Origin of the sequence: Burkholderia sp. WSM2230 (assembly GCF_000472445.1) — a bacterium.
Classification (GTDB): domain Bacteria; phylum Pseudomonadota; class Gammaproteobacteria; order Burkholderiales; family Burkholderiaceae; genus Paraburkholderia.
Map to the genome: position 1 here is coordinate 1,086,886 of NZ_AXAJ01000001.1, position 56,821 is coordinate 1,143,706.

General features: G+C 61.6%; 53 protein-coding genes and 3 pseudogenes (2 of these 56 running past the window's edge). 29 read left to right on the forward strand and 27 right to left on the reverse strand.

The annotated features are described in order from the left end of the window. The 10 genes from A3AC_RS0104945 to A3AC_RS0104990 form a co-directional block, all read left to right on the forward strand. A protein-coding gene (locus tag A3AC_RS0104945; RefSeq protein WP_025597701.1) for a polysaccharide biosynthesis/export family protein crosses the window boundary here: on the forward strand, window positions 1–920 show its 3' portion. 253 nt of this gene lie to the left of the window's left edge; 920 of the gene's 1,173 nt are visible here — the last part of the coding sequence; its start codon lies beyond the left edge, outside the window; its stop codon occupies window positions 918–920. Continuing rightward, window positions 917–1,354: a low molecular weight protein-tyrosine-phosphatase gene (locus A3AC_RS0104950; RefSeq protein WP_025597702.1), complete on the forward strand. Its 438-nt coding sequence runs from the start codon at window positions 917–919 to the stop codon at window positions 1,352–1,354. Before A3AC_RS0104945 ends, A3AC_RS0104950 begins: the two co-directional genes overlap by 4 nt. A 14-nt stretch (window positions 1,355–1,368) precedes the next feature. Continuing rightward, window positions 1,369–3,597, forward strand: coding sequence for a polysaccharide biosynthesis tyrosine autokinase (locus tag A3AC_RS0104955; RefSeq protein WP_025597703.1), 2,229 nt, complete (start codon window positions 1,369–1,371; stop codon window positions 3,595–3,597). 57 nt (window positions 3,598–3,654) lie between these two features. After that, window positions 3,655–4,821, forward strand: a complete 1,167-nt coding sequence (locus A3AC_RS0104960; RefSeq protein WP_232231890.1) for a glycosyltransferase — start codon at window positions 3,655–3,657, stop codon at window positions 4,819–4,821. Continuing rightward, complete coding sequence (locus tag A3AC_RS29025) at window positions 4,808–5,923, forward strand: polysaccharide pyruvyl transferase family protein (protein ID WP_035474576.1); 1,116 nt, start codon at window positions 4,808–4,810, stop codon at window positions 5,921–5,923. Before A3AC_RS0104960 ends, A3AC_RS29025 begins: the two co-directional genes overlap by 14 nt. After that, on the forward strand, window positions 5,862–7,040 hold the full coding sequence (locus tag A3AC_RS0104970; protein ID WP_084515361.1) for a glycosyltransferase: 1,179 nt from the start codon (window positions 5,862–5,864) through the stop codon (window positions 7,038–7,040). The genes A3AC_RS29025 and A3AC_RS0104970 overlap by 62 nt, the downstream gene beginning before the upstream one ends. Then, window positions 7,037–8,290 (forward strand): hypothetical protein, encoded by a 1,254-nt coding sequence (locus A3AC_RS0104975; RefSeq protein WP_025597706.1) that lies wholly within the window; start codon window positions 7,037–7,039, stop codon window positions 8,288–8,290. The genes A3AC_RS0104970 and A3AC_RS0104975 overlap by 4 nt, the downstream gene beginning before the upstream one ends. Before the next feature lie 31 nt (window positions 8,291–8,321). Beyond that, on the forward strand, window positions 8,322–9,674 hold the full coding sequence (locus tag A3AC_RS0104980) for a glycoside hydrolase family 71 protein (RefSeq protein ID WP_025597707.1): 1,353 nt from the start codon (window positions 8,322–8,324) through the stop codon (window positions 9,672–9,674). A gap of 27 nt (window positions 9,675–9,701) precedes the next feature. Then, the gene (locus tag A3AC_RS0104985; protein ID WP_025597708.1) at window positions 9,702–10,019 is read left to right on the forward strand and encodes an H-NS histone family protein; all 318 of its coding nucleotides are present in this window, start codon (window positions 9,702–9,704) and stop codon (window positions 10,017–10,019) included. 509 nt (window positions 10,020–10,528) lie between these two features. After that, the gene (locus A3AC_RS0104990) at window positions 10,529–10,813 is read left to right on the forward strand and encodes a DUF3303 domain-containing protein (protein WP_025597709.1); all 285 of its coding nucleotides are present in this window, start codon (window positions 10,529–10,531) and stop codon (window positions 10,811–10,813) included. 589 nt (window positions 10,814–11,402) lie between these two features. Here A3AC_RS0104990 and A3AC_RS0104995 read toward each other — a convergent pair. Further along, entirely contained in the window at window positions 11,403–12,272 is an 870-nt protein-coding gene (locus tag A3AC_RS0104995; RefSeq protein ID WP_025597710.1) for a helix-turn-helix transcriptional regulator, read from the reverse strand. 92 nt (window positions 12,273–12,364) lie between these two features. Between A3AC_RS0104995 and A3AC_RS0105000 the strand changes: the two genes are divergently transcribed. The 4 genes from A3AC_RS0105000 (at window position 12,365) to A3AC_RS0105025 (ending at window position 16,732) form a co-directional block, all read left to right on the forward strand. Continuing rightward, window positions 12,365–13,243, forward strand: coding sequence for an SDR family oxidoreductase (locus A3AC_RS0105000; protein WP_025597711.1), 879 nt, complete (start codon window positions 12,365–12,367; stop codon window positions 13,241–13,243). Between the two features lie 374 nt (window positions 13,244–13,617). Beyond that, window positions 13,618–14,022 carry a hypothetical protein gene (locus tag A3AC_RS30890; protein ID WP_232231891.1) on the forward strand — a complete coding sequence of 135 codons (405 nt, stop codon included), beginning with the start codon at window positions 13,618–13,620 and terminating at the stop codon, window positions 14,020–14,022. Window positions 14,023–14,315: 293 nt separating this feature from the next. Beyond that, window positions 14,316–15,794, forward strand: a complete 1,479-nt coding sequence (locus A3AC_RS0105020; protein WP_025597713.1) for an aldehyde dehydrogenase — start codon at window positions 14,316–14,318, stop codon at window positions 15,792–15,794. 29 nt (window positions 15,795–15,823) lie between these two features. After that, on the forward strand, window positions 15,824–16,732 hold the full coding sequence (locus tag A3AC_RS0105025; RefSeq protein ID WP_025597714.1) for an NAD(P)-dependent oxidoreductase: 909 nt from the start codon (window positions 15,824–15,826) through the stop codon (window positions 16,730–16,732). Window positions 16,733–16,813: 81 nt separating this feature from the next. Here A3AC_RS0105025 and A3AC_RS0105030 read toward each other — a convergent pair whose 3' ends face one another. From A3AC_RS0105030 to A3AC_RS0105040, 3 genes are all read right to left on the reverse strand, one after another. After that, window positions 16,814–17,716, reverse strand: coding sequence for a LysR family transcriptional regulator (locus A3AC_RS0105030; protein ID WP_025597715.1), 903 nt, complete (start codon window positions 17,714–17,716; stop codon window positions 16,814–16,816). A gap of 229 nt (window positions 17,717–17,945) precedes the next feature. Next, window positions 17,946–19,349: an MmgE/PrpD family protein gene (locus A3AC_RS0105035; RefSeq protein WP_025597716.1), complete on the reverse strand. Its 1,404-nt coding sequence runs from the start codon at window positions 19,347–19,349 to the stop codon at window positions 17,946–17,948. A gap of 12 nt (window positions 19,350–19,361) precedes the next feature. Then, a complete protein-coding gene (locus A3AC_RS0105040; protein ID WP_051361565.1) occupies window positions 19,362–20,429 on the reverse strand; it encodes an amidohydrolase family protein in 1,068 nt (355 codons plus the stop codon). Between the two features lie 270 nt (window positions 20,430–20,699). On the opposite strand from A3AC_RS0105040, the gene A3AC_RS0105045 reads away from it, so the two are divergent. The 6 genes from A3AC_RS0105045 to A3AC_RS0105070 all read left to right on the forward strand — a co-directional run bounded on the left by A3AC_RS0105045 (window position 20,700) and on the right by A3AC_RS0105070 (window position 26,359). Continuing rightward, window positions 20,700–22,064 (forward strand): LLM class flavin-dependent oxidoreductase, encoded by a 1,365-nt coding sequence (locus A3AC_RS0105045; protein WP_025597718.1) that lies wholly within the window; start codon window positions 20,700–20,702, stop codon window positions 22,062–22,064. A gap of 40 nt (window positions 22,065–22,104) precedes the next feature. Next, a complete protein-coding gene (locus A3AC_RS0105050; protein WP_232231892.1) occupies window positions 22,105–23,469 on the forward strand; it encodes an acyclic terpene utilization AtuA family protein in 1,365 nt (454 codons plus the stop codon). Between the two features lie 2 nt (window positions 23,470–23,471). Next, complete coding sequence (locus A3AC_RS0105055) at window positions 23,472–23,783, forward strand: DUF4387 domain-containing protein (RefSeq protein WP_025597720.1); 312 nt, start codon at window positions 23,472–23,474, stop codon at window positions 23,781–23,783. 301 nt (window positions 23,784–24,084) lie between these two features. Next, window positions 24,085–24,687, forward strand: a complete 603-nt coding sequence (ribB, locus tag A3AC_RS29030) for a 3,4-dihydroxy-2-butanone-4-phosphate synthase (protein ID WP_232231893.1) — start codon at window positions 24,085–24,087, stop codon at window positions 24,685–24,687. 18 nt (window positions 24,688–24,705) lie between these two features. Continuing rightward, window positions 24,706–25,203: a flavin reductase family protein gene (locus A3AC_RS0105065; RefSeq protein ID WP_025597722.1), complete on the forward strand. Its 498-nt coding sequence runs from the start codon at window positions 24,706–24,708 to the stop codon at window positions 25,201–25,203. Window positions 25,204–25,429: 226 nt separating this feature from the next. After that, window positions 25,430–26,359, forward strand: a complete 930-nt coding sequence (locus A3AC_RS0105070; RefSeq protein WP_025597723.1) for a LysR family transcriptional regulator — start codon at window positions 25,430–25,432, stop codon at window positions 26,357–26,359. A 124-nt stretch (window positions 26,360–26,483) separates the two neighbouring features. Here A3AC_RS0105070 and A3AC_RS0105075 read toward each other — a convergent pair whose 3' ends face one another. The 8 genes from A3AC_RS0105075 to A3AC_RS0105110 form a co-directional block, all read right to left on the reverse strand. Then, a complete protein-coding gene (locus tag A3AC_RS0105075) occupies window positions 26,484–27,866 on the reverse strand; it encodes an MFS transporter (RefSeq protein WP_025597724.1) in 1,383 nt (460 codons plus the stop codon). Window positions 27,867–28,346: 480 nt separating this feature from the next. Further along, window positions 28,347–29,090: an SDR family NAD(P)-dependent oxidoreductase gene (locus tag A3AC_RS0105080; RefSeq protein ID WP_025597725.1), complete on the reverse strand. Its 744-nt coding sequence runs from the start codon at window positions 29,088–29,090 to the stop codon at window positions 28,347–28,349. A 4-nt stretch (window positions 29,091–29,094) separates the two neighbouring features. Continuing rightward, a complete protein-coding gene (locus A3AC_RS0105085) occupies window positions 29,095–30,249 on the reverse strand; it encodes an amidase (protein ID WP_025597726.1) in 1,155 nt (384 codons plus the stop codon). Continuing rightward, entirely contained in the window at window positions 30,246–30,761 is a 516-nt protein-coding gene (locus tag A3AC_RS0105090; protein ID WP_025597727.1) for a nuclear transport factor 2 family protein, read from the reverse strand. Before A3AC_RS0105090 ends, A3AC_RS0105085 begins: the two co-directional genes overlap by 4 nt. 3 nt (window positions 30,762–30,764) lie before the next feature. Next, window positions 30,765–31,145: a hypothetical protein gene (locus A3AC_RS0105095; protein ID WP_025597728.1), complete on the reverse strand. Its 381-nt coding sequence runs from the start codon at window positions 31,143–31,145 to the stop codon at window positions 30,765–30,767. A 76-nt stretch (window positions 31,146–31,221) separates the two neighbouring features. Next, window positions 31,222–31,596: a tautomerase family protein gene (locus A3AC_RS0105100; protein ID WP_025597729.1), complete on the reverse strand. Its 375-nt coding sequence runs from the start codon at window positions 31,594–31,596 to the stop codon at window positions 31,222–31,224. Window positions 31,597–31,619: 23 nt separating this feature from the next. After that, entirely contained in the window at window positions 31,620–32,120 is a 501-nt protein-coding gene (locus tag A3AC_RS0105105; protein WP_025597730.1) for an aromatic-ring-hydroxylating dioxygenase subunit beta, read from the reverse strand. Then, window positions 32,117–33,400 (reverse strand): aromatic ring-hydroxylating oxygenase subunit alpha, encoded by a 1,284-nt coding sequence (locus A3AC_RS0105110; protein WP_025597731.1) that lies wholly within the window; start codon window positions 33,398–33,400, stop codon window positions 32,117–32,119. Before A3AC_RS0105110 ends, A3AC_RS0105105 begins: the two co-directional genes overlap by 4 nt. A 169-nt stretch (window positions 33,401–33,569) precedes the next feature. Between A3AC_RS0105110 and A3AC_RS0105115 the strand changes: the two genes are divergently transcribed. Next, entirely contained in the window at window positions 33,570–34,490 is a 921-nt protein-coding gene (locus A3AC_RS0105115) for a LysR family transcriptional regulator (RefSeq protein ID WP_025597732.1), read from the forward strand. A gap of 6 nt (window positions 34,491–34,496) precedes the next feature. On the opposite strand, the gene A3AC_RS0105120 is transcribed toward A3AC_RS0105115, so the two are convergent. The 7 genes from A3AC_RS0105120 to A3AC_RS0105150 all read right to left on the reverse strand — a co-directional run bounded on the left by A3AC_RS0105120 (window position 34,497) and on the right by A3AC_RS0105150 (window position 41,756). Beyond that, the gene (locus A3AC_RS0105120) at window positions 34,497–35,465 is read right to left on the reverse strand and encodes a PDR/VanB family oxidoreductase (protein ID WP_025597733.1); all 969 of its coding nucleotides are present in this window, start codon (window positions 35,463–35,465) and stop codon (window positions 34,497–34,499) included. Window positions 35,466–35,558: 93 nt separating this feature from the next. Beyond that, on the reverse strand, window positions 35,559–36,869 hold the full coding sequence (locus tag A3AC_RS0105125) for an MFS transporter (RefSeq protein ID WP_025597734.1): 1,311 nt from the start codon (window positions 36,867–36,869) through the stop codon (window positions 35,559–35,561). Between the two features lie 127 nt (window positions 36,870–36,996). After that, on the reverse strand, window positions 36,997–37,917 hold the full coding sequence (locus tag A3AC_RS0105130) for a LysR family transcriptional regulator (protein ID WP_025597735.1): 921 nt from the start codon (window positions 37,915–37,917) through the stop codon (window positions 36,997–36,999). A gap of 42 nt (window positions 37,918–37,959) precedes the next feature. Continuing rightward, window positions 37,960–38,634 (reverse strand): hypothetical protein, encoded by a 675-nt coding sequence (locus A3AC_RS0105135; RefSeq protein ID WP_025597736.1) that lies wholly within the window; start codon window positions 38,632–38,634, stop codon window positions 37,960–37,962. 2 nt (window positions 38,635–38,636) lie between these two features. After that, window positions 38,637–39,152: a flavin reductase gene (locus A3AC_RS0105140; protein WP_025597737.1), complete on the reverse strand. Its 516-nt coding sequence runs from the start codon at window positions 39,150–39,152 to the stop codon at window positions 38,637–38,639. A gap of 28 nt (window positions 39,153–39,180) precedes the next feature. Beyond that, the gene (locus A3AC_RS0105145; RefSeq protein ID WP_025597738.1) at window positions 39,181–40,371 is read right to left on the reverse strand and encodes an acyl-CoA dehydrogenase family protein; all 1,191 of its coding nucleotides are present in this window, start codon (window positions 40,369–40,371) and stop codon (window positions 39,181–39,183) included. Window positions 40,372–40,403: 32 nt separating this feature from the next. Then, entirely contained in the window at window positions 40,404–41,756 is a 1,353-nt protein-coding gene (locus A3AC_RS0105150) for an MFS transporter (RefSeq protein ID WP_025597739.1), read from the reverse strand. Between the two features lie 350 nt (window positions 41,757–42,106). Here A3AC_RS0105150 and A3AC_RS0105155 point away from each other — a divergent pair. From A3AC_RS0105155 to A3AC_RS0105180, 7 genes and pseudogenes are all read left to right on the forward strand, one after another. Continuing rightward, window positions 42,107–42,316, forward strand: a pseudogene (locus tag A3AC_RS0105155) (porin); the annotation flags it as partial. Between the two features lie 300 nt (window positions 42,317–42,616). Continuing rightward, window positions 42,617–43,753 (forward strand): muconate/chloromuconate family cycloisomerase, encoded by a 1,137-nt coding sequence (locus tag A3AC_RS0105160; protein ID WP_025597741.1) that lies wholly within the window; start codon window positions 42,617–42,619, stop codon window positions 43,751–43,753. A 24-nt stretch (window positions 43,754–43,777) separates the two neighbouring features. Continuing rightward, a complete protein-coding gene (gene catC / locus A3AC_RS0105165; protein ID WP_025597742.1) occupies window positions 43,778–44,068 on the forward strand; it encodes a muconolactone Delta-isomerase in 291 nt (96 codons plus the stop codon). A gap of 67 nt (window positions 44,069–44,135) precedes the next feature. Beyond that, on the forward strand, window positions 44,136–45,071 hold the full coding sequence (gene catA / locus A3AC_RS0105170; RefSeq protein ID WP_025597743.1) for a catechol 1,2-dioxygenase: 936 nt from the start codon (window positions 44,136–44,138) through the stop codon (window positions 45,069–45,071). A gap of 9 nt (window positions 45,072–45,080) precedes the next feature. After that, window positions 45,081–45,329: pseudogene (locus A3AC_RS31205) on the forward strand (branched-chain amino acid ABC transporter permease); the annotation flags it as partial. Continuing rightward, a pseudogene (locus A3AC_RS31265) lies at window positions 45,316–45,465 on the forward strand (branched-chain amino acid ABC transporter permease); the annotation flags it as partial. The pseudogenes A3AC_RS31205 and A3AC_RS31265, both read left to right, overlap by 14 nt. 242 nt (window positions 45,466–45,707) lie before the next feature. Then, the gene (locus A3AC_RS0105180) at window positions 45,708–46,490 is read left to right on the forward strand and encodes an SDR family oxidoreductase (RefSeq protein WP_025597745.1); all 783 of its coding nucleotides are present in this window, start codon (window positions 45,708–45,710) and stop codon (window positions 46,488–46,490) included. Between the two features lie 616 nt (window positions 46,491–47,106). Here A3AC_RS0105180 and A3AC_RS0105190 read toward each other — a convergent pair. The 8 genes from A3AC_RS0105190 to A3AC_RS0105225 form a co-directional block, all read right to left on the reverse strand. Beyond that, window positions 47,107–47,829, reverse strand: a complete 723-nt coding sequence (locus tag A3AC_RS0105190; RefSeq protein WP_025597746.1) for an ABC transporter ATP-binding protein — start codon at window positions 47,827–47,829, stop codon at window positions 47,107–47,109. Beyond that, window positions 47,819–48,571: an ABC transporter ATP-binding protein gene (locus A3AC_RS0105195; RefSeq protein ID WP_025597747.1), complete on the reverse strand. Its 753-nt coding sequence runs from the start codon at window positions 48,569–48,571 to the stop codon at window positions 47,819–47,821. The genes A3AC_RS0105190 and A3AC_RS0105195 overlap by 11 nt, the downstream gene beginning before the upstream one ends. After that, on the reverse strand, window positions 48,558–49,514 hold the full coding sequence (locus tag A3AC_RS0105200) for a branched-chain amino acid ABC transporter permease (RefSeq protein ID WP_025597748.1): 957 nt from the start codon (window positions 49,512–49,514) through the stop codon (window positions 48,558–48,560). The genes A3AC_RS0105195 and A3AC_RS0105200 overlap by 14 nt, the downstream gene beginning before the upstream one ends. Beyond that, window positions 49,507–50,382 (reverse strand): branched-chain amino acid ABC transporter permease, encoded by an 876-nt coding sequence (locus A3AC_RS0105205; RefSeq protein WP_025597749.1) that lies wholly within the window; start codon window positions 50,380–50,382, stop codon window positions 49,507–49,509. Before A3AC_RS0105205 ends, A3AC_RS0105200 begins: the two co-directional genes overlap by 8 nt. 48 nt (window positions 50,383–50,430) lie before the next feature. Further along, complete coding sequence (locus A3AC_RS0105210; RefSeq protein ID WP_025597750.1) at window positions 50,431–51,615, reverse strand: ABC transporter substrate-binding protein; 1,185 nt, start codon at window positions 51,613–51,615, stop codon at window positions 50,431–50,433. Between the two features lie 516 nt (window positions 51,616–52,131). Further along, window positions 52,132–53,343 carry an ABC transporter substrate-binding protein gene (locus A3AC_RS0105215; RefSeq protein ID WP_084515367.1) on the reverse strand — a complete coding sequence of 404 codons (1,212 nt, stop codon included), beginning with the start codon at window positions 53,341–53,343 and terminating at the stop codon, window positions 52,132–52,134. Between the two features lie 232 nt (window positions 53,344–53,575). Then, window positions 53,576–54,346, reverse strand: a complete 771-nt coding sequence (locus A3AC_RS0105220) for an SDR family NAD(P)-dependent oxidoreductase (RefSeq protein WP_025597752.1) — start codon at window positions 54,344–54,346, stop codon at window positions 53,576–53,578. After that, window positions 54,343–56,091 (reverse strand): flavin-containing monooxygenase, encoded by a 1,749-nt coding sequence (locus A3AC_RS0105225; protein ID WP_332261456.1) that lies wholly within the window; start codon window positions 56,089–56,091, stop codon window positions 54,343–54,345. Before A3AC_RS0105225 ends, A3AC_RS0105220 begins: the two co-directional genes overlap by 4 nt. A gap of 191 nt (window positions 56,092–56,282) precedes the next feature. Here A3AC_RS0105225 and A3AC_RS0105230 point away from each other — a divergent pair, with 191 nt between their 5' ends. Then, window positions 56,283–56,821, forward strand: partial view of a nuclear transport factor 2 family protein gene (locus A3AC_RS0105230; RefSeq protein ID WP_025597754.1) — the 5' portion only. The gene runs 34 nt beyond the window's last position; only the first 539 of its 573 coding nucleotides appear in the window; its start codon is at window positions 56,283–56,285; its stop codon lies beyond the right edge, outside the window.

Consider the following 56,821-nt stretch of genomic DNA (forward strand, 5'->3'; position numbering starts at 1 on the left):
ATATCGATCAGGCAGTGCGCGAGCTTTCTACAAAACCGTCTCCTTATGTAGTTGGAGCGGGGGACGTACTGCAGATTACGGTTTGGGACCATCCGGAACTCGCCGTTGCGCAGGGTGCGCCGGGACAGGCGGCGACGCGCACATCGGACCCGGTTCCAGGATTCGTGGTGGACCAGCGCGGCAATCTGCAATTTCCTTATGCGGGCACCCTGCACGCAGCAGGAATGACGACCGACCAGATTCAACAGGCGCTCGCGCTCCGATTGACGAAAGCATTCCTCAATCCGCAAGTGACGGTGCGTATGGCTTCGTTTCGTGCGAGACAGGTTTTTATCGATGGTGAAGTGCATGCGCCCGGAGCGCAACCGCTGAACGACATCCCAATGACGCTGTATGACGCAGTGAGCCGGGCGGGCGGCTTCTCGTCGACGGCAGACCAGAGCCGGCTTGTTCTCGTTCGGGACGGCCGCTCGTATCCGCTCGACATGACCTCGATGTTCGAGGGCGGCTTCAATCCAGCGAAGATCGTTCTGCGCGACGGCGACCTGCTGCGCGTGCGAGCGCGCGACGACAGCGGCGTGTATGTGATGGGTGAAGTGTCGAAGCCGTCGACGGCGCTCCCCATGCGTGACGGAACGCTGTCGCTTAGCGAGGCGATCTCGCAGGCCGGCAGCATCAACAGCAATTCCGCCGATCCGTCGGAAGTCTATGTGATACGCGATTCATTGAGCGCAAGCCCACAGGTGTACCACCTCGACGCGAAGTCGCCGGTTTCCATGGTGCTCGGCAATCAGTTCGCGCTCCAGCCGCACGACATCGTCTACGTGGACGGCAATGGTCTGGTTCGCTTCAGCCGCGTGCTGAACCTCTTGTTGCCGGCGGTCAACGCGGCACTTTACGGAGCGATCGCAGGGAAATGATCAGAAGCATGCTGGTGGTTTGCGTCGGCAATATCTGTCGAAGCCCGATGGCCGAGTACCTGCTGCGCCGTGAACTCGAGGGAATCGCGGTTGCGTCGGCAGGGCTCGATGCATTGACTGGATATGCCGCGGATGGTGCTGCTGTTCAAGTCTGCGCTGAAAACGGACTGGACATTTCGCAGCACCGCGCGCGCCAGTTGAATGCTGCACTGGTCAGCGCGGCCGACCTGATTTTAACGATGGAGGGGGCACACATGCAGGAGATCATGCGCAGGCATCCGTCGGCACGAGGCAAGGTCTTCCGGCTCGGTGACGCGGACGATCTGGACATTCCGGACCCTTACCGCAAACCGCTCCCGCATTTCTACGAGGTGTACGAGTTGATCGCTCGTGGCACCGAATCCTGGACATCGCGCATTAAGGCACTCGCTTAAGAGACGTTGAGACGATGAACAATAAAATTGACATGACCGTGGGCGATCCAGTTGATGAGGATGCCGATCTTATCCGTTACGTGGATGTGCTGGTCGGCAGCCGGTGGTTGATTGCGGGTATTTGCGCAGTGATCGTGCTGATGGGGATCGCCTATGCGTTTCTGGCGCGCCCGAATTACGAAGCGAACATCATGATTCAGGTGGAGGAAGACAACCCGACTAGCGCTACATCGCTTCTCGGCGACGTGTCCTCGCTCTTCGACGTCAAAACGCAGGCAGAAGGCGAAGTCGAGATTCTGCAGTCGCGTGCGGTGGTCGATCAGGCCGTGAACGATCTTCGTCTATATATCGATGCCGTGCCGCGACGTTTTCCGCTGATCGGCTGGCTGATAGCCGATCAGGATAAATCGCTCTCCAATCCCGGCCTGTTGGGTATGGGCGGTTTCTGCTGGGGAGGTGAATCGATTGCTGTCGACCAATTCGAAGTGCCGTCCGATCTGGTTGGCAAACGCTTCAAGCTCACACTGCTCGACAACAGCCGGTTTCGCCTGACGCAGTCGGATCTCGATTCGCCGATAGAAGGCGTGATAGGGGAGCCGATAGTGTCGAATCAAAGCATTGGCCAGTTCCGCTTACTTGTTTCGCATATTAGCGGCAAGCCAGGTGCAGTATTTTCGCTCACGCGATACTCGAAACTGCTGACGCTGGAAGCCCTGCAGAAGAAGCTGACGGTGGAGCAGAAGGGCAAGCAGAGCGACATCATTACCGCATCGCTGCGCGGCAGGGATCCGCAACAGATCACGGCAATTCTGAACTCGCTCGGCGGCGCCTATGTGGCGCAAAACATCAAGCGAAAAGCGGCTGAGGCTGACAAGTCAGCAGCGTTCCTGGAAGGCCTCCTGCCAGGCCTGAAACATGATGTAGAGCAGGCCGAACAACGCTACAACGCTTATCGCAACTCGAAGGGCACGTACGATCTTGGTCTCGAAGCGCAAACGCTTCTACAGGAAACGGTCGCGTGGCAAACCAACCTGCTGACGTTGCAGCAAAAGCGCGCTGAACTGTCCAGCGGCTATTCGCCGGATCATCCTTCCGTGCGTGCCGTCGAACAGCAGATAGCTGCCATGAAGGCGCGACTTCAGGCAGTGGACGGCCGGATAAAGTCGCTGCCCAATCTCGAGCAGGGCACTGTGGCGTTGATGCGCGACGTGCAGGTCAACACCGACGTGTACCTGGGCGCGCTGAATAACTTGCAGCAATTGAAACTGGTGTCTGCCGGCAAGGTCGGCAATGTCCGCCAGGTCGATACCGCACGCGTTCCTGAAGAACCCGTCCAACCGAAGAAACCACTGGTAATCGGACTCGCGTTGATAGCTGGCCTGATGATCGGGGTCGCGACGGCCTTCGCACGTGAACATTTCTATGGCGGCATTACCGACGTTCAGGATATCGAGCGCTACGCGGGCCTCAGTGTCTATGGCGCGGTTCCCTACTCGGCCGAGCAGCGCACGCTCGACGAAGCGATCCGCGCACGTAGTCCGGGCCTTTCATTGCTCGCGACCGCTCGGCCCGACGAGCCCTCTATTGAAAGTCTGCGCAGCCTGCGTACCGCATTGCGTTTCGCCATGCTCGACGCGCCCAATAATCGTCTGCTGCTGACGGGTCCCGGTCCCGGTGTCGGCAAATCGTTCGTCGCGTCGAATCTGGCTGCAATCATGGCGAGCAGCGACAAGCGCGTAGTTCTCGTTGACGCGGACATGAGGCGCGGCTACCTCAACCAGTACTTCGGCGTTTCGCGAGGGCTGGGGCTTTCGAACGTACTGTCGGGAGAAGCGACGCTCGATGAAGTGATCCGGCGCGATGTGGCGGAAGGACTTGATCTGATCACGACCGGCAGCATTCCGCCCAACGCAGCAGAACTGTTGATGAGCGAAAGCATGAGCCGCCTCATGGAGCGTCTGAGCGAGCACTACGACCTGGTAGTGATTGACGCGCCGCCAGTACTCGCCGTTGCGGACGCCGGCATTGTTGCAGGCAATGCCGGCACCACCTTCCTGATTGCACGCTTTCAGCGCACGGTTATCGGCGAACTCACCGAAAGCGCGCGGCACTTGCAGCGAGCCAATGCAACATTGAAAGGCGTGATCTTCAATGCCGTCGACGCGCGTGCATTCGGCTATCGCTCGAAATACGGCTCGTATCGCTATGTCGCCTATCGCTATGACCGCAAATTGACGAAATGACGCCAATGCAGCCTCATTTTCTCGCCTCGAACGAAGGCTGCACTGCATTCGAGCCAGTTGGCTGCTTACTCAGTTTCTGTTGGCTGCGTTTTCGCCCCGCAAAGGCGAAAACGTCCGTACTTTCCCTTCTGCTTCGGTGATTTCGACATGAAGATCGTACATGTGGTTGAGACATGGATCGGCGGTGTGGCGAATTATGTTCGTGCGCTGATGATCGAGCAACGAAACATGGGGCACGAGATCGTTCTCCTGTGTGATCCAAGAAATCTGAAGCTCGCCGATATCGGTGTCGACGGAATAGCGGTGGTTCATTACCGGTCGAGCCGTAACCCGGTTCTGATCCCCGCCATTGCTTACAGGCTGAAGAACGTGCTCGCCGACATGAATGCGGACGTCATTCACTGCCACAGTACTTTTCCTGGCCTCTATGTGCGGTTGAATCGCTTCGGCAACGAAAAAATCCTCTATACGCCGCACGCATGGTCGTTCATGAAACGGGACATTCCAACGGCCATGCGCCATGCGTTTGCGTTTGTCGAACGCGCGCTGTCGAATCGCTGCACACGCATTCTCTGCATGTCATTCGACGAGGTTCGCGCCGCCAGGCGTCATCGTATCGGGCTTCACAATATCGTTCTCGTCTACACGGGCATAGCGTCCGACACCCTCAGCGAGCGTTCTATCGAGGCCGCTGCGTTGGCGGTCAGCCCGGCGACGACCATACATATCGGCTATTTCGGCAGGCTCGATTATCAGAAGGGATTCGACATCCTGCTCAATGCGATCCCATTGCTCAGAGAAGGACTGCACGTCCACGTGTTCGGCACGGCGGTGCGAGGCGGTGTCAACCTCCGCTCCGACGACCCGCGCGTGACCTATCACGGCTGGGTGGGTCCCGACGAGACGCGCCGTGCAATGCTGCAAATGGATGTCATCGTGGTGCCTTCGCGATGGGAGGGTCTCGCGCTCGTTCCAATCGAGGCCATGCGCGCCGGCAAGGTGCTGATTGTGTCCAGTGAGGGCTCATTGCCGGAGCAGGTGATTCATGGCTACAACGGTCTGATGTTGCGGGAGTTGAGCGGGGCCTGTCTCGCCGATCAACTCAACGCGTTGTCTCTCGAGGAATGTCGCCGCATGGGAGCCAACGCACGGCACGTGTTCGATCACGCTTTTCGAGCCGATCGTTTCTTCAAGTCACTAATGAGCTGCTATGAGAACGCCTGAGGTCTTCCTGTTGCATGCGTATAGTCCGCGCAATAGCGGAGATGGCTTGCTGGTGAATCTGAGTTTGCGCGCCATTCGCGCCGCCGGCATACGTGTGCCAATTACCGTCGTGTGTCTGGACAAGGCCGCGTTCGCCGGCTATCTCGACGACAATAACGTGGAACTGGTCTCACTTCCTCAGTTCGTCTCCAGAGTCGTGCGACGTATCGGGTCCGTGCGCCCGGCAATCTTCTTCGGTGTAGGTGGCGGCTATCTCCGCTCCGGCACATTGAGCGAAGGGTGGAAGGCGCTCATCGCGCACGGTACGCAAATTGCCGGTGCGGCGGTTGGCGGCCGCAGCAGCAGAACGGTTTATCTGCCACAAAGCGTCGGGCCATTTCGGGGGCTCTCCGGTTTCATGCTCAAGGCGCTGATTCGCCGGCACGTCGACACTATCTTTCTTCGCGACGACAAGAGCAGCGAAGAACTGCAACACCGCAAAGCTGTGCGAACCGGCGATCTCGTCGTGCTGGAAATCGGCAAACATCTGCAGATTCCAGTCGCGGCACTGACCACGCAGGAGCGCCGCAAGGTCTTCTTCGTGTTTCGCGACCTGAGCGGCAAGCCGTATTCGGATGTCTACCTGACGAACATCAAACGCCTCGTCGAACTGATTCCGGACACCGAGTTTGCTTTGCAAAGTTCAGGCCGCGGCAATAGCGACGATGTTTTCTACCGGCGCACTTTCGGAGTCGAATGCAGAACATCACTGCGCGACATTGTGCGCCGCCGTGACGCAATCATTGTATCGGTGCGCCTGCACGGCAGTCTGGAAAGCGTGCTGGCGGGTGTGCCGAGCGTTCATCTATCGTATGAACGCAAAGGGCACGCCGCGTATGGCGATCTCGGGATCGACGACTACGTGTTTCATGCGGGAGACTTCGACCCGCAAAAGGTGGCCGACGTTGTCGAGCGTCTGAGAAACGACCCGTCACCGTTCTGGAATAGCCTCGATAAAGCCTCGGCAAACCGTTACGACGAACTGGTGGAGTACATCAAAAATGAAGTACAGCTCTTCGATCACATTGCTGATGGACGGAAACTTCTCGCGCGTCGGAACTGAAATCTATAGCCCGCATATGGGCTACGAGCAATTCGCCGTGAGATTCACGCATAGCTTTGACGAAGTCAAGATTGCCGCGCGTTCTTTTCCCACGTCGAAAGCGCTTGGAAAAAGGGTAACGGGCGCGCAGACCTCGTTTGTCGATCTTGGCGCCAACCGTGGTGCAGGCGCGCTGGTCTTCGGTATTCCGCGTCTGCTGCGTCGTCTCCATCGCGTCGTCAGAAATGCGGACGTTTTGCTGATTCGCTTTCCTGGCAATATCGCCATGCTTGCCATGCTGATATGCAAATTGACGGGTAAGCCTTTTTCCGCGGAAGTCGTCGCGGACCCGGCGGACTATTTCAGCGACGCGGCGTCGCGCCATCCATTGAGACGTATCGCGCGCAGCGTGCATTGCTGGGCCACGCAACACGCGGTTCGTCGCGCGAAAACCGTGCGTTATGTAACGGCGCGCTCATTGCAGCAGCACTACCCCCCACTGCGGATGGACCGCGCGTTCGGGTTCAGCGATGTGTATCTTCCCGATGCGATGTTCGAACGCTCGCCCTCTGCCGCAGTGGGCGAGCAGGATGGCTTTCGCATAGTCAATGTCGCGATGATGCACAACGAAAGCAAAGGACATGACCTGCTGATACGCGCCATTGGGCGGCTGCGCGCTGGCAAGCTCGACGTGCGTCTTACCCTGATTGGCGACGGCGTGCTGCGCGAGCGCTTCGAGCGTCTCGCGAAAGAAGAGGGCGTGGCGGACGCCGTGCATTTCGCCGGTTCAATGGACGGCGACGAAGTGCGCCAACGCGTGGCGCAGCATGCACTCTTCGTGCTGCCCTCGTTTCAGGAAGGCATGCCGCGCGCGATGCTCGAGGCAATGGCACTTGGCGTTCCCGTGATTGCGACGCGAGTGGGTGGAATCGGTGAGGTCCTGGACGAGCAGAGTCTTATCGCACCCGGCGATATCGACGCTTTTTGCGCGCGAATTAAACAACTGGCTACAGATACGGCGTTCAGGAGAAGTGAGGCAGACAGACAGCGCGCAATCGCGAGAAACTTCCAATTCTCGACACTGCAGGAGCAATACGAGGTTTATTGCGGCGAGCTACAGGCGGCGTCCCGGCGATGAAAAAGGACTTCCTGTATGTCGTGCTCGCCTCCGCGCTGCCCGCGCTCGGCAACTTCATAGCGGTTGCCGTGGCGTTGCGCCATCTGGATCCGGACTGGCTGGGAAAATCGTACGCGCTACTGGCATTCTTTTACGTGGCCATCGACCTTTTTAACTTCGGGTCGCCGCGCATCTTCACGGTGGAGCGAATCCGCTTGCGCGTGTCCTCGTTGATCTTCCTTGATTTCGCGAGTGCAATCGGTTCGACTATCGTATTCGCTTCACTTGCCCTATGGCTCGCGCGGACCGGCTTGTTTGCGCAGCCGCATTATTTCTGGACCCTAATCGCGGCGCCCGCATGTTATGGCCTTTCGCACTTTTCTCTCGGCGTGCTCAGACTCTATGGGCGCAGCGGACTGGTATGCGCAATCTCGACGATCTCGGCATTGAGCCGCGTCGGCGTCGTGGTGCTGGTCGTCGCTATTCAGGGTCTTCGGCCGATGCTGCCCGACTTCCTGCTGCTCGTCGAAGCCGCGTATGGCGCAATGATGCTGCTAGCTTATCTGGCCACGGCACACGGCGGAAATGCGCGCCCTGCGGACTTCGCGTCGTATCCCAATGCTGAGCGGTTCAATCCGTGGACATTTCGCTATCGCGAGTTCTTCAGCGAGAATCGGAGGGAGATTCTTGGCAGTTGGTATTCGAACGCGATCTTCTCGGGCGCGAAACATGCGGACATCATGATCGTGACGTTCATTCTGGGACCATCTGCCGCTGCCCTCTACCGCGGCGTCAAGAGCGTACACAATCTCGCGTTCAATAGCGGCCAGGCATTTGCGCTCGTAGTCAGCGGTAAGCTGGCCCGCGCGATTGCGCCATTGGTTCGCATGCGCGCGGCTGCCGCGCTCGCGGGTTCCGTCATCGCCATAGCGCTCCTGACGTTGAGTAGCTGGATAGCGCTGCGTATTCATCTCTTTCCAACCGGTTTGCTCGGCAAGCCGGCCTTGCAGTTCGGTTTCCTGTTCGCTGCATTTCTTGGGGCAGGCGTGATCTTCGTGTGCAGGATATTCTCGCTGCATGTGTTTTCCATCGACAGGCGCTCGTTTGTGAGAATCTCGTCGCTGGAAGTGGGGGCGTCGCTCCTTTTTGTATCAGCGCTGTCGTATGTGTTTGGACTGATTGGCGCGACTTCGGGTATTGCACTCGCCGGCGCAATCGTGCTTGCGTTCTCGACCAGAGTCCGCGCGAAGCCTCAAATAGCTTCCGCATAAGTGAAAACGTATTCATAACGGTGACGAACGCATGAAACGTCGAAGCTTGCTGAAAGGATTGGCGCTCTCCGCGATGTTGCCGGGTCAAGCTTTGCCCGTGCGTGCTCAGCCATCATCTATCCGCTATGTGTTCGCACACTACATGGTCGCGTGGCCCAAACCCGGGCCCAATGCGGGCGTAGAGGACTATGCCGCGGAATTTCGTGAGGCGATGGCTCGCGGCATCGACGGTTTCGCGCTGAATTGCGGAGGCTGGAGCGTCAGTGAGCCGCTGTACAAAGCGCGCGTGTTGCAAATGTACCAGGCGGCGGAGCGCTTCGGTGGTGCGTTCAAACTGTTCGTGTCGGCGGATGGCAAAGCGCAGGACGAACTTGCCGATATCGTCCGCACGACGAGTGTGCAGAAAGCCCAGTTGAAACAGGACGGCAAAACCGTTCTGTCGGCCTACGGTCTGGGGGGCAGGGACTCCGCGCGCTGCGAGACGTTGATGCGGCAGGCGAACGGGCTCGGTGCATGGTTTATCCCGCACTTCTCGCCGAGTAGCGGAGAGGCAACGATAGGCGAGGAGCAGGCCGCCGAAATCGCCGCGAAGTCCACTTCCGCCGACGGCTATTTTTACTTCGGAGCAGCTGCACCGCCAGACGCTCTGGCTCGCTCGACCTCGCTTCTCTCGTCGACGTTCAAACGTATCGGCAAGACTTTCATGACGAGCGTGACACCGTATTACCGAGGTCTTGCGAGCGGCACCAACTATCGCGCGTTCGAAACGGGTGGTTTTAGCGGCATGGCAAAAGAGTGGAGAGCGGCGATCAACTCAGGAGCCAACTGGGTGCAGATCGTGACATGGAACGATTGGGCCGAATCGACCTATGTCGCGCCGATAGGGTCGGCATTGAAAGCTCGCGTCTATGACGCGAGATTCGGAGAACTACTGAATCACACTGCATATCTCGATGCGAGCCGCTATTACATCAAGTGGTTCAAGACAGGCGTGCGTCCGCCGATTGAAAGCGACGCGCTCTATTACTTTTACCGTTTGCATCCAGTCGATCTTGGCACAGAACTGGCGAGAGCAATGACGGATCCGTCAGCAGTGCCGCCCAGAGCGATCGCGCCGTTGACCGCGCAGATTCACGTTACCGCGTTCATGACGCGGCGCGCTACGCTGACGGTGACATGCGGTGCGAGCAGGGCTGTTTTCGAGCTTGTCGAGGGAGTGAACGAGGTCAGCATGCCGTCGGCGCCGGGGCGGCCCAACTTCGAGCTCGTCAGAAACAATGCAATCGTGCTGGAGAAGACCGGTGAGGCCGAGATCACCAGAACCGACTTTAGTAGTGCGTTCAACTATTTCAGTGGAAGTTTGGGCCAGGCGGGCGCGCAGTAAGACAACAAATCAGAAGGGGCACTCACAATGAAAGACCTCGAAACGCTCAAAACGCAGCGGGAAATTCTGCAGGCGCAACTTGCGGATATCGACAACGCGATCCGGGTTCACAAGGTGGCCGAGAAAGTGCAGGTCATTGCAGCGATCAGATCCAAGATGGCGGCCTACAACATCACGCTCGATGAACTGCGTGGCGAGGTCAGGAGACTTCGCCAGTCTCCACCGAAGGCAAATCGGCCAGTACGCTACCGGAATCCCGAAACAGGCGATACATGGGGCGGCCGCGGCCGGCGCCCAAAGTGGATTTCAGGGAGTGAGGACATCGACAGGTTCCGGGTGCTGTGATGAGGAGTTGTGTATTGCAGACGCGCTGGTGGAGGCGTTGCGTCAGCGCGGTTCCAAGACACAAGAGAGGGAGGGAATCGACGCTTCGCGCAACAGTCGCAAGCTCGAAAAGAAAACGAAACGGCTTTCTGCCTCTGAGCCGTCGGACCCATTGCGGAGCAGAATCGTCAGGTGGGCGAATCCCGCCCGGGTGCATCGCACAGGATGAGTCCAACCAAAAAACACCCCGGCGTACCGGCACGGCTGCTGTAGCCACGATCCATGTGTGCACACTTGCGAACACGGCTTCGGGGCTAGTGCCAAAGCGCGCGCGGTAACAAAGCGCACTTCCCCTTCGGATGGCCGCTGCCTATCATTCTTTAGAAGGCCGAGGTGGCGGCATTGAATCGCGGATAACGTAGGAAAAATCTGCGCCCGATGCAGGCTCCCAAGCGCCGCATCCTGCGGCGCCTGCCGCGGTGACGGCTTGCCACTGGCCGGCATCGTCGCGAGTCAAGTGGAGGTCCCCAATGAAATTCATTGTGCAGTGGAAAGGGCTACCGACGGCACAGCAATCGGCGATCGAACGTTTCATGAAGACGGGAGGCGCGCTGCCGCCCGATGGGATCACGATGCTCGGCCGTTGGCACGCAATCGGCGAGTTGAGCGGGTGCGCGATCGTCGAGGCCGACAGCACGGCTCCGATGGCGGCGTGGGTGCTCCAGTTTGGCGATATCTTTGCGTTCACCATTTCGCCCGCTGTCACCGACGAGGAACTCGGGAACGCGCTGGCGGCGTTTCAGGCGGGGAAGTAAGGCTGGCGGAACAGGGGCGTTAATCAGAATACCGATGCGCTTCTGTTTTAGTGTTCCAGGCCCGCCGCCAGGCATGCGCTGGCGGCGGCGAGGCGCCGAACATTCCGAGGAGCTGCCTATCGCAGTCCGTGTAGTAAGGTATTGAATCTCTGAAATCTGTAGGGCTGCTTAGGGTCGGGCGCCGCCGATCGCCGTCCACACCACTCCGCCGTAAAATAGCTTAGCCCCTGCAGCGAGGGGTGCAAGGCGCCATGAAGATCCGTACACGGTTGCAGTCTTGCAACTTAAGAACCTTGTGGAAGTGTCACCGCAGCATTGGCAATGTCGCTCGGTTGCAGTTACGAACTGGCGTTTTCGCGGCCAGGCAGAATCCCTAGGTGCAAGTAGTCTGCTGCCATGCGTGAGGGCACTGAAGTGCAACAGGGGCCGCCATACACGGAACCGGTTTAGAGTCGGCGTACGGCCAGTTCCGGCCGTTCACAAGCCGAGCGTTAATGTCCGCAGCCGCTTGCGATTCGATGCACGTGGCTCCTGGCAGACTCTCGGGATTCGAGCGTCGATTGTCCGGACCTGCGCTGTCGCGAGCGCCCTAAGGCCCTCGCATGTCGGCCGACGGTAGTGGGCTTGACAGCAAGCTGATCTGGGACGCGATCTTCTTCGTATCCTCCGGTGTCGCGGGATTGTAGACGCACATGCTGAGATCTGTCCGGCCGTCGACCGAGAAGGTCGAATATTCGAAGGCGAGTGGGCCGAGCACCGGATGCCGGATGCGCTTGATGACCTCGCCGTGGACCTCTCGAACCTCGTTGTGGCGCCACATCTCCTTGAACTCGGGACTGAGCCGGCACAGCTCATCAACGAGAGGCGCCACCTCCGTTGCCGCTCCCGCACGCGCGGCATCGACACGGAATGCACCGATGATGTGGCGCGCTACGCTCTCCCAGTCATACTGCACGGCGCGGGCACGCGGATCGAGGAAAATGGTGCGCAGCACATTGCGTTGGTTTGGCGGCAGGGAGCCATAGTCGCCCAACATGACAGTGGCCGCCCGATTCCAGGCAAGAACGTTCCAGGTGGCTGTGCGAATGAGGGCGGGGCTGGGGTCCAAAGCGTCGAGGACACGCTGCAGCCGAGGCGTGACGCCTTCCTTCTCATGGTAGCGGGCTTCGGGCGGTCGCCCGAGGCCAATTAGAAAAAGGTGCTCGCGCTCGACATCCGTCAGCATCAGTGCCCGCGATATCCGGTCGAGCACATCGGCCGAGGGGGCACCGCCGCGGCCTTGTTCGAGCCACGTGTACCAGGTGGGGCTGATATTGGCGCGTTGCGCCACTTCCTCACGGCGCAGCCCAGGCGTCCGCCGGCGCTCCGCGGGAAAACCGAGTACTGCGGGATCAAGCTTCATCCGCCGATCCCGCAAATACGCGGCGAGAAGGTTTTCGTTGTCCTGGTGCGACTTCATGCTGTTAGTAGTCTTACCCTGATAAGGTCACTACTTTACCGGAATACTCGCAAGGCCGAGACTTGTCTCCAACGAAACCTGGAGATCAATTCATGCGCGTTTTCATCACCGGCGCCACCGGATTTGTCGGCATTCCCACCGTTAAGGAACTGATTGCTGCCGGACACAAGGTTCTCGGCATGGCTCGCTCGGACGAGGGAAAAAAATCCCTGGCAGCCATTGGAGCGGACGTACATCGCGGTTCGCTCGAAGACCTCGAAAGCCTTCGGACGGGCGCAGCGGCGGCCGACGCCGTCATTCACCGTGGCTTTGTTCACGACTGGTCCAACTTTGCACGGTCTTGCGAGATCGATCGCCGCGCTATCGAAGCTTTGGGTTCAGTCCTCGCTGGTTCCGATCGGCTTCTCATCGCCACGTCGGGGACGGCGGGATTAGCTGGGCCGGGCCAGGTTGCGACCGAGGACCACGAGGTGCCGCCAGATTTCCCATTTCCCCGCGTTTCGGAGCAGACGACACTATCACTGAGGGGCGTGCGGGCCTCGGTGGTGCGGCTTCCTCAAGTTCACAACACAATGCGGCAAGGGCTTCTGACTTACGCTGTTGCTGTGGCGCGGGAGAAAGGCGTGTCAGCCTATGTGGGGGACGGACGCAACCGCTGGGCGGCGGCACACATCTCCGATGTCGCCCGTCTTTACCGGTTGGTGCTGGAAAAGAACGAAGCGGGCGCGAGATATCATGCGGTGGCCGAAGAAGGCGTGCCGATGCTGGATATTGCCGAAGCCATCGGCCGCGGCCTGAGCGTGCCCACACGATCCATATCCGCGGAAGAAGCTTCGGCGCATTTCGGTTGGCTGGCAACGTTCGCTAGACATGACCTTTTGGCATCGAGCGAAAAGACGCGGAAGACGCTGGGCTGGGACCCGACCGGGCCCGGTCTGATAGCCGATCTGGAACGGCTTGAGCTCGAATAGCTGAAGCGTGCAGTACGGTACGCCGGCGTCACCATCGCAGCCATCGTCGGGACAGTCACTCGGCCTGTTGATCAAGTGTTTGCTGGACTGCTTCTTTGACATTGACGGCGAGGCACTCATCGAACGTCTGCGCGGATTGGCGAACCTTAGCATCGAAAGGAATCAGCCAATCCTCTTCCAATAGATCGGGACTGCGGTGCTGAGATGTACGCGCCGCACGTTTTTTTGAAGGACCGTTTTCGGCGAGCCCGGACGTCTCTTGTAGGTCGATTCGCGCCGCTCAGCCCATTTTTCAAAAAGTCTTTCTGAATTGCACATCACGTCATCGCATCGATCCCCGTCTGGCCGTCTAACAAGCGGTGGTTTTTTGAAACATGCCACAAAACTCCTTCTGGCTATTGCAGCCCAAATTGTCGGGCCAAATTGCCGTTAGTTTTTCAATATCTTGTCCATGGTCGCCTGCTGAAAGCCTTGCAACAGTTCGAAGAAGAACAGGGCGATCTGCAAACCGTCGGAACGATCCGGCGAACGCGCCGTCGCGCCATGAGGCACACGTCAGCGACGACGAGATACGCGACGCTATCGTCTCTGGTCAATTGAAGCTGCAGCGCGAGCGCCGCAGCGACCTCACGCTGTTTTCGCCGATCGCCGGACTGACCAGCCATCACCTCGGCAACGAGCGCACGAGTATCGAATGGGCTGAATTGTCGAACGACCTGGTGCATCGGGTGCCCGAGTTGTTTCCTGACAACTTCGCGCCGGTGTGCCAATTACCTTAGTCGCCGGGTGTCGCGCCCGCAAATTCGGTTCGGGAACGGCTACCGCAAGCATGGTCATGCTCGCAGGTTTCATGTTCCTTGCGGATGCCTGGCGCTCTGCATTCGGCGTCAGGCGCCCCTGACGACACCGGTCGGTGGCTTGCGTTGTCCCCCGGGCGTGGCAACGAAACCAAATAACAGAACTTTCAAATCGATATTGGACGCTGGCACGATTCGATCCGAAGATGTGGGTCATCGGCGCGCCGGGTCGGCGGGGCGGGTGCCGAAAATCTACATCGAATCGAGGAGACGGCGTGGTCAAGCGATACCAGCTCTACATCGGCGGACGGCGGGAGAGCGCCGCCGGTCAGCGTGTGCTGCCGAGCACCAACCCTTATACCGGCGCGGTATGGGCCGAGATACCGGACGCCGGCGCGGGCGACGTCGCGCGCGCGGTGGCGGCGGCGAACCAGGCCTTCCACGAAGGCTGGCGGCACAGCCCTGGCGTCTTGCGCGCGAGTCTGATGCAAAAACTGGCGTCGTTGATCGAGGCGAACGCCGAGCGGATGTCGGCTATCGAAAGCACGGACAACGGCAAGATCGTGCGTGAGACGCGGCCGCAAATGCTATGGGTCGGTCGCCAGCTGCGTTACTTCGCCGGTTATGCCGACAAGCTGTTCGGCCAGCAGTTGCCGCTCGATCAGCCGAACACGCTCGACTATCTGTCGCTCGAACCCTACGGGGTAGTCGGGCTGATCACCGCATGGAATTCGCCGCTCGCGCTGCTCGCGAATAAGCTGGCGCCCGCGCTGGCGGCTGGCAATTGCGTGGTCGTCAAACCGTCGGAGCACGCGTCGGCGTCGACGCTCGAGTTCGCGTCTCTGGTCGAGGAAGCGGGCTTTCCGCCCGGCGTGTTAAACGTTGTGACGGGCGGCGCGGAGACCGGACGGGCACTCGTCGACGATCCGGGGGTGGCGCTCGTCAGCTTCACAGGCAGCCCGAACGTCGGCCGGCACATCGCGGCCGCGGCAGGGCGGCGGCTGGTTCCCGTCAAGCTCGAACTCGGCGGCAAGTCGCCGAACATAATTTTCGACGACGCCGATCTCGACAAGGCCGTCGTCGGCGCACTGGCCGGTATCTTTGGCGCGACCGGACAGACTTGCGTGGCCGGCTCGCGGCTGCTCGTGCAGCGTGGCGTCTACGACCAGGTGGTCGAGCGACTAGCAACGCGCGCGCGGACGATCCGCATGGGCGACCCGCTCGACCCGGCGACCGAGATGGGCGCGGTCGCCAATGAGCCGCAGTATCGCCGCATTCTCGCCGCGATCGACGCGGCGCAGGCGGCCGGTGGCCGGCTCGTGACCGGCGGGCGGCGAGCACAGGGTCCTGGTCTCGAGCACGGCTTCTTTATCGAACCAACGATCTTCGCCGACGTCGACAATCGCAGCGCACTCGCGCAGGAGGAAATCTTCGGTCCAGTGCTCGCGATCATTCCATTCGATTCCGAAGCAGAAGCCATCGCGATTGCCAACGATACCCGCTACGGACTCGCCGCCGGCATCTGGTCGCGCGACATCTCGCAGGTAATGCGAGTGGCGCGCGCGATCCAGGCCGGCACTGTGTGGGTCAACACCTATCGCGCGCTTGCCGCGCAGGCGCCGTTCGGCGGCTTCAAGGAATCGGGCATTGGCCGCGAACGTGGCGAAGCTGGCCTTCACGAATACATGACCACCAAGAACGTGATGATCGATTACTCGGACGGCGTGCGCGATCCGTTTGCGATTCGCACTTGAAACGCCCGGACCAGACTATTCAAGGAGACATGATGGAGCAATATCAGCAAATCGGCTTTATCGGCCTCGGCGTGATGGGCGGTCCGATGTGCACGAACCTCGTGCGCAAGTCGGGCCTGCCCGTGCATGTGTTCGATACCTCGAAAGACGCAATCGCGACGCTCGTCGAGGCGGGCGCTACCGCGCACGACAGCGTCGCTGACATCGCGCGGCAGGTCGACGTGGTGTTTCTGTCCCTGCCGTCGATCGATCAGGTCGAGTCGGTCTGCGCGCAATTGTGCGGCGCGGCGGACCGCTTGCGAGTGATCGTCGATATGAGCACCAGCGACGTCGCGCGAACGCGGGCGCTCGCCGCATCGTTGGCGCAAGACGGCATCGCATACGTCGACGCCCCGGTCGCGCGGACAGCGGAAGCCGCAGTGAAGGGTACGCTGCTGATCACGGTCGGCGGCAGCGACGCGCTGTTCGAATCGCTGGGTCCGCTGCTCGGTTGCATGGGCAGCGACATCATGCATTGCGGCGATGTCGGTGCCGGCCAGATGGTCAAGATCCTGAACAACATGATGGTGTTCATGACGGTGAACGCGCTGTCGGAAATCATCACGATCGGGCGGCGCGCAGGACTGCAGGGCGACGTGCTGTTCGAGCTGTTGTCGAAAGGCTCGGCAGACAGCTTCGTGCTGCGAAATCACGGGATGAAATCGCTGGCGGCCGACACCTTCCCCGAGAAGGTGTTCCCGATGCTGTACGCGATCAAGGACGCCGGTCTCGCATTGTCGCTTGCGAAGCAGGGCGATTTCGCGCCGCGCATCGCGCAGTACACGTATGACGTCATGTGCAAGGCGCGTGATGCGGGCTTCGCGCAGAATTACCATCCGGCGATGGTGCAGATCGTCGATGGTCGTGCTGGCGTGGAGACTGTGCCAGTTGTCGGTTAGCCGCGCGCGCATGCGTTCGTTTGGCAGACCAGCCGTTAGCCGCGTCAACGGGGCGTCCGCCTGATACCTCCACGCCGATGTTCAGGCGTGGCGCGTGATGTCGCCGGCAAGCCGCGGCAGAATCGACGCGGCGATCTTGCGCACGAGCCCCGACGCATGCCGCTCGCTCCAGATCGCCTCCATCCGCACGCTGCCGACGGTCGCCGGCAGTTCCCGGAAACGCACTCCGGGGAATGCGCTGAGCGCATACGCACGCGGCACCAGCGACACGCCGAAGCCGAGCCGTACCATCTGAAAGATCGTCAGCGGGTTGCGCGCGCTGTGCCGGAACTCCGGGCTGAAGCCCGCTTCGTGACAGCAGGCGACGATCGCATCGAAAACGGCCGGGCCATGCTCGCGCGCCAGGCCGACCATCGCTTCATTGGCGAGATCGGCCAGGCCGAACTCCGGTTTGCTCGCGAGCCAATGGCGCTCGGGCACGACGGCCACGAGCGCCTCGCTAAAAATCGGCGCGTGACTGAGCTTCATCCGGTCGGGTCGCACATGGACGATGCCGAGATCGAGCGTGCCTTGTGCAACCGCGACCACCTGATCTTGCGACTGCATGTCGTTGATTGAAATTTCGACGTGCGGAAACGCTTCCCGCATCAGCGTGAGGAAGGTGGGCATGACACTGAACAGCGCGGACGTGGCGACCCCGACACGCAACGCGCCCGCGTCGCTATTGGCAGTTCGCACCGTCGCATTGACGGCCGTGCGCATTTGATCGAGCAACAGGCGGCTCTCGCGCAGAAATACGACGCCCGCGTCGGTCAGCCTGACCTCGCGTTTGGTCCGCGCAAATAGCTGCACGCCCATTTCCGTTTCGAGCACCTTGATATGCTGCGACAGCGGCGGCTGGGAAATGTGCAATCGTTCTGCGGCACGGCTGAAACTCAATTCCTCCGCGACCGCAACGAAGGATCGCAAATGCCTCATGTCCATGATGTAACGCCTGATAACGCGGGATGAGCGGAGCGGCCCGGCGCGAACGCGAACGGGCCGGGAAGTAATGCAGATTCTAGCGGGAGCGTGCGGCGCGGCGAAGTCGCACGGCGAGAGGAGCGAATCGGCGCGCACGGCGCTGATAACGAGCGAACGCCGGCGCCCACACTGGCGCAAAAACGGCGCGGGCCCGCGCGCTGCGAGCCGGCGCCGCTTCACGTGCGAGCCTTCAGCCGAGCACGCAGGTGATCGCGCGCACGGGTGTATCCGGCGTCGCGGACAGCAGCGCGTCGAGTACCGCATCGACACGCGCGCCCGACACGCTGAGCTGTGCATTGCCGCGAAACTTGCCGACGATGTCGTCGAGCGACAGCGCGCGCTCGCCGCTGCCCAGGTTGACCGGCACATGGGCGCGCAGCGTGCGGCCATCGGCGAGCGTGATGCTGACCGCGCCCGAGAAGTACTTCGGAAAACTGGAGCCGGCCTCTTTCACGCACGCGGTTTTCGCGGCCAGCGCGAGAATCGCCGGATCGTGCAGGCTGTCGTCGCTGAGCTCCGCCAGTGTGAAGCGGTTGCGCGCAAAGCATGCGGCGACGACGAATTGCGCGCTGAACTTGGCTTCGTAGTCGCTCTTCGGCACGAGCTTGGCGCTCGCCGGCTCGGCGACGATCGGCAGCGTGGCTTCGGGCAGTTCGCACACGATATGCTCGATCGTTGCGTCGGGACCGATCTCGCGGCGCAATTGCAGCGCAGCTTCGGCGCAACCATGAATGAAGTGGCACACCGGATACGGCTTGATCGACGTGTCGAGCATCGCCCAATCCGAGCCGAGACCCGCGGCGATCGAATCGGCATCGACTTCGCTGGCAAATCCCTGAAGGTGCGTGTCGAGCAGACCGAAGCGGCCTTCGTACGGGCGACGCGGACCGGCAAAGGCCGCCTGCGCCAGATGCGCGGCGGTGATGCCGGCGAGCGCGCCCCAGCCGGGATGCATCCGCTTGGTCCACGCGCCGTTCTCGAGAAACACCTGCACGCCGGACGCGGTGCTCGCCGCGATTCCCTGCGCGCTGAGCAACTGCTCGGCGCTCAGGCCCAGCAACTTGCCCGCGACGATTGCCGAACTGAAGTGCGAGACGATGCCGGTCGCGTGAAAGCCGACGCGATGGAAGCCGCCTTTGACCGCGCGGCCGAGACGGATTGCCGTTTCCATGCCGGCCACATAGGCGGCGAGCATCTGCCCGAAGCTCGCGTCGTTCGCTTCGGCAAGTGCGAGCGCGGCGGGCAGACAGGCCACCGACGGATGCACGATGCTGGCCGGATGGGTGTCGTCGAAATCGAGGCCGTGAATCAGGTAGCCGTTCGCGAGCGCGGCATCGCGCGGCGCAAGACGCATGTCGCCGCCGATGACGGTCGCGACGCCGGTTCCCGCGGCGGCGCGAATCCCTTGCAACCCCGGCGCGGCGAACGGGAACTGGTGAGACGCGAACGCGAGGCCGATTGCATCGACGATATGTTCGACGGATTTCCGCTGAACGGTAGCTGGAATCGCGTCGAGCCGCAGATCGTGCGCGAACGCTGCCAGCGCTTCACCAACGTTGACGGCAGGTTGGGGCAGTACGGAGGTGCTGTGCATGGTGTCGGTGGGTTAGCTTTGACGAGCCGCATCACCGATCCGGTAGGTGCGCGCGGCAGTGTTGTAGAACAGGTCGGCCTTCTCGGTATCGCTCGCGTTCGCAGCCAGCCGCTTGAACGCATTCCAGACCGTCGCATAGCTCGCGGAGCAGCGATCCACCGGGAAGTTGCTTTCGAACATGCAGCGTTGTGCGCCGAAGACATCGAGCACCGCTTCGACGCTCGGACGCCACGCGTTGGCGAGAGTCGCCGACGACGGCGGCGCGCTCTGGCTGACGAAGTCGTAGCCGAACACGGTGGTGCCGTAGCCGCCGATTTTCATCACAATGTTCGGGCACGCGGCGAGCGGCGCAAGCAAGGGCAACCATTCGTCGAAAGCGGCCCGCGAGTTGGCCGCGTACGGGCCGACGCCGAGCAGTCCGCCGATATGATCGAGCACGATCGTTGTCTCCGGCACTGCGCGCGCGAGGTCGATCACATCCTGAAGCTGCGTGTGATAGACCCATGCGTCGAACGTCAGAGCATGCCGCGCGAGCTGGCGCATTCCCGCGTGGAATGCCTTGTCCGCGTAGAGTCCCAGTGGCGGCCGCGGCAGCACGCCATGCTTGAAAGCTTCATGGCGCGAGGCCGCGTAGCGGATGCCGCGAAAGCGCCCTTTGCCCGCGTCGATCTGCGCGGCCAGCACTTCTTCCACCGCATCGCCGAGCAGCAGGTCTGCATAGCCGACGATGCCCGCAGCCACCTCGGTCAGCGCGCCGCGCGCGCGGGCTGTTTCAGCGAGTGTGACCACGGCTTCGGTTTCGCCGACCGGCTTCAGATGTTCGGGGCCGTCGCTGCGGTACTCCCAGCCGCATTGCACATACACCGTGTTCTCGATGCGGTGGCCCGCGCCGGTATCGCTCAACAGGTCGTCAAGACCGTAGCCGCCCCAGTGGTGCGAAAAGTGATGATGCGGGTCGATGATGCGGCGCTGCGGTTCCAGCACCGCTTCGCTGCCGAGCGCGAGCCAGGCGGGCTGCGGATGGCGGGTCGGCAATAGCGGCGGGTCCGGCTGGACGACGGTCTGGGTCGATGGCTCCAAGTGTGTCTCCTCCAAAGATTTATTTGCTGCTCGGATGAATGCCCCTTGATGCGCGGATTCATTCGTCCGGCCTCGGGTCCTCAAGCATCGGCGAGCGCCGTGAGGACCTTGCGACAAGCATACCGGGATCATTGCCGCCGCCGTAGCGGGCGATTCATTCGTTATGCCTATAGGTCTATCCGACAGTGCAAATTGTTTTCGACGCGGCGCGGGCATACCTTTGCTTCCGTGCAGACCGTTGCCCACTTCATCGCGAGGACCACCCACATCATGACTTCAGCCCAGCCGCGACACATGGCGCTCGTCGCTTTCCTTCAGGCGCAGAACTGCAGCAATTACGCGGGTTCGTGGCGGCATCCGTCGAGCATGACGGACTATCTGTCTCCCGAGTATTACCAGCGGATCGCCCGCACGCTCGAAGAAGGCAAGTTCGACATGGCGTTCTTCGACGATCGCCTCGCGATGCCCGACATCTACGGCAACAGCCATCGCGAGACGGTGCGCCACGGCGTGCGCGCGATCAAGCTCGAGCCGACCTCGGTACTGATGGCGATGGCGATGGCCACGTCGCATCTCGGTCTGGGCGCGACCTATTCGACCACGTACTACGAGCCGTTTCATGTCGCGCGGCTGTTCGCGACGCTCGACCTGATGACGAAGGGCCGCGTCGCATGGAACGTAGTGACCTCGATGAACGACTCGGAGGCGGCCAACTTCGGCGCTTCGAGTCATCTCGACCACGATCTGCGCTACGACCGCGCCGACGAGTTCATGGAAGTGGTAATGGGCCATTGGGACACATGGCGGGAAGGCGCGATCGTCGCCGATAAACAGGAAAACTATTTCGCGGACCCCTCGAAGGTCACCCGGCTCGATCACCAGGGCCGCTTCTTCAATTCTCGCGGCCCGCTGACGGTGCCGCGTTCGCCGCAAGGCCATCCGGTGATTCTGCAAGCCGGCCAGAGCGGCCGCGGACTGACCTTCGCCGCACGCTGGGCCGAAGTCGTGTTCGCCAAATACCCGACGCTCGCCAACGGCATCAAGCAATACGAAGGATTGAAGGCGCGCGCGGTCGCGGCGGGACGCAGTCGCGATTCGATCAGGATCTGCGCGGAGGTGAAGATTATCGTCGGCAGCACCGAGGCCGAGGCGCGCGAGAAGCAGCAGCTTATCGACTCGCTGTCACGGCCGATCGACGGTCTCACGATGATCGGCGAAACGCTCAACATCGATTTTTCGGGCCGTCCGTACGACCAGCCGTTCACCGACGAAGAACTCGCCGCCGTGTCGTGGCAGAGCCTACGCGACAAGGTGATCGAAGTCAGTGGCAAGCGTAATCCGTCGGTGAAGGATTTCGTCGAGGCGTCCGGGCGCGGCACCTTGCGCGACGGTCCGTGTTTTGTCGGCACCGGATCTCAGGTAGCGGAGCAGATGATCGAATGGTTCGACAAGGCTTGCGACGGCTTCGTGCTGTCGGCGACCTACGTGCCCGGCACCTACGAGGACATCGTGCGGCTGGTGGTGCCCGAGTTGCAGAAGCGCGGCGTGTTCCGCAAGGAGTACGGCGACAGCACGCTGCGCAGCCATCTGGGTTTGCGCAAGCCGCTGGCAGGCGACTGGCGCACGCCGTCGTGAGCGGCGCGGGATTCCAACCAGAGAGGGAGAACCCGTCGAAATGACGTCGAAGACAGTACGCATGATGTCGGCCAGCGGCATCCTCGGTTATGGCTTTCCGGAAGCTTCGATTCGCGCGGCGCTCGAGCGCAAGCCGCATATGTTCGGCGTGGACGGCGGCAGCTCGGACCCGGGACCGTATTACCTTGGCTCCGGCAAGACGCTGAATTCGCGCCTCGCGATGAAGCGCGACCTGTCGCTCCTGCTGCGGGCGGCGATCGGTTCCGGCGTGCCGATGATGGTCGGCACCGCCGGCGGCGCGGGCGGCGAGCCGCATCTGCAAGTGTGCGCGGAACTGGTGCGCGAGATCGCGCGCGAACACGATCTGCACTTCAGGCTTGCGTTGATCCACGCCGAGCAGCCGAAGGAGTATCTGAAACGGCGTCTCGGCGAAGGGCGGATTCGCGCGCTGGACGGCGCGCCGCCGCTCGACGAAGCGGCGCTCGACGGCGCCCGCCGCATCGTCGGCATGATGGGCCCCGAGCCGTATCGCGCCGCGCTCGAAGCGGGCGCGCAGGTGATTTTGGGCGGCCGCGGCACCGATCCTTCGCCGTGGGTGGCGCTGGCGATGCATCACGGCCTGCCCGCCGCGCCGTCCTGGTACGCCGGCAAGATGCTCGAATGCGCATGCAACGCGGCGATTCCGAAGAAGCACGATTGTCTGCTCGTGACTGTCGGCGAAGACTATGTGGAAGCCGAGCCGATGAATCCGGAGCTGCGCTGCACGCCGCTGTCCGTCGCGGTGCAGGCGCTGCACGAGACCGCGAGCCCGGTGATTCGTCACGAGCCCGGCGGCCTTGTCGATACCCGCGATTGCCGGATCGAAGCGCTGACCGACCGGGTAGTGCGCGTCACCGGCATGCGCTGGCAGCCGCAGCCTTACTCGGTGAAGCTGGAAGGCGTGCGCAGCGTCGGCTTCAGCGCGGTCACGTTCGCCGCCACCCGCGACCCCGGTTTGATCGCGCAACTCGATACCTTCGTCGAGTTCGTGCGCGAGTCGACCGCGACCAAGGTGCGGGCGCTCGGCATTGCCGACGACGCGTATCGGCTGGTGCTGCGCGTCTATGGCCGCAATGGCGTGATGGGTCCGTGGGAGCCGGCGTCCGGGGCAATGCCGGTCGAGATGGCGATCGTCGCCGAGGTGATCGGCGTGAGCCAGGAGATCGCCAGCGCGGCGCTGTCGCTGGCGCGCGTGACGCTGCTGCATTCCGATTTCGCCGGCCGCATGTGCCGCGAGGGCAACATGGCGTTCCCGTTCTCGCCGTCCGACATCGAGCGCGGCGAAGTCTACGAGTTCATGCTGCAGCACGTCGTGCTGCCGGACGATCCATACGAAATGTTCCCGATCGACTACGAGGAGGTCTGACGATGGTCCGCCTGAGAGACATCGCGAAGGCCTGCAAGAGCAAGAACGCAGGACCTTTCCACATCACGCTCGACATCATGTTCGACGATGCGGCGCTGTTCGACAAAGTGCGTGCGTCGGGCGTGATCAGCGCCGGGCTGATCGCGTCGCTGTACAAGGTCGACGTCGAGCAGGTGCTGTTCACCGAATATCCGCCTGCGCTTGCGTGGAAGGCGACGCTGCCGCGCCGGATCGCGTCGGGCGCGATCGGCGATACGGACATCTACGGCGCGCAACAGCACGCGCCGCTGCTCGATATCGAAGTGCCGCTGTAGCGCGGGCGCTGCCGGCACCGCAGGCCCAGCGCGGTCACGATACACAGCAACGAATCAATCAAGGTCAATCGACATGCAACACGACAATCCGCTAACCGACACATGCCCGGACGCGCTGTCCGCGCAGCGTTCCGAACCGCGAGAGCCCGGCAATGCCGCCGCCGATTCCGCCGGTTCCGCCGCCGATTCCGCCCGGCAGGCAGCGCACGCACAGCGGCAGCACCGCGAGCCGTTGGCAAGCCGGTCGGCGCCCGGCCTCGCGCGCCGACCGGCCAGTGACGGCGCAACCGGTTTCGACACCGTGCCGGCGGCGATCCGCGCAATCGAACGCGGCGAGTTCGTGATCGTCGTCGACGACGAGAATCGCGAGAACGAAGGCGACCTGATCATTGCCGCCGATGCGGTCACGCCGGAAGCGCTGGCCTTCATGGTGCGGCACACGAGCGGGCTGATCTGCGTGTCGATGCCGGGTCGCGTGCTCGACCGGCTGAATCTGCCGCCGATGATTCAAAACAACGACGAGCCGTTTCGAACCGCGTTCGCGGTGAGCGTCGATTTGCGCCACGGCGTGACGACCGGCATATCCGCAGCCGACCGCACGGCGACGATCGCCGCGCTTGCTTCGCCGAAAGCGGTGGCGGACGACTTCGTGCGGCCGGGCCATGTCTTCCCGCTGCGCGCGCGGGAAGGCGGCGTGACCGAGCGGCGCGGCCATACCGAGGCGGCCTACGACCTCGTGCGCCTGGCCGGACGCGGCTATGCCGGCGCGCTCTGCGAGCTGGTCAACGACGACGGCACGATGGCACGGCGTCCCGACCTGGTGCGCTTCGCTATCGCACACGGCCTGACCCTGATCTCGATCGCGCAGTTGCTCGCCTATTGCGGCGCTGCCGAAAACGCCTGACCGTAGAGAGAAAAAACCATGCATACCTTCGACAGCCAGAGCCTGCGCAAAACCCTCGGCGCATTCACGACGGGCGTCACCGTCATCACCACGCTGGATCCGCAGGGGAGGCGCTTCGGCGTCACCGCGAACTCGTTCAGTTCGGTGTCGCTCGATCCGCCGCTCGTGTTGTGGAGCCAGTCGACCACGTCGCGCAGCCATTTGGCGTTTCGCGACACCGAGCGGTTCGTCGTCAACATACTCGCGGTCGATCAGATTCATGTGTCGGATCGCTTCGCGCGTTCGAGCGACGACAAGTTCAGCGGCATCGAGATCGACGAAGGTCTCGGCGGACTGCCGATCATTCGCGGCGCGTCCGCGTTTCTCGAATGCCGCAAGATCGCGACGTATCCAGGCGGCGATCACGTCGTGTACATCGGTCAGGTCGAAAATCTGTTTCGCGGCGAGCGGCCGCCGCTCGCGTTTCGTGACGGCAAATATCTGACGCGCCTCGCTCACGACCTGGCCGAAGCCTAACCATTGGCGTAAGCGGCGCATTCGCGCGGGCGCTGGTCCCGACGCGCAGACGGCGCAGCGCGGGCTCGAACGACAGGCGCGGACTACGCGTTTTTCCCTACGCCGCGGCGCTTCGATCGCAGCACAGCGGGGCTTGCCTGCGTGCTACCATCGACCGATCCCTCATTGACCGATACGTGCGACGCCGCGCCGCGAGCGGCCGGCGCTCTGCCCGCCGCCCGATCTCATGGACAATCCGTCGTTCCGCTTCCATCTCCCCGAACTGGAGACCTTTCTCGTGGTGCTTGAGGAAGGGCAGTTCAGCAAGGCGGCCGAACGGCTCTGCATTTCCCAACCTACTGCGTCGAGCCGCGTGAAGAAGCTCGAGTCGGTGCTGCGTGTTCAACTTCTAGTGCGCACGACCCGCAGCGTCGAACCGACAGAAGAAGGCCGCCTGCTGCAGGCCGCGGCCAGTGAAGCGCTGAGCGGCCTGTACGACGTGTTGCGCCAGTTCCGGGGCCGCGCCGAGGCCGCGCGCAATCGCGTGGTGGTCGCCGCGACACCAATGATCGCCGCGACCTTTCTGCCGCAAATCATTCATTCGTATTGCGAGCGTTTTCCCGACGTCAGCGTCCAGTTGAAAGACATGCCGTATGAAAGCGTGCTCAAAACCATTGCCGACGGCAACGCCGATCTCGGCGTCGCGGCAATCGACGGCGACTACGACAACCTGCTGTTTCGCCCGCTCGCCGAGGAACCGGTGGTGCTGATGGCGCCCGCCGCGCATCCGATCACAACAGCGCAGCGGGTGACGGTGGAAATGCTGTTGCCGTATCGGTTGATTCTGCTCGCGCGTTACGGCGATCTGCGGCAGCGCCTCGCGCGCGCGTTCGATGAGCGCGGAGCAGTATTCGACGCGGCGACCGCCGCCACGCTGCCCACGTTGCTCGGCATGATCGACACCGGTGGCTTCTTGACCTTCATGCCCCGTTCGCTGGCGGGAGCGAACGCGCGCCGCAATCGCGCGACGCTCGAATTGAGCGACTTCCATGCAAGCCGCTGCTACGGCAGCATTGTCACCAGAAAGGCGGCGCCGACTACCGCGATCAAGAGTTTTCGCGACCATTTGCATAACGAATTCCCCGCGTCCATGCACGGCGCGGGGGTGCCGTCGTAAGTCCAACCGGCCACTCGGTCATTCGGCGCGCTTGCCGCTTTCGCGTTTGCGCTTGCATGAAAAAAGGCGCCACGGCCGTAACCGTGGCGCCTTTCGCTTCCGGGCACGCGACGCGCGTGCCGCCTCAGGGTGTGCCGCTTCCGATGACCGACGCCGCCGGGACCGCCGCGTCGTTGTTCGGCTGCGTGCGCTCGGCGGCAAAACCGACCTGGTGCGCGCGGTGACGCAGCTTCACGTAGCCGATGCCGCCGAACGTGGCGATCGTTCCCGCCACCGACACCATGCCTGCCAGATACCACCACGAGCCGGTCGTGTGCATCAGCCATTCGGCGATCAGCGGAGTGGGAGCACTGAAGAGGATCGACGCGATTGCGCCTGACACCGCGACGCCCGTATACCGATATTCGGCCGGGAACAGTTCGGCGCTCATGCTGCCGACGACACCATAGGTGGTGACCTGTCCGCAGACCATTGTCAGCGACAGCGCGATGCCGACCAGCAGCGGATTCGCGGTATTGAGCGTCAGGAACAGCGGTACGCTGCCCAGCACCGCGAACAGCGTGCCGAAGAAGAACACGCGATGCGCGCCGATCCTGTCCGCGTAAGCGCAAATCAGCGGAAACGCGATCAGATCGATCAGCGACGCGAGCATCACGAGGTTGAACGTGGTCGCTTGCGGCAGCTTCAAGTGATAGGTCGCATACGACACGAAGTAGGTCGCCACCATGTAGAACACGACCGCGAACGACGCCGACATCGCGGTGGCCACCAGCGTGGGCAGTTTCGCGTGACGCAGGACATCGGCAAGCGGCAGCTTCACGCGTCGGCCGCTCGCCTGCACGCGCTTGAAGTCTTCCGATTCGGCGACACCGAGGCGGATGATCAGCCCGATCAGCACCAGCGCGAAGCCCGCGATGAACGGTACGCGCCAACCCCACGCCAGACGCTCGGCGGGCGGCAGAAGGCCGACGAGCGCCATCGCTCCGGTCGACAGAAACAGCCCGAAGCCGCTACCCATTTGCGGCGCCGCGCCGTACAGACGGACTTTGTGGCGGGGCGCGTTCTCGACCGCGACCAGAACCGCGCCGCCCCATTCGCCGCCGACCGCGAGACCTTGCAGCAGGCGCAAGGTGACCAGCAACACGGGAGCCAGCATGCCGATCTGCTGGTACGTCGGCAGCAGACCAATCGCGCCGGTCGCAACGCCCATCAGGACGAGCGTAAAGATCATCGTCGATTTGCGGCCGATGCGGTCGCCGAGATGGCCGAAGATGAACGCGCCGAGCGGGCGAGCCAGAAACGCCACGCCGAACGACGCGAACGCGATCAAGCGCGCGACAGACGCGTCCTTGTTAGGAAAGAACAGCGGTCCAAAATAGAGCGCGGCGGCCGTGCCATAAATGAAATATTCGTACCATTCGACCGACGTGCCGACGCAGCTCGAAATAAGCGCGCGTCGTGCCTGCCTGACCTTGTCGACCCCGGTCCGGGTGCCTTGCTGTGCCATGCTGTCTCCTGATTCGAATGTTGTGCCGGGAGCCGGTCCACGCGATGCGCGGCATCGGCTCTGCAGCCGGCTACGTCACATTCTGGGCAACCCGCAGTAAAGCATCCATGCGTAGACTAAATAGGTTAATTGGCTTTTTGGAAGAATGGGCGGCAAAGACGTCCTGCGGCGGCGGCTTCGCTTCGGGTAGAGCGAAGGAAAGAGTTGTCAACGGCCGACGCCCGCCAAGGCAACGTGGAAGCCTTGGAGGTGGCCCCTGAGGACCGGCTGTCGGGCTGCAGACCTATCGTGACGACACCGCTCGCCCCCAGGATGGACGTACCGGCACATTGCCTACGCGGCAACTACTGACGGAGCAGGTCGATTTCAGCGAGAAAGGAAGTGGGTTGCACGTACAGATGGGTTGGGCTCTGCTCGACGCTATCGGGCAAGAACGAGCCGGGTGCAAACGTTCCTGCGAAAGCGCACCGTGTCGGGCGCTCAGCGCATGAAGAGTCCCCCATTGATGTCCCAGCACGCGCCGTTGGCAAAGTAGGCATCGGCGGAAGCGAGCAATACGGCGACGTCTGCGACATAGCTCGCGGAGCCCAGGCGGCCTACCGGAATGCCCGCAATCACCTTGTGCAGTTTCTCTGCCGGTACGCTTTCGTGCACGACAGCCAGATCAAGTGGACCCGGCGCTATTGCGTTGACGGTCACACCGTGCGCGGCGAGATCGCGCGCAAAAGTTTTGGTTAGCGTAATGGCGCCGCCTTTGGCCGCGGCGTAGTGGGCACCGGTAGCGGAGCCGCCGTTCTGTCCCGCGAGGGAGGCGATGTTGACGATGCGTCCGGCGCCTTGCATCGCAAAGTGCTGCCCGAACACCTGACAGCCAAACAACACGCTGCGAAGATTGACGTCCATCACCTCGTCAAATTGCTCGGCGGTTATATCCATTGCCGGCACGATCTTCGATACGCCCGCATTGTTCACGAGCACGTCAATCGCACCCCACCGGTCGAGCAGCGCATCGCGTGCCGCTTCAAAATCTGCCTTCTTCGTTACGTCGAGCTTCACGGCGAATGCGCTCGCTGCGTCGCTGCTCAGCTCGCGCGCGAGTCTTTGGGCAGCATCGACAGCGATATCGCCCAGCGCGACGTTGTAGCCGGCATGATGGAAGCGGCGCGTCACCGCTTCACCGAGGCCGCGGGCAGCGCCGGTCACGAGCACGACTCTCTTCGTCATGGTGTCAGCTCTGTCGTTCCGCATTGCAAGCGAGCATCGCTTCGATGTACGCGGCGACGGCGCAAACCGTCTCGTCATCGCCTCGACGGCCGACAATCTGCAACCCCGCCTTGAGCGGCGTTCGGTCGATCGGGACCGGTAATGTCAGCGCCGGATGGCCGCTCAGGTTGAACGGCCGGATAAGCGACGACATTGCGATCACCGAAGTGCCCGCTCTGGCGGCCTCGATCGTGATGGGCAGCGAGGGCAGCGTCGGAAGGATGAGGACGTCCGAGTCTTCCAGCACGTGGTCGACCTGGTCTGTGAAGACGCGACGGATGCGCTCGGCTGCAACGAGTTCCGAGTCCTGCGTGTTCGCGGCCGCGCTCAGACGGGCCATGATGTCCGGGCCGAGTTTTCCGCTGCCGACGAGATGACCGAACGCATGCCACGTCTCGGCGTTGATGACGGCAAGCCCCGCCGTGAAGGCGTCACGCAGGGATTTGATCTGTACGGCACGCGACGCCAGTCCGCTGCGTGTGACGGCAGCCGCCACCGCATCGCGGATTTCGCCGTCGGCTTCCACTTCGGGCAGCGCGACGCGCAGTCCGGTCACGTCGCGGCGTGCATGGTCGCCCCGGAACGCCGCATCGATCGCGAGCATCACGTCGATGATGCTGTTCATGTCCCGTGCAAAAGGACCGACACAGTCAAGGGATGTCTGGCGCGGCGCGACCCCTTCGCGCGACACGCGTCTGAACGTCGGCTTCAGTCCGATGACGCCGCAACATGCGGCGGGGCAGCGCACGGAACCGCCGGTATCGGTGCCGAGGGCCGCATCGGCGAGGTGCAATCCTACCGCCGATGCCGAGCCGCTCGACGAACCGCCGGGAATGCGAGCCGGATCTTGCGGGTTGACAGGCGTCCCGCTGAAGTCGTTGATTCCTGTCATGCCGAACGCGAGTTCGTGCATGTTTGCCTTGCCCGTAATGCGCCAGCCTGCATTGAGGAGACGCTGCACGACTTCTGCATGCCGCGGCGCGGGCGGCGCATCGGCAAGCGCGCGGCTGGCCGCAGTCGTCGGATAGCCGGCGACGTCGATGCTGTCCTTGATTGCAATTGTCGGTGCATCCGCAACGGCGTGCGAAGCGAGATCGAACATTCGGAGATAGGCGCTCATGCACGGACTCCTTGCGCGGGGTTCATCTGCCAGGGCGCGTCGAAAATACGCTCCGTGCGGAAGTGACGAATCAACCAGACCTCTTCACTGTGCGGCGAAGGATTGAAATCCACTTCGAGTCGCGCTGCGACGAGTTCGGCTTTCGCATCGACATAGCCGGATGCCTGCAACATGATCCAGCGGCCTTTCGCCGTGTTGCCTTGCACCTCGATATGCTCGCTCGTGAGAAAGTGGACGTTCGTCGCAAAGTGCGGCGTGGGCGGCAGGTAGCGTTGCAGCATCGTGACGATGGCGCTCGGCCCCTGCAAGCGGCCGAACTTGTCCGCATACTGCGGACCGATGCCTTCCCACACGGCATCATCGCTAAAAAGCGCCGCCAGCGATTCACCGTCGAGTGCGCGTGCCGGCACATCGCAGAGCGCCATGTATCGGGCAATGGTCTTGCGAACGGCGTTGTGCGCTTCCAGCAGGCGCAAGCGCAGCTGCAGGCTTTCAATGGTCGTGTCCGTCATGATTCACGCCTCGTTGGCAACGGCGGGCGGAACCGTCAGCGCGCGCCCGACACGCGCCTCGATCTTGCCGTAGCGCCAAAGGTTGTATTCGCCCACAGGCGTCGTGCGATACAGATTGCAGACCGCAACGGCGGTGTCGAAGTCGGCGACGTCGGCCATGATGTAGAACGTCCACGGTGCCCCTTCGGCGTTGCCAACGACAAGCCGGTCGTCATCCATGACACCCAACACTCGTACGTTCTGCATTGCTTCGATGGCATTGAGCATGTTGCCGTACGCCCGCCATACCTCGCCGATCTGCTCACGCGGCAAGTCGAAGAAGTTCTGCGTGACGCCGCAGCAGAAGAGTACGCGCAGCGGCAGGTTTTGAGTGTCGATCGTCATTTTTTTCCTCTCGAGCCGAACGACGAGTCCGGCGCCGGGATCACGGCAAACGGGTCTGACTGCGTCCGACTTCGACTTATCGGCCCAACGCGCGCGCGGTCTTGCCGCCCAATCCGAAATCGGTATTGGGGATGTCTTTGATCATGACGCGCGTGGACTGCAAAGGCACATTCAGGACGGAGGCGGTGGTCTCCGACAAATGCCTGATCAGCGCTCCTTTCTGCGCCTCTGTGCGGCCCGCAATCAAGATCGCGATAATGACCGGCAACCCAGCGGGCGTCAGCTTTCCGCCTAGCCCGATGTTCGAGGCCGGCAACTCCGACAGTAGAATGCGCACCGACTCGGCGGGCGCGCCAATGGCGTCGACGGTCGCTTGAGTCAGATCCTGGATGAGCGATGCCTTGCGCTCGTCGGAGTGACCTTGGGGCAGATAGATTTCGAGTGTCGGCATGGTCGGATAGGCGCGATTGAAGTTCAAAGCAGGAAGCCGATGGCGTTCAGTGCTTCGGTCGAATTAATCAGGCGGATAACTTTCTCGACGAGCATCGGCTCTCCGTTAGACATCCTGATCTTATGCGTCAGATCCGCGGCGAAAATGGTCGACAGGCCGCGCTTGTACGCAATGATGATCTGCGAGGACTTCACTTCGACGAGGTCCGCGCTATCCGAAGACCGCGTGAAGCGCGACACGGTGCGCACCGTACGCGCGGCGTCGGCGGCGGACGCCGAACAGCCGGAGGTCATACGCTGCACACGCAGTTCGCGCATGTGCTGGTCGTCGAATGCGTAGTTCAGTGTCGCTTCGTAGTCGGTTGTGTCGGGATCGATAGGCACCACATAAATGCCGTCGGGGTCCCACAGTTCGAGCCATGCGCGGTAATCGCGCCGGTCCAGAAGTTCGGCTTCGCGCCAGATGAATTCGATAGCGCGAGCAAAGGTCTGGTCGGAGAGAAGTGCGTTACGGTCGTCCATCATGCCTGCTCCATCATTGCGCGCCATTGTCTATAGGCTTCGCGCATCCCGGTTTCGTCGGTTGCGTGCGCGGTCTTCTCTCCGTTCGATGCGGTCGTTTCGCGATTCAGCCCGCGGTTCACCAGGATAGGTACGTCGGGGCCGGCGTATGAGCCGCGCTGCACGCGTTCCCATGCTTCGGCATCGTCGGGGCTGCCGAAACCGAACGGCCCCTGAAAGTGTTCATGAATGCGCAGCCGCACGCGGTTCGCCTCTTCGGGGCCGCCGTCCATGGCGAGCGCGACGTGGCGAATCTCCGTCTCTTCGGCCGAGATCGGGCGCAGCACGCGGAAGAACGCCATCGACAACGCGAGGTTCGGAAACAGATTCAGATTGAAGCCGACGCCCATCAGCGAACGCACGATGCGCCGTACTTCCTCCGGCGTGTGCTTCTGCGCGAGTTGCGCGGCGAGTTCGTTGAAGCGGTCGGGCAGCGGGGCGCCGTCGTCCTTGTCCAGATCGACGATTTCCGGCACCAGTACGGCGAGGCTGTGGCCGTTGCCGAGCGAGCGGCAGAAGGCTTCTTCGCTCGTCATGAAGCTCGTGATGACGGCAGCCGTTTCGTCGTCGATAGACTTCATCCAGGACTTATGCACGACGGGAAAGTGATAGAGGTCAGTCGTGTTTTCCAGCTGGATCTTCCAGTTGCCCTTGAACTTGAACTTATGCTCGCCGTTGGCTTTGATGGGATAGCCCGCGCCTTGCTTCATGAACAGGTCGATCCATGGCTTCGCACCGCCGAGAAAGTCTTCGAGCGATTCGATGTCTTCGTTGAAGCTCGCGAAAATCAGGCCCTGATAGACGCCCACGAGCAGCTTCTTGAGCGGCAGATCCCTTTTCTCGCATACGCCTTCGTAGCCGTCGCCGTAGGGCAGCGCGCGCAGCGTCCCGTCGAGCGCGTACGACCAGCTGTGATACGGGCACGTGAAGCCTTTCGCATTGCCCTTGTGCTCTTCGCACACGGTCGCACCGCGATGACGGCAGCGATTCTGCAGTACGTTCACGGCTCCCGTTTTGTCCCGCACGACGATGACCGGCTGGCGGCCGATGGTCGTCGTGACGAAGTCGCCGGGCTTCGGCAACTCGCTGTCATGAGCAACCCACACCCACGTCTTGTAGAAGATGCGTTCGAGTTCTTCCTCGAAGAGCTGCGGATCGTAGTACAGCGAAGGCGCAATGCGATCGGACTGCGCGCGCTTTGCGAGCGCGCTCGTGTCGATGGTTTGATAGGTCGGCGTACTCATCGTATTCCTGGGGAGAAGTTGAGTGGCTGATTGAGCGACTAACACGAGCCTGGCCGTGCACTCGGCGCATCCTCTCGTTGACATGAGTCTCGCTTTTCGAAGATCATGCGTCAAATCGATTAAAAACGGGTCGCTCAATCAGTGCGGCCGATATCTGGAACTGTCTGCCATGACCTCCATCGACCACATCGATCTCAATCTTCTGCGCGTTTTCCAGGCTATCGTGGAAGAGCGCAGCCTGACGCGCGCAGGCGAGCGGCTCGCGCTCTCGCAACCGGCGGTCAGCTATTCGCTCGGGCGATTGCGCACCTTGTTCGACGACACGCTGTTCATCCGCACGCGGGCGGGCATGCAGCCCACGCCCGTCGCGCTGGAGTTGGCCGAGATCGTGGGACGCGCGCTCGATACCGTGCGGCAGGCTTTGCGTTATGCCGAACGCTTCGATCCGGCGACGAGCACGCGAACATTTCGCCTGTCGCTGTCGGATGCAGGGGAGATGGCGTATCTCCCAGCCATCTGCGCCGCGTTACACGACGCCGCGCCGCGCGCGAAGCTGGTCGTTGAGCCATTGCCCATTGAAGAGATAGAAGAGGCGTTGCGCTCGAGTCGGCTGGATTTTGCGATCGGCAACTTGCCTTCGCTGTTGCCGCGCACGCGCCATTGCGTGCTCTTCGAGGAATCGTATGTGTGCATGACGCGCGAACGCGACGATCTGCCCGAAGGCAAGAAGCTCAAACTCGAGCATTTTCTTGCTGCCTCACACGTTCAGGTTCGCTCGATCGAGCACAGCCATGACGCGCTGGACGACGCGCTGCGCGGACAAGGCGTCGGGCGCAATATCGCACTGGCGCTACCGCATTTCGTGGCGGTGCCCGGCGTGCTGGCTGCAACGGACCTGTTCGCCACGCTGCCGGAAAAGCTCGCACATATCCTCAATCGAGGCGACGCGTTCCGCATCTACGCAATGCCGGTGCCGCTGCCGAGAGTGGCCGTGACCATGCACTGGCACGAGCACTTCCACGAGGACGAAGGCCTCGCGTGGATGCGCAGCCTCATGACCGACACCCTCGCGAGCTTCAAGAAGATGTGATCGCGCTCAGAGATCGAGCACCAGCACAGGTGAGCGAGAACGCGACACGCAGCAGCAGATTACCGTGTTGCTCGCACGTTCTGCTTTGCTCAGGCAGTGATCGCGATGTTCGGGTTCGCCGCTCACGACATCGACCATGCACGTACCGCACACGCCTTCGCCGCACGACGTATCGACTTCGATGCCGATGGAGGCGAGCGCGTCGACGATGGACGTACTCTTGTCCACGCGAACCGTTTGTCCGCTGCTTGCGAGTTGCACCTCGAAGCTGTCCAGCGACGTTTCGGCCGCCACGGTGGGCTCGGCCTTGAAGCGCTCGAGATGAATCGCATCCGCAGGCAGGCGGGCTTTTGCCGTCTCCACGACAGCATCCATGAAGGCGCTCGGGCCGCACGTGTAGACATGCGCGTCAGGACCGGCATCGCTGATACATTCGGCGAGCTTGCTACGCTGTTGATTCCGCTCGACGCCGAAATGCAGTTTCACGTGGGCGCTGAACGGTGCGCGCGTCAGCAGCGTCATGAAAGCCGCGTGCGCCTCGCTGCGCGCGAAGTAGTGCAGCGTGAAGCGCGCATCGCTCGCAACGAGCCGATACGCCATCGACAGCAATGGCGTGATGCCGATGCCCGCGGCAATCAGAATGTGCTCGCTTGCCGCCGGGTCGAGCTGGAAGAGATTGCGCGGCGCGCCGACGGCCAGTTCGGTGCCCACGGTCACTTCTTCGTGAAGCGAACGAGAACCGCCGCGCGACTGCTCTTCCTTCTTCACCGCGAAGATCTGCGTCTCGAGACAGGCGGGATCGCCGCAAAGCGAATACTGACGTGTCACGCCCGAAGGACTGGTGACGTCGATATGCGCACCCGGCTCGTAGGGTTCGAACGGCGCGCCGTCGATTCTGGAGACGCTGAACGACCGCACGCCATGCGCTTCCTCGCGCAACGCGTCGACTCGGACTTTCACGGTGTGAGCTTGCATGATCGCCTTCCTTTCGAGGTGTTTCCTGAAACCATGCGTCGATGGTAGTCCCGGCCGTCGAATAAGCAAAATAGATTAAAAATCCAGTGTCCATCAACGTGACTGATGACGAGTTTCGCGCGTGAAGCGCAGCGTGACGACCGTGATAAGACTGAGCATGATGAGGAACACGGCGACAGGCCAGGACGCGTGATAGTGCGACAGCAAGGCGGTGGCAAGCAGCGGCGACAGACCGCCTGCGAAAATCGAGGCCACTTCATGCCCGAGCGCGACGCCGGAGTAGCGCACTTCCGTGCTGAACAACTCGCCGACGAGGGCAGGCAAGGTGCCGATCATCGCGCCGTGACAGACGGCAGTGCCGAGCACCAGTCCAAGCCAGATGAGCGGGGTCGCATGCGTGTCGAGCAGCCAGAAGAACGGGAATGCCATCACCGCAAGCGAAGCGGCGCCGATCATGTACACAGGCTTGCGTCCGATGCGATCGGAGAGCTTGCCCCACAGCACCATCGCGATCATTTCGACGATCATGGCAAGCATGACTCCGGTGAGCATCGTCGAATTGGGAATGCCGACGAACTTGCCGTACACGAGCGAAAACGCGAGGAAGATATAGGCCCCGCCGTTTTCCGCGACACGCAGGCCCATCGCCACCAGGATTTCCTTCGGATGACGCTTGATGGCTTCGAGCACCGGCATGTGCGATGTCTTGCCCGCTTCTTCCGCGTTCTCGAAGTCGCGGCTCTCCGGCAGGCTGTGCCGGATGTAGACGCCGAGCGCAAAGATCACGATGCTCGCGAGAAAGGGCAGACGCCATCCCCAGGAGATGAACTGCTCGTGTGGCAACGCCTGCACTGCGAGAAACGCCGCGGAGGACAGCACGAAACCGCCGCCCACGCCGAGCTGACTCCACGCGGCGTAATAGCCGCGCTTCTCGGGCGGCGCGTTCTCGCTGATCATCAGTACACCTCCGCCCCATTCGCCGCCGGACGCAATGCCTTGCAGCAGGCGAAGTGCGACGAGCGCGACCGGGGCCCAATGACCGACGTGATCGTAAGTCGGCAACAAGCCGATGCCGAAGGTCGCGAAACCCATGATGAGCAGCGTCCAGACGAGCGACGCGCGCCGTCCGTAACGGTCGCCAATATGGCCGAACACGATACCGCCGAGCGGCCGCGCGACGAAGCCCATGGCGAACGCAGCGAACGCGCCGAGCGTGCCGATCAGCGGATCGGCGTTGGCCGGGAAAAACAGCTTGCCGAATACGAGCGCGGCCGCTGTGCCGTAGACGAAGAAGTCGTACCACTCCATCGCATTGCCCGCGACCGACGCAATGACGATACGTTTGAGGGCGCGGTCCGGCATTGCTGCGCTGGTTGCGGCGGTCGGGGTAGGAACTGTTGCCATGTCTGCTCGCATCGAAAGAGTAGGACTGCGGCCTTGAAGGCTTCGCATAGCAAGCAGTGTCGAGGCGAGTCCGCCCGTCGTCAAATTCGCCGAAAAGACGTCGTGATATCAGCGCAGCAAATGAACGTCACTCCTCGGGCTGACGAAACATCGCGGAGATGGTCTCCCGCAACCACGCGACGCCGGGATCGTTGGCAAACTGAGTGTGCGAGTGAATCTGTATTTCGATGGGCGGCAGAGCGAACGGCAAGGGCAGAATGCGGAATGCCTTGCCACGGTTGAAGCGCCGCGCAATGCTCTTCGGGAAGATAACGGCGAGGTCCGTGTTCATCACGATTTCGGGCGCCACGACGAAATGCGGCAGCCGGAGCACGACATCGCGCTTGAAATTGAGTTCGTCGAGCCATTGCTCGACCATGCGATGGCCGGTGGCGTTGGTGCTCGCGTAGACGTAGCGCAAGGCGGCCAGGTCTTCGCGCGTGGGCCGCGATTTGCCTAAGGGATGATTGGCGCGCACCACGCAGACATGCTCGTCGACGAATAACGTCTGGCTCACACACCCCGCGTCGAGACCCGGCACGTAGCCCAGAGCAAGATCGATCTCTCCGGCGCGCATGGCTGCGCTCACGGATTCCACCGGAACATTGACGACTTCGATGCGAATGCCGCGCGCCTCGCGATCGAGCAACGCGAGAAGCGGTGGCAGAAAAAAGAACTCCGACATGTCCGACATCGAGATGCGAAAGACGCGCCGCGCCGTCGAAGGTTCGAACCTGGCAAGCTGCTGGACCGCCTCGTTGATGATCGACAACGCTTGCGCGAGCGGCGGGTACAACCGATGCGCCGCATCGGTCGGCACCATGCCGGTGGGCGTGCGCACGAAGAGCGGATCATTGAAGATCGTGCGTAAGCGCCGCAGCGCGTGACTGACCGCAGGCTGCGTCAACTCGAGACGGTCGCCGGCGGCAGTGAGGCTGCGCAGATCCCAGATGGCAAGGAATACGCGCAGCAGATTCAGATCGGCGAGACCGAGGTTCAGCTTCGTCATACGGTTGACTCACGAACGAGCGCATGGTCCGCCATGCAGCGATCACTGTGTGGCGAGGTTACCGTATGTGCTGCGCATTGCAAAATGCGGCGTGCTTCCCTGGTAGCGTGGCAAAGCATGGAAGTCGCGGCGCATAAGGTCGCGCACTGGCGAAGCCAGTGCATCGGCGAGGGCGGACGCGTCGTCGAAGACGACCTTGTTGCGCTGCATCGCATCCACACGCGCGCAAGGTAAGCCGATGGTGCACTCGATGCGCGTATAAATTTCCAGTTCGCGCAGTGCGGGCAAGGTCGATATCAGCGGCGCGTGATGCTGCAGGTAATGCGCGAGCCATGTGTCGAAGTCTTCGGCCGGGCCTTCGTACGCGACGAGATACGTACACCGCTGCGCGCGCGTTTCGCGTCCCGGCGTGGATGAGACGAGGGCTCGCACCGCCATGACCTGCTGTGTAAAGCGCTTCGCTAACGACTGTGCTCGCAGTGCTCGGTGAATAGCGCCATCGCGGCTCGCGGCCGCTTCGAGGGTGGCGAGTTCATCGAAATAGAGTTGCAGGACGCACGAAGGCGCATCGGTAGCGGGCGCAATGCGCGGGTCGACGCGTTGGATGATCGGCTCGTGCACGATCAGTTTGCGCAAGCCTTCGATCTCCTGCAACGGCGCAATATCCGGTAGCGATTCCTGTCCGCTCGCACCGATCAGAAACAGGCAGACTTGCATGGTCACGCCGCCTCGCAGGATACGGCGCGCGCGAGCCGATGAAACTGCCGGCCGAAGTACACGAGGCCATCGCCGTCTCCGCATGAGCCGATGTGCTCGACCTGTACGAAAAGCACCGAATGCGAACCGACCTTCTTACTGTCGACGATACGGCCTTCAAGACTCGCGATTGCGTCGTCGAGCACCGGAAGTTGCAGTGCGCCCGGCCGCGAGCCGCAGCGCGCGAAGCGTTCGTCCATCGAGCATCCATCCATGCCGGCAAACACGCGCGCCAGTTGCTGCGCGTGCGCTCCCAGCACGTTGATGCACGCTCGGCCGTTATTGAGCAACACGTCGTGAACATAGCTCGACTGATTGATGCAGACGAGCATGGTCGGTGGCGTGTCGGTCACCGAGCATACGGCGCTTGCCGTGATACCGCAGCGTCCGTGCGGGCCGTCGGTGGTGATGACGTTGACGGCCGCGCCGAGCGACGCCATTGCGTTGCGAAACTGTGCGCGCGCTTGATCGTGAGTCATGGCTGATGTCCTTTCTGGGTTCGCGGGTTCAGGGATACGGCGTGACGGGCGGAATGCCGACGAAGATCGCGCCCGATGCGTCGTAGTTGCCTTCGCCGAGGAACGCGTGTTGTGTGACGACGATCGAATCGCGTACCAGACGCTGCATCCGGTTCTCGCGATAGATCGCGCCGATTCCCGCCATCTTGTACGCCTGCATCACGATATCGGCGCAGGTGTGAGCCGCGTGCGTCGCCGACAGACGCAACAGGTTGGCTTCTGCAGGCAACACCGGGTCGCCAGCGAGTACCGTGCGCCACGATGCTTCCGCGGACTCGAAGAAGAATGCCCGCGCGCTGCGCAGTTGTGCTTCCGCCTGCGCGAGCCCGGAACGATAGTAGGCGCGATCGGCAAGACGCGGCGCGCCGGTCGTGGTCTTCGTCACGCCGGACATACCCGCCAGCAGATCGAGCGCAGCGCGCGCCAGGCCGATGTTCACTGCCGCATGCACCTGCGCCTGATAGGCGACGGCGGGATACCGATACAAGGGTTCATCGATCAGTGGCGTGCCGCCGCGCACGAAGGTCCATTGCTCCTCGACGTATTTGTCTTTCAGGCGCAAATCATGGCTGCCCGTGCCCTGCATGCCGACCACGTTCCAGTTGTCGACGATCTCGACTTCGTTCGCCGGAAAGACCGCAGTGAACGGCTTGCCGGCGTTCTTGTCGTCCGCGCCGGCGGGTACACCACCGATTCCGACGCCGATCCAGTCCGCCCCCTTGCAGCCGCTCGCGAAGCGCCACTGTCCCGACACCAGGAAGCCGCCGGGCGCACGTTCGGCCTTCTGCAGCGGATACAAGCCGCCCGCGAAGACCTGATCGGGACCGGTCGCATAGATCTGCGCCTGTGTCTCAACTGGCAGTGAGGCGAGGTACGTGTTGGCGGAGCCGAACGCCGCGACCCATGCGGTCGAACCGTCCGCGATCGCGATGCGTTCCAGCATTTCGAGGAAGCGCGCAGGCGGCAGCGCGTCGCCGCCGAAACGTTTGGGCGTGCTCGCGCGGAAGATGCCCGCGCGCTTCATCTTGCAGACCATATCGCGCGGTACGTGAGACAGGGCGTCGAACTCGTCCCGGCGGCGCTCGACTTCTTCGATCAGCGCATCGAGCGGCAGCGGTCCGGCGTACTCGGGATAGTCGTTTTGCGAATCGATGATGGCTTCGCTTTGAAGGGCTTGCATCGGTGATACCTCTCGGTCAATGTTTGTCGGTGTCATTCGGGCTGGCGACGAAGAGCGGCGCGCATCGCTTTGGGAAACGTCTCGCGTGCGATCAACGTGGCGACGACGGTAATCAGGCCCAGTACGCCAAGGTAGATGGCGACGGGCACGGCGCTGTGATAGTGGGCGAGCAGCGCGGTGGCGATCATCGGTGAGAGGCCGCCGCCAAGTACGGAAGAGACTTCCCGTCCGATGCCAAGTCCCGAGAAACGCAGATGCACCGGCAACATCTCGCTAATGAACGCTGGCTGCGCGCCTTCGAGAATGCCGAGCGTGATGCTGTTCGCGAGAACGAGCGCCGCAACCACCTTCCAGTATTCGCCCGAGCCGAGCAGCGCAAAGTACGGCCATGCGACGAGCACGATGGCGATAGCGCCGGCGAGATACACGGGTTTGCGTCCGACCTTGTCGGTCATCCAGCCGAAGAAGAGCGAGACGGGGATCATGAGCAGCATCGAAATGCACAGGCCGCTCAGAATCCAGCTCGACTTGATGCCGAGAAACTGCCCATATGCGATCGAAAACGCGAAGAAGAGGTAGGACGCCGCGCCCTCGCCGAAGCGCAGGCCGAACACGGTGAGCACTTCGCGCGGACATTGGCGCAGCACTTCGATGACAGGCATGCGGCTTTCGTGGCGCGTCGCCTTCACTTCGGCGAATGCGGCGCTTTCTCCGACTGAGCGGCGCATCCACAAGCCGAGAAGAACGAGTGCGGCGCTCGCGAGAAACGGAAGGCGCCATCCCCAACTCTGAAAGTCGCCCGCCGGCAGGTTCTGCGCCAGAAGGAATGCACCGGTGGAAAGGACGAAGCCGAGTGCCGCACCACAAGGACTCCATGCCGCGAGCGCCCCGCGCTTCGATTGCGGCGCGTTCTCGTGGATCAGCAAGATACTGCCGCTCCATTCGCCGCCGGCGGCCAGTCCCTGAAGAATGCGCAGCAGAACCAGCATCACGGGCGCCGCAATGCCGACCTGCTGATACGTTGGCAAGACACCCATCAGGACCGTGGCGGTGCCCATCGTGAGCAGGGTGAGCATCATCACGGCCTTGCGACCGTAACGGTCGCCGATATGCCCGCATAGCACTCCGCCGATGGGTCGCGCGATGAAGCCGACCGTGAAGCCGCCGAATGCGGCGATGGTGCCCGTGAGCGGATCGGTGCCGACCGGGAAGAACAACTTGCCGAAGACGAGCGCGGCAGCCGTTCCATACAGAAAGAAGTCATACCACTCGAGGATCTGGCCGAGTACTGCAGTAGTGACCGCACGGCGCACGTTGCTTGGGGGGCGGGCCGCTCGGCTTTGAGCGAGCGTGCGCAGACCGGAATTCAGAGCTTCAGGGTTCATGGTGGGGGAAGACATGAGGTGATGGTTCCCGCTTCCCTGATGCTCAAGAAGCGGCGCGAGTCGTATCGATGCGATGTGCCCACGATATGAGCGTCGATAACCGCGGTCAAATTCGAGACAAAAATGCACGACATGAATCTCGTGCATGTGCCTTCGCGTGCCGTACGTAATAACCCTTGCTTTGAATGACATATCGATCGCGCTTATCGCCGGTCATGCTTCTGGCTTATTTGCCGTGTGAAACAGGCGACCGCAGACTGCGTGGCGCATCCCTGTCAATTCTGCAATGAGCCTTCATTGCGTCATTCAACAGAACGACTCGCATGGAATACGCACGTATGTGACTCGCCTTGGCAACTTCTCTCGCGCTGCGTGCAGTTGCAGGCACGGCGCAGGCACAAAGCGCGGTGACGCTGTACGGCATCGTCGACGATGGCTTCAACTGGACCTCGAATTCCGGCGGTCACAATCTCTACAACCTGTCGAGCGGCGTCATGCAGGCGAGCCGCTGGGGGCTGAGGGGTAGGGAAGAGCTTGGCGGCGGGCTCGCTGCGCTGTTCCGGCACCGACTCCACCGGCGCGGCGGCCGTTGCGGCGATCAACAACCTCACGCCGTGCACAAGTGATCGTCAAACCACAGTCCGCGTGGGCATCCGCCACACGTTCTGAAGCGAACCGGCATTCGCACCAAGGCGTCATTCATTTCATGGATGACGTAAGCGACATTTGATCTATTTGACGGATGCATGTTGGCGAATTAATTTGTCGTCGAACCCCACACATGCCGCAATGAGCGAGGTATGCGCGGCGAGCTTGGACAGCGCCCGCGTCACCCGTTTGCACTTATCGAACCTTTCGCCATGACTTCAGCGACGATCGAACGCATCGAAACCTGTCTCGTCGACTTGCCGACGATTCGCCCTCACAAGCTTTCCGTCGCCACCATGCACGGGCAGACGCTCATGCTGGTGAAGGTGTTCTGCAGCGACGGCATCGTCGGCATTGGCGAAGGCACGACCATCGCCGGCATGGCGTATGGTCCGGAGAGCCCCGAATCGATGAAGCTCGCCACCGATGCTTATCTCGCGCCCGCATGCATCGGCCGCGATGCGACGCGTGTGCAGGCGCTCATGGCTCATCTCGGCAAGCTGGTGCGGGTCAATCACTTCTCGAAGAGTGCGCTCGAAACCGCGCTGCTCGACGCGCAGGGAAAGCGCCTTGGCGTACCCGTCAGCGAACTGCTGGGCGGCCGTCATCGGGACCGCCTGCCGGTCGCCTGGACGCTCGCTTCGGGCGATACGAACAAGGACATCGCGGAAGCAGAGATGATGCTCGAGCGTCGTCGGCACAAGATCTTCAAGCTCAAGATCGGCGCAAGAGAGATCGAGGCAGACATCAAGCATGTCGCCGGCATCAAGCGTGCGCTCGGCGATCGCGGGTCTGTGCGGGTCGACGTCAACATGGCCTGGAGTGAAACGCAGGCCGCACGAGCCATTCCCGCGCTCGTCGATGCCGGCTGCGAGTTGATCGAGCAGCCGGTTGCATCCACGGCGGCGCTCGCGCGCCTGATGCGCCGTTTCCCCGTCGCATTGATGGCCGACGAAGTCCTGCAAGGGCCCGAAAGCGCGTTCCAGATTGCGAAGCAGGAAGGTGCCGACGTCTTCGCAATCAAGATCGAACAAAGCGGCGGTCTCTTCGCGGCACAACGCGTGGCCGCCATCGCCGATGCGGCGGGCATCGAGCTTTACGGCGGCACCATGCTGGAAGGCGCGGTCAGCACGATTGCATCGGCACAGCTCTTCGCGACCTTGCCCAATCTGCAATGGGGCACCGAGCTGTTCGGCCCGCTGCTCATCACCGAGGAGATTCTCGTCGAGCCGCTGGATTACAGCGACTTCGAACTCACCGTGCCGAGCGGCACGGGCCTCGGCATCGAGCTGGACCAAGCCCGGATCAAACGCTTCACGCGCGACGGACATGTCGCGGTCATCAAGTAAACCAACATCCGACGAGAGGACGCGATGCTTTTCCACGTACGCATGAATGTGAAACTTCCGCTGGATATGCCCGCCGAGATCGCAAACGAAATCAAGGCGCGCGAGAAAGCTTATTCGCAGGACCTGCAGCGCAGCGGCAAGTGGCGGCACATCTGGCGCCTCGCGGGTGAGTACGCGAACTTCAGCATCTTCGACGTTCAAAGCAATGCCGAACTGCACGACATTCTCACTGCGCTGCCGTTGTTCCCGTATATGAGCATCGCAGTGACGCCGCTGTGCCGTCATCCGTCGTCCATTCGCGAAGACGACGCGTGAGTCCGAGCGTCGCGTCGCAAAACAGCCAAGCTGCGTCGTACCCCCAATACCCTAAGGAGACAACATCGTGAGCGTCAAAGTATTCGATATGAAGGAAGTCCAGGACCTGCTTTCGGCAGCCGCCAATCTCGGCAGCGAGGAGGGCAATGGCCGTGCGAAACAGATTACCCATCGGCTGCTGAGCGATCTGTTCAAGGCCATCGACGATCTCGATATGACGCCCGATGAAATCTGGGCAGGCGTGAACTACTTCAACCGGCTCGGTCGCGACGGAGAAGCGGCCTTGCTCGCAGCGGGTCTCGGTCTCGAGAAGTTTCTCGACATCCGGATGGATGCACAGGACCGTCACGCAGACATTCACGGCGGCACACCGCGCACCATCGAAGGTCCGTTGTATGTGGCGGGCGCGCCGTTGCGCGATGGGGTAGCGAAGATCGACGTCGATGCCGACGAAGCCGCCGGGCCGCTCGTTATTCGTGGCACCGTAACCGGTCCGGACGGCAAGCCTGTCGCGAATGCCGTCGTGGAGTGCTGGCACGCGAACTCCAACGGCTTCTACTCGCATTTCGACCCGACGGGCGCCCAGAGTGACTTCAACTTGCGTGGCGCGGTGCGGACGGGACAGGACGGCAAGTACGAGTTCCGCACGCTCATGCCCGTAGGCTACGGATGCCCGCCTCACGGTTCGACGCAACAGTTGCTGAACGTGCTCGCGCGGCATGGCAATCGTCCAGCGCACGTCCATTTCTTCGTGACGAGCGACAACTTCCGCAAGCTGACCACGCAGATCAACATCGAGGGCGATCCTCTGATCTGGGACGACTTCGCGTACGCCACGCGCGAGGAACTGATTCCTCACGTCGTCGAAAAGACGGGCGGCGCTGCGCTCGGCCTGAAAGACGACGTCTATAAGGAGATCGAGTTCGATATCGCGCTGACACGCCTCCTCGAAGGCAAAGACAATCAGCTTGTCACTCGTCAGCGCACGTCGGCGACGGCATGAGTCCGCGACGGCGCATTCTTCATGCTTGGTGCGCTGTTCGCGTGGATGGGGACGAACTATTTTGGCATCAATTATTGGCTGATGCTCGCCATCGCGCCGCTGGGCGTCGGTGCTGTGGGCGTGATCGCCGAGCGTTCCATGCTGTGCCGGCTAGACAGGCTCAATCATCTTTATGGATTGTTGCTGACGCTCGGCGTCACGCTGATCATTGAAGGGCTGTCGCGCTCTGTCTACGGCGTCTCTGGCATGTCATACGCTCGTGCTCGGGTTCAGGACGCTGTCAGACGTGCAATGGACGATGTCAGGGACCGTCATTCTGATGACCCTGCTCGGAGGACTCGGCACGCGGTTCGGACCGGCGGTGGGCGCCGTGATTGTCGTCAGCCTGGATTCGTCGACAATCATGTTGCGAAGAGAAGACAGTCGCCTATAAGCCGTTAGACGATAGATAAATGCAACGAAGGCGTGTCAGGGCAGCGGGGCGAATCTCCGAGCTTTCGCGTCGATGTACGGAACAAGTGAGACGGCGCGTTGATTTGGAGACATTGTCGGGTATTCAATGCTTAAAGACGGCGAAAGGACTTCGGATTGTCACTGGCATAACGAAGCGTGAGTACAGACAGCAGGAATTCTACAATGGACATGAAACTTGCCGGCCTGCGCGTACTGATCACGGGTGCATCGCAAGGGATCGGTGAGGGCCTGGCGAAAGCATTTGCCTGCGAGGGCTGCAACCTCATGCTAACGGCACGCTCGGCGAACAAGCTGCAAACGCTGGCTGCGAATTTACGCGCCGTGCATGGCGTGCAGGTGGATGTGCTGGCGCTGGACATGACAGCCCCCGGTGCGATTGGAAATGTTGTCGCGTTTGCGGAGAATGTCGACGTACTGGTGAACAACGCCGGTGCTATCCCGGGTGGCACGCTCTGGGACGTCGATGAAGACGCATGGCGCAGAGGCTGGGAGCTGAAGGTATTCGGCTACATTAACCTGACGCGGGCGATGTACACAAAGATGAAGGAGCGCGGCGGCGGCGTGATCCTCAATAACATTGGCAACGGCGGGCAAAACTTCGACTTCAACTACATCGCGGGTTCGACAGGCAATGCCGCGCTCATGGCTTTCACCTGTGCGCTGGGCGGCCGTAGCCTCGAAGACGGCATCCGGGTAGTGGGCGTCAATCCCGGTCCGGTGGATACAGAGCGTATTACCAAAGTACTTCGGAATCACGCATCGCGGCTGCTCGGTGATGAAGCGCGCTCCGCCGAACTCATGGCAGGCTATCCGTTGGGCCGCGCCGCTACGGTGGGGGAAGTCGCCGACCTGTTCGTCTATCTGGCGTCGCCTCGCTCGAGCTACATCAGTGGCACGATTGTCACCCTGGACGGCGGCATCACATCCAGGCGATCGGTGGCCTGAGCATCAACCTGCGAAGTCGGAGAGTTTCTGCTGGCGGCTGATCCCGCCGCGCATTCGCGTATCGACGCTATGCGCGGTTGCTAACGTCGCTTGACTCGCGCATGACAAGCATCGTGGACTGCGGAAAAAGGCGCTTATATCCGACTACATCGGACACTCGATAGGCCATTGGCCGATGCGAAGCACCGGTCGACGCGGCCGCCGAAGTGACCTTTGTGATGCGCTAGAACACAAACCGGCTTGTGAGCGACGCTCGCCGGCGACTCGCCGACTACGTAGCGCTCAGCAACTGGCTGCGCCAGTCGGGCCGAACGTTCGATGCCCGGCTGGCCTTTGAGGTGCCTGCGATTGGACGACCTGAAGTGCTCGAAGGCGTGTTTTTTCCGCTGAAAGTGCGCTCCCAGGTTTCCAGTCAATAGGTCGGCGTAATCCGACGCTGCGCGAGTGAACGTGGATCACGACTGACGACCCAAGTTCTGGCTCCGGCTGGGTGCCGGGTGTGCGCAAAGCGGGCTCCAGGCGAGGTTGGAGCTACACGTCTTTGATTGCCCAAATGACGCGATTCCGTCGATCCAGATCCCGACGATCCGGTTCTTCGTCTATTGCTCACGTCCAGTCACATGCCCATGTAGGCGCGGCGAACTTCGTCGTTGCGGGTGAGTTCCTGCGCAGATGCATGGGCGACGATCGCGCCACTCTCGAGAACATAGCCGTAATCCGCGATGGCCAGCGCCACTTCTGCGTTTTGTTCGACCAGCAGAACGTCGATTCCATCTCGGCTGATTTCACTAACGACGCGCGCAATGAGATCGACGACGGCCGGTGCCAGTCCGATCGTTGGTTCGTCGAGCAGCAGGATCCGGGGTTCGGCCATCAGCGCTCGGGCAACGGCCACCATCTGCTGTTGCCCGCCGCTGAGCGAGCCAGCCGCCGCGCGTAGTTTCTGCTTGAGGTCAGGCAGCAGCGACAGGCAGCGTTCCATGCTTTGCGCGATGCCGGCCGTGTCGCGACGCGTGTACGCACCGAGTTCCAGATTCTCACGCACGGTCATCGCGCCGAATAGCCGCCGCCCTTCCGGCACCAGCACGAGCCCGTGCTCGACGAGCACATTGGACGGCAACCCGCCGACCGGTTCGCCGAACAGCCTGATTGCATTGCGCTTGGCCGGTAGCAGTCCGCTTGCGCACTTCAGTACAGTCGATTTTCCTGCACCGTTTGCGCCGATGAGCGTGACGACCTGGCCGCGCATCACGCGAATGTTTACTCCGTGCAGCGCAGGAACCGTGCCGTATGCGGCATGTAGATCGGCAATCTCCAGTGTTGGCGTCTCAGTCGACATGTGTATTTCCGAGGTAGGCCTTCAGGACCTGCTGATTCGCCCGAATTTCGTCCGGTGTGCCGGTCGCGAGTAACTGTCCGTGATGCAGCACGTATAGGCGATCACAGGTCTGCATCACCGCCTTCATGTTGTGCTCGACGAGCAGGATCGATGTGCCGTGGACATCGCGGATATCGCAAAACATCTTCAATACCGAGGCCACCTCAGTCTGGTTCAGGCCGGTCAGCGGTTCGTCGAGGCACAGCAGGCGAGGGCGCGGTGCATACGCGATCGCGATACTCACGAGGCGCTGCAGGCCGTGTGGCAGATTGCCCGCGACTTCCTTCATCAGGTGCGTCAGGCCGACGAGTTCCGCCGTTTCGCGCACGCGCCTGCCGCGTTCGGCCTTGCCGCTGCCGCGCAGGCCGCCGATCGCGCCGATGAGGATATTGTCCTCGACTGTCATCGTGCGCATAAGACTCCCATGCTGGAAGGTCCGCACGAGCCCGCGCTGGCTGATCCGCTCGGGCGAACTGCCGGTCACGTCGTCGCCTTCGATCTCGAGTCGCCCACTGCTCGGCGCAAGAAAGCCGCTGAGCAGATTGAACGTCGTGCTCTTGCCCGCGCCGTTCGGCCCGATGAGGCCGAGAATCTCCTGGTCGCGAATCTCGAGGTTCAGGCCCGCGACCGCAAGGAGACCGCCGAACCGGCGCGACAGGTCCTGGCCTCTCAGCCGGATGACGGGCGATTCACTGGACATCATTGCGCACCTCCCGCGGTCGACGCGATGCGTGCTTTACCGCCGCGCGCGCTCCACCATATCGGATGCCGGTCAGCCCGCCCGGCAGAAATAGCACGCCAATCACGATCGCCGCGCCGTAGAAAATCTGATCGCTTCCGCCGAGCCCCTGCGAGACGCTCGCGAGGAGCACGAGCACGATCGCACCGACTATCGGGCCAAGCGGATGACGTTCGCCGCCGACTTTCAGATAGGCGAGCGCGAACGTCGACAGCATGAAGCTGAAGTCGAGCGGGCTGATGACATTGTTCGAGAAGGCCTGCAACGATCCGGCGACGCCGGTCGCGAACGACGCGATGCAGAAACACAACACCTTCATCAAATGAACCGGAATACCAACTGACCTGACGACGTTGTCGTTGTCGCGGATCGCGACAAACACGCGGCCGAGATGCGAGCGCTCGATTACCGTCATCGCGAGAATCAACAGGCCGGCGATCACGACCACGAACGTCGGAAAGTGGCTCGACAGTATGTCGGGCGGAAAGATGCCGACGATGCCCGAATTGCCGCCGAGCCAATCGGACCGCGTGTACAGAATGCGCATCATCTCTGTGAACGCGAAGCCTATCAGCAGGAAATACGGCCCTTTCACACGCAAGGTGACGTAGCCGAACACGATGCTGACAATCAGCGCAACGCATCCGCTTGCCGGCAGCGCGAACCAGAACGGAATTTGCAGGATGGTCGTCGCGACACCGGTTGCATAGGCACCCAGGCCGAAGAACGCGGCGACGGCGAAGTTCAGTTCGCCGATGAGCAGCACGAAGCGCAGACTGCTTGCGACAACGGCCGCGATCGCGATCCAGATGATCAGGTTGCCAGCATAGCCCGAGCCGGCCGACAGGCTGGCCAGCGCGACAACGACGGTGGCGAGAAGTGCGTAACGGAAGAATCGGTCAGTCATGGCCCAGAAGCCCCTTCGGTCGCACCAGAAGAACCGCCATCACCAGACCGAAGATCGCGAGGCTTGCCACGGACGGATCGAAATAGAACCCGACGAAACTTTCGACGAACGCAATGAACACGCTGCCGAGAATCGCGCCTGGCACGCTGCCCATCCCACCGAGCACGACGGCGATGAAGCCCTTGACCAGATACGCATCTCCGAGCGTCGGCGAGACGGCGGCGACGGGTGCAATCAGCGCGCCAGCGATCGCGCCGATCGCGGTTGCCGCGACGAAGCCGCGAAACGCGATCCGCCGGTATGGGATGCCTTGCAGCATCGCAGCCTGATGGTCAATCGACACCGCGCGCAGCGCCTTGCCGAAACGTGTGCCCCCGAGCGCCAGCGTGAGCAGCAGCGTGAGTGCGACCGCGACCGCACACAGGATGAGCCGCTGCGCGGCGATGCTGACGCCGAACACGTCGACGTTGCCGTCGATGAGCGGCGGCACCGGGCGCACGGCACCCCCAAACGCTTTCAGAAAGAAGCCTTCAATCATTAGCACGAGTCCGGCGGACAGAATGAACGAGCCTGTCATGTCGCGCTCGACGCGTCTGAAGCCCGTCTCGTACACGATTGCGCCGAACACGGAGCTCACAATGACGCCGGTCGCAAAAGCGGCCGAATACGCAAGCCAGACCGGCCAATGCCTGGCCGTTAGCCATGAGACGGCGACCGAGACGACGAGCGCCGACATCGTGAAGAACTGGCCATGTGCGAAGTTGACGATGCGCAGCACGCCGAAGATCAGCGTCAACCCTAGCGCGAACAGAATGTAGACCGCGCCGATCTGCAGCGCGGTGAACGTCAGTTGAAGAATGTTTTGCATAAAGCCGCCTGGCAGCGCTCAGAACTTACCGGTCCGGTCGGATCAGGTTCAGTGGAGTTCGCTCGGCGCGATGCGCGCGACGTCCACCAGCTTGCCGTTTTTCAGTTGCGTGATGAACACCGGGAGCAGCATCTGCTGGGCTGAACCGTAATCCGTCTTCCCACCGAAGCCGGACTTGCCATAGAAGGACGGGAAGGTCACGGTTGGCATTACTCTGGCGACGTCGGTCGGCGAGATGCTTTGTGCCTTTTCCATCGCGGCCTTCAGCGCAAAAAGTGCATCGTATATGCCGATCTGGACCGCGTTAATCGAGTCGCCGGAGGCTTTGCGAACGCCGGCGTCGAGCTCGCGCTGATGCGGTGTCGCCGTCGGGCTGTCAAGATTCAGCGCCGCGCCCAGGTATACGCCTTCGACGGCTTTGCCGCCCGTCGCGACCAGCGCGTTCGCTCCGGTGCCGACTTCTACGATCTTGACGCCGTTCCAGCCGAGACCGGCCAACTCCTTGAAAACGAGGCCCGCATCGGCCGGCGTCGTCGAGCACAGATCGATCGCATCGGGCCTGAGCGCGCTCAGCTTCGCGGCAATGGGCTGGAACTCACTGCTGCCGCGTTCATACCAGTTACTCGATACCACCTTGACGCCTGCGTCTTCCCACGCCTTGCGCGCGATTTTTTCGGTTTCCTGTCCGGTCGAGTCGTTCGGATTGAGCAACGCGACCGTCTTCATCGAATGGGACTTTGCGATATACGAGGTCAGGGGGCGCGCAATTTCCTTGACGGTGTTCATTTGCGTGAACGTCAGCGGATAGCTCGGCCCCTTGATGCTGGTGCCCCATGCGGTGGTGAACAGCAGTACACCCTTGCGCTCGGTCAGCGATTGCAGCGCACGAACCGGCGCGGTGCCGACGCTGCCGGCTATGAACTTGATGTCGTCCTTGTTGACGAGCGCCTGCGCGACCTTTGCACCTTCCGCCGCGTTGTACTTGTTGTCATAAGTCACGCAGTCAAAGTCGTAAGTCTGCCCCTTCACATGGACACCACCTGACGCCGCGATCTCCGATGCCGCCTCCTTGCAGAGCCACTCTGCACCGATGCCCCAGGATGCGCCCGACCCGGACAGGGGGGCCGACAGACCAACCTTGATGGTTTCGGTTGCGCCCGAGAGCGTCGTGTAAGCCGAGCAGCCGACGATAAGCGAAGCGCTCAACAATTGACGGACAGTCGAGTATGGCATGGAGGTCTCCAGTGATTTATAGGATGCTACGGTGCTTATCTGCCTGATTATGGTTGCGGCGGAGCGCAACCGGTCAATTGGACGCGTCCAAAGGTTCCGTACTTCAGAAATGAGCGATCCAGATTTGGACTGACGACGCTTCCCGGTTTCAGGCATAGAAAAATAGCGGGATACAGAACATGATGGAAAATCGAAGACCGACTTGAGGCGGCCAAGGGCCAATGCGGCGTTGATCAATACAGGTTCGTCGCTGGTAGGACGGGTACCGTCACATCACACTGGCATTCCGGGCCCACCCGGTGCTTGCGGCCCCGATGGCAACTGCCAGAAAAGGACTGAAGGTTTACTGTGGTTCAGCGTTGGGGATATCCGCCGGCTACGCCGGCGACTGATATGGCGAGCGCCTCGCTCGTTATCGAATGCCGGCCGTTTCACGAGGACACGAGAACGCGAGTAGGCCGACTGCGATCGTAGGCCGGCGGGCGCCGACGACCACCCGCCACAGTCAGTCAGACATTAGTCTTTGCCACGCAGCTTATTTACGTCCTTTTCGCTGGGGTGCGCGGTTTCGCCAGGGATTACAGCATCGATCGCAAGGACTGGCTGACCAAATGCCTTGTTTTCTTCAAGCCTACCTACATAGATTGGCACATTCGCTTCATGGTCGTACTTCGCGAAGCGATACTTGCCACGCAGGGACTCGAACTGATTGCTTTCGATTGCGCGCATTACGGGACCGGCGTCAGTCGAATTAGCGATTGAGACGGCGTGTGCCCAGTTCATCACGCAGTCGTAGCTCATCAGCGTCCAGTCCGATGGATAGTCACCCGTTTTGGCCCTGTAACCAGCAATGAACTTCTCCGCCTGTGGTGCAGACTGGCTGAGGTAGTTCGCCGGGGCACGTTGCCATCCTTCTGTTCCCACCGGAGCATTGCCGCCCAACGCCTTGAGTGTGTTGAAGTCGTATAGCGCGATAAACCTGTTGTTGACCTGTTTGAAGAAACCGACTGAATTTGCTTGCTTCGAGAAGGTCAGCAGATCCGCCCCGAACAGGATGGAAAACACATAATCGGGCTTTGCCGCGAGCACCTTGTTGATCGTGGCAGTGTAGTCTGTCGCGCCAAACTTTGGATAATCTTCGACGACGATTTCCACATTCGGGTTAAGTTCAAGGAGAAACTGCTTGAATCGCTCCACCCCTGCGCGTCCCCCGTCATAGTCGGCGCTCAGGAGCGCATAGCGCTTGTATGGCAACCGGGCGAAGCGCGATGCCAGCGCGCGACCTTCCATATAAGAAGTTGGCGTCACGGAGAAAATGTACGGCTGGAAGTCCTTGATTGTCAGATCGTCGGCGATAGATTGACCCACGCAAGTAGGGACCTTCAGCTTTCCAGACACCGCTTTGCTTACGGCGATCGCACTCGATGACGACTGCGGCGACAGCAGCATAACTGCACCAGACCTTGCCAATACTGTCGCCTGGTTCATTGCTCGTTGTGGATTGCTCCCACCGTCCTGATAGTCAAGGACTACCATCCTTCCGAGCACGCCGCCGCTCCTGTTCAGCGATTCCACGGCGTATTGCGCGCCCGCAAGCGCATCCTTGCCTACGTCGGCAGCTGCGCCGCTTAGATCCAGCGATCCCGCGATCCTGATCGGAGCGTCGCTCTGCGCCGCGGCACAAGCGCAAATCGCGAATAGGGAGACTGCCACTGTGAACCGTTTCATTAGATCTCCTCCACCTGATACCTGTTATGAGACTGGTCTTGGTATGTTGTCGTTAGGAATGCGATATATACATGCGGCCGGACTAGTCAGGCCAATTGCAACACGGGCGTACTGGGGCGTCAAAATACGCGGGAATCAATTCCGTACTTTGAAAGAGCACGCAAGTTGAGGCTACCGTGGCCGCCTGGTCCACCGGAATCCTGGTGGTCGGCATCGACAAGACCCGGGAACGTTACGAGATCGAAAAACCGCCATCGATTGCAAAAATTTGACCTGTGGTCGTCGCCGATTCGTCGGAAGCCAGGTAGAGCGCCGTCAGAGCAACCTGTTTCGGCTCGATCAAGCCGAGCAGTTGGCGTTCGCCGGTTTTGTTGACCACTTCGGGTTGCTTGTCGATCAGACCGAGAACGCGGGGCGTCGTGGTCACGGCCGGCGCCACTGCATTGACGCGTATGCGATACGGTGCGTATTCGACAGCCATGGAGCGCGTGATCGACGATATTCCACCCTTGGCGGCGGTATAGGCATCTTTTCCGCGCGTGCCGACCAGCGCAAAAACCGAACTACTGTTAATCACGGAGCCGCCTCCGGTTTTCATCATTTCGGCGATCCCGTACTTGCAGGTGATCCACGTGCCGAACAGATCGAGCTTGACCGCGCGCCAGAACTCGTCAGCCGGGCAGTCCGTGACCTGCGAGTCGACAGCCGTCGAACCGCCAGCGTTGTTGTACAGCACATCAATCCGACCGGCGAACCGGAGCGAGGCTTCGATCGTCTCGCGCACGCTTTCCTCGCTCGTCACGTCGGTGTGAATGAACTGCGCCTTTCCACCCGCCGCGTTGATTGCATTTGCAACTGCCTGTCCGCTCTCGGCGCTGAATTCGGCGATGATCACGGTGGCGCCTTCGGTCGCGAACAGTTCGGCCGCCGCCCGTCCGATGCCGTTGCCGCCGCCCGTGATGTAGGCGACCTTACCCGCCAGGCGACCGTTGTCTGCTTTCATGCTGTGTCTCCGATAGCTTCCCTGCTTTCGGCGCTCGTTTCGTCGCCCTGCGTGAGCACGAACCCAGGATAGCCTGCCGCAGCAACGTCGTCACATTTTTTGCGGTACGCACCGTGGCCGCCAAGGTATGGCAGGAACACGTGAGCCTTCCCGGGCACGTTCGCGCCGATGTACCAGGAGTTCGCCTTCATATATAAAGTGTTCGACACGACGTCCTGCACATGCTGCATCCAGCTTTCTTCGGCTTGCAGCTCGGCGTCGATCCGATCGATGCCGTGATCGCGCAGGTAGACCATGCAATTGGCGATCCAATCGATGTGCTGCTCGATGCTCATGGACATATTGGCGAGCGGACCCGGGCTGCCCGGCCCGGTGACGGTGAACAGATTTGGAAATCCGCTCGTTATCAGGCCGAGATAGGTTTTCGCTCCACTTGCCCACTTGTCCGTCAACTTGCGGCCGCCGACACCCCGTACGTCGATATGGGTAAGGGCGCCCGTGAGTGCATCGTAGCCAGTCGCATAAATCAGGCAATCCAACTCATGCAAACCGTCACTCGTCTCAACTCCTTCGGGCACGATGCGTTGTATCGGCGACGCCTTCAGGTCAACCAATGTCACGTCGTCGCGGTTGTACACGCTGTAATACGTGTCTCCGAGGCATGGGCGTTTCGTGCCGAACGGGAAGCCACGCGGCATCAGTTTTTCCGCTACGTCGGGATTCCTGACCGTTTCGCGAATTTTGCCGCGAATAAATTCGGCGACTGTTTCGTTTGCCGACTCGTTTGACAGGATGTCGCCGTAGCACATGCGAAAGCCCAGCAACTGACTGTTTTCCCACGCGTTCTCATACTTCCTGCTACGCTCCTCAGGGGTAGCGTCGAGTGCTGATTCGACTGGAAACGGTACCGCGATGCCGAAACGCGTGAGTCGGCTGATAGCGCGCCGTTCCGGATAGGTCGCGCGCACGCGCGCTCGCATTTGCGGCGTGAGCGCGTGATTCTTGGCGGGGACCACATAGACGGCTGTGCGCTGAAAGACGGTCAGGTGCTTGCACTTGCCGGCGAGCGCCTGGATCACCTGAATGCCCGAGGAGCCCGTGCCGATTACGCCGACGCGCTTGTTGCTGAAATCGATCTCGTGATGTGGCCAGCGTCCGGTGTGATAGCTCTCACCCTTGAACGATTCGAGACCCGGGATCTCGGGCGGCTTGGGCACCGACAGCACGCCGGTTGCCGGTACGAAGAATCGAGCTTTTGTTACTTTCCCATCTGCAGTTCTCACGACCCAGAGGTTTTCTGCTTCGTCGAAAACAGCAGATTCGACCTTGGTGTTGAACTGGATATGGCGACGCAAATCAAAGCGGTCGGCCACATGGTTCAGGTACTTCATCAACTCGGAGGCCGCCGGATAACGCTCGGGCCAGTCCCATTCGTCCTGCAGTTCGGGAGAGAACGAGTACGAGTAGTCCCAGCACTCGAGATCGACGCGCGCGCCGGGATAGCGGTTCCAATACCACGTGCCGCCCACGCCGTCACCCGCTTCGAACGCCTGTAGCCGAAACCCTGCATCCCTTAGACGTTTGACCGCGTACAGTCCACCGAAGCCGGCACCGACTACAACGGCATCGAGGACCTGTGATGCTTGATTCATGACAGTTGTCTCCTGAGAAGTTCTTCTTGCGTGATCTATTGAATGGTATGCACCGACCAGCAGCAATCGGTGCGAGTAGCCCTTTCCGTACATTGAAATCGATCAGCGGTCGAGCCGCTCTGTCAGATGAGAGCTGTCGGTGCCACGCCGGAATGGGTCGTCATTCGTGAGGGAAGGGCCGTCAATGAGGCGTTGAATTTCAAAGTACGGCAGAGCAGTAGCGTCGCCGTTGACCCCGCCGCGTCGCAAACCCATCGTTGTGGCTTTACAGGGAGCAGTTCTCCATGTCTACTGCATTGCAACGATTGATCGACAAAGATCTGATCCGCGACGTGTTGTTGCGCTACGCACGCGGCGTGGATCGACGTGAGTGGGAACTGGTGCGCTCCTCATTTTTCGCGGACTGCCACGACGATCACGCGGATTTCAAAGGCACGCGCGACGACTTCATCGCCTGGCTCAGGGAGCGTCACGACAGCGTTGGACTCCTGAAATCGACCCATTTCCTGGGTAACTGCCTGGTGGAATTCGGAACCGAAGACGTCGCAGTGGTAGAGACGTACTTCATCGCGCGGCTTGAATTGACGCCGGAAGCAAGCGGTCATCGGTCCATGCTCGACGCGAAAAACCGCAACAGCAAACAGAACAGCCGGGTCCAAGTCTCCGGTCGCTACGTGGACCGGTTTGAGAAGCGACGCGACGAATGGCGCATCGCGCAACGCCGAACCGTGTTCGACGCGATGCAGTCTAACCTCGTCGATGCGGACGACACCGTGCTGAATCCGGCGTGGACCCTCGGCAAGCGCGACGAGCATGACCCGGT

Coding starts and splice junctions, on each gene's coding strand:
- A3AC_RS0104990 (WP_025597709.1), top strand. CDS start 10,529: ATGAAATTCATTGTGCAGTGGAAAGGGCTACCGACGGCACAGCAATCG.
- A3AC_RS0105210 (WP_025597750.1), bottom strand. CDS start 51,615: ATGCCATACTCGACTGTCCGTCAATTGTTGAGCGCTTCGCTTATCGTC.
- A3AC_RS0105070 (WP_025597723.1), top strand. CDS start 25,430: ATGGACAATCCGTCGTTCCGCTTCCATCTCCCCGAACTGGAGACCTTT.
- A3AC_RS0105080 (WP_025597725.1), bottom strand. CDS start 29,090: ATGACGAAGAGAGTCGTGCTCGTGACCGGCGCTGCCCGCGGCCTCGGT.
- A3AC_RS0104955 (WP_025597703.1), top strand. CDS start 1,369: ATGAACAATAAAATTGACATGACCGTGGGCGATCCAGTTGATGAGGAT.
- A3AC_RS0105150 (WP_025597739.1), bottom strand. CDS start 41,756: ATGAACCCTGAAGCTCTGAATTCCGGTCTGCGCACGCTCGCTCAAAGC.
- A3AC_RS0105120 (WP_025597733.1), bottom strand. CDS start 35,465: ATGCAAGCTCACACCGTGAAAGTCCGAGTCGACGCGTTGCGCGAGGAA.
- A3AC_RS0105035 (WP_025597716.1), bottom strand. CDS start 19,349: ATGCACAGCACCTCCGTACTGCCCCAACCTGCCGTCAACGTTGGTGAA.
- A3AC_RS0105215 (WP_084515367.1), bottom strand. CDS start 53,343: ATGAAACGGTTCACAGTGGCAGTCTCCCTATTCGCGATTTGCGCTTGT.
- A3AC_RS0105090 (WP_025597727.1), bottom strand. CDS start 30,761: ATGACGGACACGACCATTGAAAGCCTGCAGCTGCGCTTGCGCCTGCTG.
- A3AC_RS0105225 (WP_332261456.1), bottom strand. CDS start 56,091: ATGTACGGAAAGGGCTACTCGCACCGATTGCTGCTGGTCGGTGCATAC.
- A3AC_RS0105135 (WP_025597736.1), bottom strand. CDS start 38,634: ATGCAAGTCTGCCTGTTTCTGATCGGTGCGAGCGGACAGGAATCGCTA.
- A3AC_RS0105205 (WP_025597749.1), bottom strand. CDS start 50,382: ATGCAAAACATTCTTCAACTGACGTTCACCGCGCTGCAGATCGGCGCG.
- catC (WP_025597742.1), top strand. CDS start 43,778: ATGCTTTTCCACGTACGCATGAATGTGAAACTTCCGCTGGATATGCCC.
- A3AC_RS0105045 (WP_025597718.1), top strand. CDS start 20,700: ATGACTTCAGCCCAGCCGCGACACATGGCGCTCGTCGCTTTCCTTCAG.
- A3AC_RS0105200 (WP_025597748.1), bottom strand. CDS start 49,514: ATGACTGACCGATTCTTCCGTTACGCACTTCTCGCCACCGTCGTTGTC.
- A3AC_RS0104985 (WP_025597708.1), top strand. CDS start 9,702: ATGAAAGACCTCGAAACGCTCAAAACGCAGCGGGAAATTCTGCAGGCG.
- A3AC_RS0105055 (WP_025597720.1), top strand. CDS start 23,472: ATGGTCCGCCTGAGAGACATCGCGAAGGCCTGCAAGAGCAAGAACGCA.
- A3AC_RS0105220 (WP_025597752.1), bottom strand. CDS start 54,346: ATGAAAGCAGACAACGGTCGCCTGGCGGGTAAGGTCGCCTACATCACG.
- A3AC_RS0105095 (WP_025597728.1), bottom strand. CDS start 31,145: ATGACGATCGACACTCAAAACCTGCCGCTGCGCGTACTCTTCTGCTGC.
- A3AC_RS0105050 (WP_232231892.1), top strand. CDS start 22,105: ATGACGTCGAAGACAGTACGCATGATGTCGGCCAGCGGCATCCTCGGT.
- A3AC_RS0105105 (WP_025597730.1), bottom strand. CDS start 32,120: ATGATGGACGACCGTAACGCACTTCTCTCCGACCAGACCTTTGCTCGC.
- A3AC_RS0105110 (WP_025597731.1), bottom strand. CDS start 33,400: ATGAGTACGCCGACCTATCAAACCATCGACACGAGCGCGCTCGCAAAG.
- A3AC_RS0105180 (WP_025597745.1), top strand. CDS start 45,708: ATGGACATGAAACTTGCCGGCCTGCGCGTACTGATCACGGGTGCATCG.
- A3AC_RS0105190 (WP_025597746.1), bottom strand. CDS start 47,829: ATGTCGACTGAGACGCCAACACTGGAGATTGCCGATCTACATGCCGCA.
- A3AC_RS29025 (WP_035474576.1), top strand. CDS start 4,808: ATGAGAACGCCTGAGGTCTTCCTGTTGCATGCGTATAGTCCGCGCAAT.
- A3AC_RS0105065 (WP_025597722.1), top strand. CDS start 24,706: ATGCATACCTTCGACAGCCAGAGCCTGCGCAAAACCCTCGGCGCATTC.
- A3AC_RS0104975 (WP_025597706.1), top strand. CDS start 7,037: ATGAAAAAGGACTTCCTGTATGTCGTGCTCGCCTCCGCGCTGCCCGCG.
- A3AC_RS0105115 (WP_025597732.1), top strand. CDS start 33,570: ATGACCTCCATCGACCACATCGATCTCAATCTTCTGCGCGTTTTCCAG.
- A3AC_RS30890 (WP_232231891.1), top strand. CDS start 13,618: ATGCCACAAAACTCCTTCTGGCTATTGCAGCCCAAATTGTCGGGCCAA.
- A3AC_RS0105030 (WP_025597715.1), bottom strand. CDS start 17,716: ATGGACATGAGGCATTTGCGATCCTTCGTTGCGGTCGCGGAGGAATTG.
- A3AC_RS0105025 (WP_025597714.1), top strand. CDS start 15,824: ATGATGGAGCAATATCAGCAAATCGGCTTTATCGGCCTCGGCGTGATG.
- A3AC_RS0105195 (WP_025597747.1), bottom strand. CDS start 48,571: ATGATGTCCAGTGAATCGCCCGTCATCCGGCTGAGAGGCCAGGACCTG.
- A3AC_RS0105145 (WP_025597738.1), bottom strand. CDS start 40,371: ATGCAAGCCCTTCAAAGCGAAGCCATCATCGATTCGCAAAACGACTAT.
- A3AC_RS0105140 (WP_025597737.1), bottom strand. CDS start 39,152: ATGACTCACGATCAAGCGCGCGCACAGTTTCGCAACGCAATGGCGTCG.
- A3AC_RS0105160 (WP_025597741.1), top strand. CDS start 42,617: ATGACTTCAGCGACGATCGAACGCATCGAAACCTGTCTCGTCGACTTG.
- A3AC_RS0104970 (WP_084515361.1), top strand. CDS start 5,862: ATGAAGTACAGCTCTTCGATCACATTGCTGATGGACGGAAACTTCTCG.
- A3AC_RS0104980 (WP_025597707.1), top strand. CDS start 8,322: ATGAAACGTCGAAGCTTGCTGAAAGGATTGGCGCTCTCCGCGATGTTG.
- A3AC_RS0105100 (WP_025597729.1), bottom strand. CDS start 31,596: ATGCCGACACTCGAAATCTATCTGCCCCAAGGTCACTCCGACGAGCGC.
- A3AC_RS0105000 (WP_025597711.1), top strand. CDS start 12,365: ATGCGCGTTTTCATCACCGGCGCCACCGGATTTGTCGGCATTCCCACC.
- A3AC_RS0105125 (WP_025597734.1), bottom strand. CDS start 36,869: ATGGCAACAGTTCCTACCCCGACCGCCGCAACCAGCGCAGCAATGCCG.
- A3AC_RS0104950 (WP_025597702.1), top strand. CDS start 917: ATGATCAGAAGCATGCTGGTGGTTTGCGTCGGCAATATCTGTCGAAGC.
- A3AC_RS0104995 (WP_025597710.1), bottom strand. CDS start 12,272: ATGAAGTCGCACCAGGACAACGAAAACCTTCTCGCCGCGTATTTGCGG.
- A3AC_RS0105075 (WP_025597724.1), bottom strand. CDS start 27,866: ATGGCACAGCAAGGCACCCGGACCGGGGTCGACAAGGTCAGGCAGGCA.
- A3AC_RS0105085 (WP_025597726.1), bottom strand. CDS start 30,249: ATGAGCGCCTATCTCCGAATGTTCGATCTCGCTTCGCACGCCGTTGCG.
- A3AC_RS0105130 (WP_025597735.1), bottom strand. CDS start 37,917: ATGACGAAGCTGAACCTCGGTCTCGCCGATCTGAATCTGCTGCGCGTA.